General features: G+C 39.8%; 57 protein-coding genes and 1 riboswitch (1 of these 58 running past the window's edge). Of the genes, 13 read left to right on the top strand and 44 right to left on the bottom strand.

Going from position 1 to position 57671, the window contains the following annotated elements; genetic code table 11:
• The 9 genes from G8782_RS00285 to G8782_RS00245 all read right to left on the bottom strand — a co-directional run.
• A protein-coding gene (locus tag G8782_RS00285) for a 3-hydroxyacyl-CoA dehydrogenase NAD-binding domain-containing protein (RefSeq protein WP_172368924.1) crosses the window boundary here: on the bottom strand, positions 1-156 show its 5' portion. 810 nt of this gene lie to the left of the window's left edge; 156 of the gene's 966 nt are visible here — the first part of the coding sequence; its start codon is at positions 154-156; its stop codon lies beyond the left edge, outside the window.
• Positions 156-1049: a beta-keto acid cleavage family enzyme gene (locus G8782_RS00280; protein ID WP_172368923.1), complete on the bottom strand. Its 894-nt coding sequence runs from the start codon at positions 1047-1049 to the stop codon at positions 156-158. Before G8782_RS00280 ends, G8782_RS00285 begins: the two co-directional genes overlap by 1 nt.
• 187 nt (positions 1050-1236) lie before the next feature.
• Entirely contained in the window at positions 1237-1776 is a 540-nt protein-coding gene (locus G8782_RS00275) for a TetR/AcrR family transcriptional regulator (RefSeq protein WP_172368922.1), read from the bottom strand.
• Positions 1777-1933: 157 nt separating this feature from the next.
• Positions 1934-2380, bottom strand: a complete 447-nt coding sequence (locus tag G8782_RS00270; protein WP_172368921.1) for a small multi-drug export protein — start codon at positions 2378-2380, stop codon at positions 1934-1936.
• A gap of 3 nt (positions 2381-2383) precedes the next feature.
• A complete protein-coding gene (locus G8782_RS00265; RefSeq protein WP_172368920.1) occupies positions 2384-2878 on the bottom strand; it encodes a hypothetical protein in 495 nt (164 codons plus the stop codon).
• The gene (locus tag G8782_RS00260) at positions 2868-3083 is read right to left on the bottom strand and encodes a helix-turn-helix transcriptional regulator (RefSeq protein ID WP_172368919.1); all 216 of its coding nucleotides are present in this window, start codon (positions 3081-3083) and stop codon (positions 2868-2870) included. The genes G8782_RS00265 and G8782_RS00260 overlap by 11 nt, the downstream gene beginning before the upstream one ends.
• Before the next feature lie 133 nt (positions 3084-3216).
• On the bottom strand, positions 3217-4179 hold the full coding sequence (gene argF / locus G8782_RS00255; RefSeq protein ID WP_172368918.1) for an ornithine carbamoyltransferase: 963 nt from the start codon (positions 4177-4179) through the stop codon (positions 3217-3219).
• 326 nt (positions 4180-4505) lie between these two features.
• Complete coding sequence (locus G8782_RS00250; RefSeq protein ID WP_172368917.1) at positions 4506-5594, bottom strand: M42 family metallopeptidase; 1089 nt, start codon at positions 5592-5594, stop codon at positions 4506-4508.
• A gap of 92 nt (positions 5595-5686) precedes the next feature.
• Positions 5687-6673 carry a diaminopimelate dehydrogenase gene (locus tag G8782_RS00245; RefSeq protein ID WP_172368916.1) on the bottom strand — a complete coding sequence of 329 codons (987 nt, stop codon included), beginning with the start codon at positions 6671-6673 and terminating at the stop codon, positions 5687-5689.
• A 121-nt stretch (positions 6674-6794) separates the two neighbouring features.
• Here G8782_RS00245 and G8782_RS00240 point away from each other — a divergent pair, with 121 nt between their 5' ends.
• The 4 genes from G8782_RS00240 (at position 6795) to G8782_RS00225 (ending at position 9879) form a co-directional block, all read left to right on the top strand.
• Positions 6795-7958, top strand: coding sequence for an MFS transporter (locus tag G8782_RS00240; protein WP_343034892.1), 1164 nt, complete (start codon positions 6795-6797; stop codon positions 7956-7958).
• A 27-nt stretch (positions 7959-7985) separates the two neighbouring features.
• Positions 7986-8029, top strand: a riboswitch (PreQ1 riboswitch).
• An 80-nt stretch (positions 8030-8109) separates the two neighbouring features.
• Positions 8110-8607: a preQ(1) synthase gene (queF, locus tag G8782_RS00235; RefSeq protein WP_172368915.1), complete on the top strand. Its 498-nt coding sequence runs from the start codon at positions 8110-8112 to the stop codon at positions 8605-8607.
• Positions 8608-8623: 16 nt separating this feature from the next.
• Positions 8624-9265 (top strand): queuosine precursor transporter, encoded by a 642-nt coding sequence (locus G8782_RS00230; protein WP_172368914.1) that lies wholly within the window; start codon positions 8624-8626, stop codon positions 9263-9265.
• Positions 9266-9324: 59 nt separating this feature from the next.
• A complete protein-coding gene (locus tag G8782_RS00225; RefSeq protein ID WP_172368913.1) occupies positions 9325-9879 on the top strand; it encodes a DUF488 domain-containing protein in 555 nt (184 codons plus the stop codon).
• 438 nt (positions 9880-10317) lie between these two features.
• Here the strand turns inward: G8782_RS00225 and recQ are convergent, their stop codons facing one another.
• The 3 genes from recQ to G8782_RS00210 all read right to left on the bottom strand — a co-directional run bounded on the left by recQ (position 10318) and on the right by G8782_RS00210 (position 13513).
• The gene (gene recQ / locus G8782_RS00220) at positions 10318-12099 is read right to left on the bottom strand and encodes a DNA helicase RecQ (RefSeq protein ID WP_172368912.1); all 1782 of its coding nucleotides are present in this window, start codon (positions 12097-12099) and stop codon (positions 10318-10320) included.
• Between the two features lie 73 nt (positions 12100-12172).
• On the bottom strand, positions 12173-12589 hold the full coding sequence (locus G8782_RS00215) for a hemerythrin domain-containing protein (protein ID WP_172368911.1): 417 nt from the start codon (positions 12587-12589) through the stop codon (positions 12173-12175).
• Positions 12590-12685: 96 nt separating this feature from the next.
• Positions 12686-13513, bottom strand: coding sequence for a DUF368 domain-containing protein (locus tag G8782_RS00210; protein WP_172368910.1), 828 nt, complete (start codon positions 13511-13513; stop codon positions 12686-12688).
• Positions 13514-13722: 209 nt separating this feature from the next.
• On the opposite strand from G8782_RS00210, the gene G8782_RS00205 reads away from it, so the two are divergent.
• Together G8782_RS00205 and G8782_RS00200 are read left to right on the top strand one after the other, a co-directional pair.
• Entirely contained in the window at positions 13723-13929 is a 207-nt protein-coding gene (locus G8782_RS00205; RefSeq protein WP_172370158.1) for a helix-turn-helix domain-containing protein, read from the top strand.
• Positions 13926-14408 carry a hypothetical protein gene (locus tag G8782_RS00200; protein WP_172368909.1) on the top strand — a complete coding sequence of 161 codons (483 nt, stop codon included), beginning with the start codon at positions 13926-13928 and terminating at the stop codon, positions 14406-14408. Before G8782_RS00205 ends, G8782_RS00200 begins: the two co-directional genes overlap by 4 nt.
• A 45-nt stretch (positions 14409-14453) precedes the next feature.
• Here the strand turns inward: G8782_RS00200 and trhO are convergent, their stop codons facing one another.
• Positions 14454-15428 carry an oxygen-dependent tRNA uridine(34) hydroxylase TrhO gene (gene trhO, locus G8782_RS00195; RefSeq protein WP_172368908.1) on the bottom strand — a complete coding sequence of 325 codons (975 nt, stop codon included), beginning with the start codon at positions 15426-15428 and terminating at the stop codon, positions 14454-14456.
• Positions 15429-15723: 295 nt separating this feature from the next.
• Between trhO and G8782_RS18425 the strand changes: the two genes are divergently transcribed.
• From G8782_RS18425 to G8782_RS00180, 3 genes are all read left to right on the top strand, one after another.
• Positions 15724-17277 (top strand): polysaccharide deacetylase family protein, encoded by a 1554-nt coding sequence (locus G8782_RS18425; protein WP_246231508.1) that lies wholly within the window; start codon positions 15724-15726, stop codon positions 17275-17277.
• Between the two features lie 114 nt (positions 17278-17391).
• Positions 17392-17772, top strand: coding sequence for a GntR family transcriptional regulator (locus tag G8782_RS00185; RefSeq protein WP_172368907.1), 381 nt, complete (start codon positions 17392-17394; stop codon positions 17770-17772).
• Positions 17769-18884 carry a DUF1648 domain-containing protein gene (locus G8782_RS00180; RefSeq protein WP_172368906.1) on the top strand — a complete coding sequence of 372 codons (1116 nt, stop codon included), beginning with the start codon at positions 17769-17771 and terminating at the stop codon, positions 18882-18884. Before G8782_RS00185 ends, G8782_RS00180 begins: the two co-directional genes overlap by 4 nt.
• 42 nt (positions 18885-18926) lie before the next feature.
• On the opposite strand, the gene G8782_RS00175 is transcribed toward G8782_RS00180, so the two are convergent.
• The 3 genes from G8782_RS00175 to G8782_RS00165 all read right to left on the bottom strand — a co-directional run bounded on the left by G8782_RS00175 (position 18927) and on the right by G8782_RS00165 (position 23021).
• Positions 18927-19910 (bottom strand): NAD(P)/FAD-dependent oxidoreductase, encoded by a 984-nt coding sequence (locus G8782_RS00175; protein WP_172368905.1) that lies wholly within the window; start codon positions 19908-19910, stop codon positions 18927-18929.
• Between the two features lie 130 nt (positions 19911-20040).
• Entirely contained in the window at positions 20041-20331 is a 291-nt protein-coding gene (locus tag G8782_RS00170; RefSeq protein ID WP_172368904.1) for a DUF6509 family protein, read from the bottom strand.
• A gap of 62 nt (positions 20332-20393) precedes the next feature.
• Complete coding sequence (locus tag G8782_RS00165) at positions 20394-23021, bottom strand: HAD-IC family P-type ATPase (protein WP_172368903.1); 2628 nt, start codon at positions 23019-23021, stop codon at positions 20394-20396.
• 160 nt (positions 23022-23181) lie between these two features.
• Here G8782_RS00165 and G8782_RS00160 point away from each other — a divergent pair, with 160 nt between their 5' ends.
• Positions 23182-24879, top strand: coding sequence for a M3 family oligoendopeptidase (locus tag G8782_RS00160; RefSeq protein ID WP_172368902.1), 1698 nt, complete (start codon positions 23182-23184; stop codon positions 24877-24879).
• 670 nt (positions 24880-25549) lie between these two features.
• Here G8782_RS00160 and G8782_RS00155 read toward each other — a convergent pair.
• On the bottom strand, positions 25550-27229 hold the full coding sequence (locus G8782_RS00155; RefSeq protein ID WP_172368901.1) for a formate--tetrahydrofolate ligase: 1680 nt from the start codon (positions 27227-27229) through the stop codon (positions 25550-25552).
• Between the two features lie 168 nt (positions 27230-27397).
• Between G8782_RS00155 and G8782_RS00150 the strand changes: the two genes are divergently transcribed.
• Positions 27398-28822 (top strand): tyrosine phenol-lyase, encoded by a 1425-nt coding sequence (locus G8782_RS00150; RefSeq protein WP_172368900.1) that lies wholly within the window; start codon positions 27398-27400, stop codon positions 28820-28822.
• Between the two features lie 41 nt (positions 28823-28863).
• Here G8782_RS00150 and G8782_RS00145 read toward each other — a convergent pair whose 3' ends face one another.
• The 6 genes from G8782_RS00145 to G8782_RS00120 all read right to left on the bottom strand — a co-directional run bounded on the left by G8782_RS00145 (position 28864) and on the right by G8782_RS00120 (position 34491).
• Entirely contained in the window at positions 28864-29847 is a 984-nt protein-coding gene (locus G8782_RS00145) for a zinc-binding dehydrogenase (protein WP_172368899.1), read from the bottom strand.
• A 5-nt stretch (positions 29848-29852) separates the two neighbouring features.
• A complete protein-coding gene (locus G8782_RS00140) occupies positions 29853-30785 on the bottom strand; it encodes an ArsA family ATPase (RefSeq protein ID WP_172368898.1) in 933 nt (310 codons plus the stop codon).
• Between the two features lie 28 nt (positions 30786-30813).
• Positions 30814-31059 (bottom strand): cory-CC-star protein, encoded by a 246-nt coding sequence (locus G8782_RS00135; protein WP_425505472.1) that lies wholly within the window; start codon positions 31057-31059, stop codon positions 30814-30816.
• Positions 31060-31137: 78 nt separating this feature from the next.
• Complete coding sequence (locus tag G8782_RS00130) at positions 31138-32880, bottom strand: carbon starvation CstA family protein (RefSeq protein WP_172368896.1); 1743 nt, start codon at positions 32878-32880, stop codon at positions 31138-31140.
• Between the two features lie 263 nt (positions 32881-33143).
• Positions 33144-33980: a metallophosphoesterase gene (locus tag G8782_RS00125; protein ID WP_172368895.1), complete on the bottom strand. Its 837-nt coding sequence runs from the start codon at positions 33978-33980 to the stop codon at positions 33144-33146.
• A gap of 25 nt (positions 33981-34005) precedes the next feature.
• On the bottom strand, positions 34006-34491 hold the full coding sequence (locus tag G8782_RS00120) for a dUTP diphosphatase (RefSeq protein ID WP_172368894.1): 486 nt from the start codon (positions 34489-34491) through the stop codon (positions 34006-34008).
• 89 nt (positions 34492-34580) lie between these two features.
• On the opposite strand from G8782_RS00120, the gene G8782_RS00115 reads away from it, so the two are divergent.
• Positions 34581-34958 (top strand): sigma-w pathway protein ysdB, encoded by a 378-nt coding sequence (locus G8782_RS00115; RefSeq protein WP_172368893.1) that lies wholly within the window; start codon positions 34581-34583, stop codon positions 34956-34958.
• A 52-nt stretch (positions 34959-35010) separates the two neighbouring features.
• Here the strand turns inward: G8782_RS00115 and G8782_RS00110 are convergent, their stop codons facing one another.
• The 20 genes from G8782_RS00110 to citZ all read right to left on the bottom strand — a co-directional run bounded on the left by G8782_RS00110 (position 35011) and on the right by citZ (position 56236).
• The gene (locus G8782_RS00110) at positions 35011-35301 is read right to left on the bottom strand and encodes a DUF1294 domain-containing protein (RefSeq protein ID WP_172368892.1); all 291 of its coding nucleotides are present in this window, start codon (positions 35299-35301) and stop codon (positions 35011-35013) included.
• 128 nt (positions 35302-35429) lie between these two features.
• On the bottom strand, positions 35430-35789 hold the full coding sequence (rplT, locus tag G8782_RS00105; RefSeq protein ID WP_172368891.1) for a 50S ribosomal protein L20: 360 nt from the start codon (positions 35787-35789) through the stop codon (positions 35430-35432).
• Between the two features lie 42 nt (positions 35790-35831).
• Positions 35832-36032 carry a 50S ribosomal protein L35 gene (gene rpmI, locus G8782_RS00100; protein ID WP_172368890.1) on the bottom strand — a complete coding sequence of 67 codons (201 nt, stop codon included), beginning with the start codon at positions 36030-36032 and terminating at the stop codon, positions 35832-35834.
• A 31-nt stretch (positions 36033-36063) separates the two neighbouring features.
• The gene (gene infC / locus G8782_RS00095) at positions 36064-36567 is read right to left on the bottom strand and encodes a translation initiation factor IF-3 (protein WP_172368889.1); all 504 of its coding nucleotides are present in this window, start codon (positions 36565-36567) and stop codon (positions 36064-36066) included.
• A 316-nt stretch (positions 36568-36883) separates the two neighbouring features.
• On the bottom strand, positions 36884-38815 hold the full coding sequence (thrS, locus tag G8782_RS00090) for a threonine--tRNA ligase (protein ID WP_172368888.1): 1932 nt from the start codon (positions 38813-38815) through the stop codon (positions 36884-36886).
• Between the two features lie 562 nt (positions 38816-39377).
• The gene (gene dnaI, locus G8782_RS00085; RefSeq protein ID WP_172368887.1) at positions 39378-40328 is read right to left on the bottom strand and encodes a primosomal protein DnaI; all 951 of its coding nucleotides are present in this window, start codon (positions 40326-40328) and stop codon (positions 39378-39380) included.
• 1 nt (position 40329) lies between these two features.
• The gene (locus tag G8782_RS00080; protein WP_172368886.1) at positions 40330-41688 is read right to left on the bottom strand and encodes a replication initiation and membrane attachment family protein; all 1359 of its coding nucleotides are present in this window, start codon (positions 41686-41688) and stop codon (positions 40330-40332) included.
• A 25-nt stretch (positions 41689-41713) separates the two neighbouring features.
• Entirely contained in the window at positions 41714-42178 is a 465-nt protein-coding gene (gene nrdR / locus G8782_RS00075) for a transcriptional regulator NrdR (protein ID WP_172368885.1), read from the bottom strand.
• A gap of 468 nt (positions 42179-42646) precedes the next feature.
• The gene (locus G8782_RS00070; RefSeq protein ID WP_172368884.1) at positions 42647-43669 is read right to left on the bottom strand and encodes a glyceraldehyde-3-phosphate dehydrogenase; all 1023 of its coding nucleotides are present in this window, start codon (positions 43667-43669) and stop codon (positions 42647-42649) included.
• A gap of 124 nt (positions 43670-43793) precedes the next feature.
• A complete protein-coding gene (gene coaE / locus G8782_RS00065) occupies positions 43794-44390 on the bottom strand; it encodes a dephospho-CoA kinase (RefSeq protein WP_216667729.1) in 597 nt (198 codons plus the stop codon).
• A gap of 31 nt (positions 44391-44421) precedes the next feature.
• The gene (gene mutM / locus G8782_RS00060; protein ID WP_172368883.1) at positions 44422-45294 is read right to left on the bottom strand and encodes a bifunctional DNA-formamidopyrimidine glycosylase/DNA-(apurinic or apyrimidinic site) lyase; all 873 of its coding nucleotides are present in this window, start codon (positions 45292-45294) and stop codon (positions 44422-44424) included.
• 10 nt (positions 45295-45304) lie between these two features.
• A complete protein-coding gene (gene polA, locus G8782_RS00055) occupies positions 45305-47929 on the bottom strand; it encodes a DNA polymerase I (RefSeq protein ID WP_172368882.1) in 2625 nt (874 codons plus the stop codon).
• 135 nt (positions 47930-48064) lie between these two features.
• Positions 48065-49063: a protease modulator HflC gene (hflC, locus tag G8782_RS00050; RefSeq protein ID WP_172368881.1), complete on the bottom strand. Its 999-nt coding sequence runs from the start codon at positions 49061-49063 to the stop codon at positions 48065-48067.
• Positions 49063-50028, bottom strand: a complete 966-nt coding sequence (gene hflK, locus G8782_RS00045) for an FtsH protease activity modulator HflK (protein ID WP_172368880.1) — start codon at positions 50026-50028, stop codon at positions 49063-49065. Before hflK ends, hflC begins: the two co-directional genes overlap by 1 nt.
• Before the next feature lie 53 nt (positions 50029-50081).
• Positions 50082-51500 (bottom strand): two-component system histidine kinase PnpS, encoded by a 1419-nt coding sequence (pnpS, locus tag G8782_RS00040; RefSeq protein ID WP_172368879.1) that lies wholly within the window; start codon positions 51498-51500, stop codon positions 50082-50084.
• Positions 51500-52198, bottom strand: coding sequence for a response regulator transcription factor (locus G8782_RS00035; protein WP_172368878.1), 699 nt, complete (start codon positions 52196-52198; stop codon positions 51500-51502). The genes pnpS and G8782_RS00035 overlap by 1 nt, the downstream gene beginning before the upstream one ends.
• A 20-nt stretch (positions 52199-52218) precedes the next feature.
• On the bottom strand, positions 52219-52695 hold the full coding sequence (locus G8782_RS00030) for a MaoC/PaaZ C-terminal domain-containing protein (protein WP_172368877.1): 477 nt from the start codon (positions 52693-52695) through the stop codon (positions 52219-52221).
• Positions 52696-52782: 87 nt separating this feature from the next.
• Positions 52783-53721, bottom strand: a complete 939-nt coding sequence (mdh, locus tag G8782_RS00025) for a malate dehydrogenase (protein WP_172368876.1) — start codon at positions 53719-53721, stop codon at positions 52783-52785.
• A gap of 56 nt (positions 53722-53777) precedes the next feature.
• The gene (gene icd, locus G8782_RS00020) at positions 53778-55046 is read right to left on the bottom strand and encodes an NADP-dependent isocitrate dehydrogenase (RefSeq protein WP_172368875.1); all 1269 of its coding nucleotides are present in this window, start codon (positions 55044-55046) and stop codon (positions 53778-53780) included.
• Between the two features lie 74 nt (positions 55047-55120).
• On the bottom strand, positions 55121-56236 hold the full coding sequence (gene citZ, locus G8782_RS00015; RefSeq protein ID WP_172368874.1) for a citrate synthase: 1116 nt from the start codon (positions 56234-56236) through the stop codon (positions 55121-55123).
• A 180-nt stretch (positions 56237-56416) separates the two neighbouring features.
• Between citZ and G8782_RS00010 the strand changes: the two genes are divergently transcribed.
• Positions 56417-57391 (top strand): AI-2E family transporter, encoded by a 975-nt coding sequence (locus G8782_RS00010; protein ID WP_172368873.1) that lies wholly within the window; start codon positions 56417-56419, stop codon positions 57389-57391.
• Here G8782_RS00010 and G8782_RS00005 read toward each other — a convergent pair.
• The gene (locus tag G8782_RS00005) at positions 57381-57578 is read right to left on the bottom strand and encodes an FxsA family protein (protein WP_172368872.1); all 198 of its coding nucleotides are present in this window, start codon (positions 57576-57578) and stop codon (positions 57381-57383) included. The genes G8782_RS00010 and G8782_RS00005 overlap by 11 nt on opposite strands.
• Positions 57579-57671 lie beyond the last annotated feature (93 nt).

Raw genomic sequence — 57671 nt, 5'->3', positions numbered from 1 at the left:
TTCAATAGCTAAGCGCGTTCTTTCTTCCGCGCCTTCGCTCGGATCAAAAGCGCCAACTTTGTATCCTTGAGCTAAAAACCGCGCAATCCAACCGTTTCCAATTACACCTGTGCCAATCACAGCAAGTATTTTGATAGGTTTTAAGTTTACAGTCATTATTTAACACCTCCGTGAGGGTTTCTTAATTCGTAGTAAACTCGGGCTTCTTGAGGTGTCATTACTTCGATGCCATTGCTATGCAACATTTCAACCGCCTTCTCAACGAGTTGTTCGTTACGTGCAGGCACCCCTCTGGTTAAGTATAGGTTGTCTTCCAGACCGACGCGGATATTCCCGCCTAGCATTGCGGTTTGCATAGCAATTGGCAATTGCATCCGACCGATTCCAAATGCGGACCAATGCGCGTTTTCGGGTAAACGATTTTTAAAGTACATGATTGTTTCAACATCCGCTTCCGCGCCCCAAGGAATTCCTAGACAAAATTGAAACATTGGATCTCCATCGATTAAACCTTCATCAATTAATTGTTTTGCAAAACGTAGATGCCCTGTATCAAAACATTCTAATTCAGGCTTCACGCCGCTTTTTTGAATCAGCATTGCATGTTCTCTCAACCAATCAGTAGGGCTCATATAAATCATATCGCCGAAGTTAACACTTCCACAGTCCAGTGTGCACATTTCAGGCAGTAGTTGTCCTACTGGCTTATGACGTTCTTCAGGGGTTTGAATGAATGTTCCATTTCCACCCGCGGCCGGCGTATCTAAACTAGGTATGAAATCGCCTCCGCCGCCTGCCGTGATATTTATAACAACATCGACTTCTGAATCTCGGATGCGATCAACTATCTCACGGTAATGTTCAATGTCATGGCTTACTCCACCTGTTTTCGGGTCACGTGCATGAATATGGGCGACTGTTGCGCCCGCTTTCGCCGATTCAATAGCTGAGTTCGCAATCTCTTTCGGCGTTACTGGCACCAAATCGCTAATTCCAGTCGTGTCTCCTGCCCCTGTGACTGCTGCTGTTAATAATACTTTGTTCTTCATATTATCTCCTCCGATACCTTTTTCAAAGCACTGTACCGTCCAGACGGTTTTAGCTTTCACCCAACACTATACAGATGGATGTTTTCGCTTTCAACCCCATAATATAAATAAAAAGCAATTCTATACAGGGCAGGTATTTCGCACCGTTTGTTTTAAATGAGGAGAAAATATCGCTTTCAAGAGATAATCATCTTTCAAACGTCCATTTTCTTAACGTATTATAGATCAATTCTTTTTGTTCGCTGTCAATAGGATTTATATCGAAAAGGTCAGCTAACCATATCCCGTCTGTTGCTAATCGAATAATTGTTGTCATAATCGGATCGAGCCCGTCATTTTCAATATCATGTTGCCACTCTGTATAAACTTCATGAATTGGATTTAATAAGGTCGGGTTTATTGCTTTCGCTGCGAGTAATCCGGCATGCATATCTTTATTTTTGTATGTATTTTTAAAAGTTACATCAAGATAAGCGCGGGTCCGCTTCCCTTTTTCTTCGGAATCTTCAGCGGCATGACTATCAATTTTACTTTTATAATTGCTGGCTAAGTGCTCGACCATTTTTTCAACTAACACTTCTTTCGAACGATAGTGATAAAGTAGACCGCCTTTACTAATTCCAGCTTCCTCGGCTACCGCATCGAGTGTTAAATAAAAGATTCCCTTCTCAGCAACAATTTTAGATGCGGCATCAAGAATGGCTATTTTCCTAGATGTACCCTCCATTCTGCTTCCCTCCTTTATTGCATATCTATACATTATACCTACCAGACGGTCCATATTCAATTTTTTGGTTATTTGATGATTTTCTTGAAACCCAAAAATGTAGTTCATAAAAAGCCCTAAGTACTCCCGTTTTAGCGGGATGCACTTAGAGCTTTTCTTAAAAGCTTCGATTGAAAAAATCAAATCCGAGCGCGGTTGCAATTCCGAATACCAATGACCAAAGCGCTATGCTGATAGTCATCCAAACAGTGGCATTTGTTTTATTCGCCCCGAAAAGCAGTCCGATGAATGCCGCGATATGTGTTCCAATTACAATTGGTCCTAGTAGAGCAACACCTGGCATGCCGTACTTATTCCAAATACGTTTACCTCTCTCCGTTCGCTTAGATTCTGCTTTTCCTTTCTTCCGATTTCTAGATTCCATCCACTCTTTCACTCTTTGGAATCCAATAATAACGACCAGAACCGTCAGCATATTACCAATGAATGCAGTTAGAATCACCCAAACTGGAGATAAACCATTTATTATGCCCAGTGGTATTGCTAGCGCAATTTCCACCATTGGAATTGCTGCACCTATGAACACTAAAAAATACTCAAACATATATTAGTCCTCCGCGACATACTTTCTAATCGTTGTGTAATAAATTAAATATTGGAACAGGGACAGCAATAGTATGCTTATAATCATCCATACTTTTGAGATGGGAAGCATTATGAAAAAAACCGCGACTACCGGGAGAGCGAAAGAGAAAAATGAATACACTTTTTGAGTAGCCCTTCTCGTTACTTCCTGATATAACTCATCGTCATCCATATATTCCTGGGGTTTGAGTGATAATAGGGATATTTTTTGTAATGGAAAGCGTTTGTTATGTTTACCGACTTTTGCAATGAATGCGATGAGTGTTACTAGATACAACATCAAAAAAACATAGACAGTCATCCCTTTCACAAACCCCAAACTAAACGTTAACATGAATCCTCCTTCATCATAGACTTCGAAATTTGCTGAACTACCGACTATGAACACTAAAACCATTAGGATCGCTATGGAGCCCATCTGCCACAACGGATACGTAACACGCATATCATTTTTCATCTTCTTCCTCCCCTTCCAACCAAAATAATTCATTAATACTACAGTCAAGTTCACGGGCAAGTTTCAATGACAATGTGACGGACGGTGAAAATTCTCCTTTTTCGATAAAGCCGATGGTCTGTCGCGTAACCCCAACGCGTTTTGCAAGTTCAATTTGCGTAAAATCATGCCGGGCTCGTAATTCCCTCACCCTATTCCTCAGCATTACGACATCACCTCATATGAATAATGTACACTAAACTTAACGCACTGTAAAGTATTTCTAACATTAAGTTATGTTGACCGAACAAAAAGAGCCTAGGCTAAGCACCTAGACTCCGAGTGGTTTTATTATTTTATTAGAGTAATGTCGCTAATACCGCTTTTTGCGCATGCAATCGATTGCCTGCTTGTTGGAATACATAAGAATTCGGCCCATCAATCACTGATGTAGCGACCTCTTCTTCACGATGCGCTGGCAAGCAATGTAAAAACATATAATCTTCTTTCGCATAGGCTACTAACTCATCGTTAACTTGAAAATCTTTGAATGCTTCAAGACGAAGATTCGCTTCTTCCTCTTGCCCCATGCTGGTCCAAACATCTGTATAAATGACGTCCGCCCCATTAACAGCCTCAATCGGGTCCGTTGTTTCTAGCACACTTCCTCCATTAAACATCGCTAATTTCTTCGCTTTCAGAATCACTTCATGGTTACATGCATATCCTTCGGGTGTGCCAATTGTTATGTGCATACCTGCATGGGCGGCAGCAATGACTAAAGAGTGAGCAACATTGTTACCATCGCCGATATACGCCAATTTATGACCTTTTAAAGATCCTTTTACCTCAGCAATTGTGAGAAGATCCGCTAGCGCCTGGCATGGGTGAAAAATATCTGTTAATCCATTGATGACTGGAACAGATGTATGCTCCGCTAACTCTTTTACCATTTCGTGAGAATTTGCACGGATCATTACGCCGTCCAAATACTCCGAAAGGACTTTCCCTGTATCCGAAATTGACTCGCCGCGCCCGATTTGTAAATCGCGCGCATTCATAAACATTGCATGACCGCCTAAATGGATCATCCCGACTTCAAAAGAAATTCTCGTTCTAGTTGAATGCTTCTCGAAAATCATCCCCAACGTTTTCCCTGCCAAAACAGGTTCAAGTTTGCCTTCAGATGTATCTTTTTTAAGCTTGATTGCCTTATCTATCAAATACAAAACTTCTTCACTTGTAAGATCAAGCAGGCTAAGAAGATCTCGCCCTTTTAATCCTGCCTCTAATTCCTTACTATTCTCAGTTACCTTAATCATAAATCACTCAGCACCTTCCATTTGTTTTTCAATGTATGTTTTAGTATATGTATGCATAATTATTAAGTCAAGTGTATTTTTATAATTAATTAGAAAGTTAGGTGTTTAGTATTAAGAGCAGTTTTGACTTTTAAAGGTGGAGAGCCTGTGCTACGGGAATATACGAGGGAGCAACGGGAATAAAACATGGGGCGCAGCGATACGAGAATGAACAGGAGAGCAACGAGCATAACCGGACCCGCACCGAGAGCAAACAGACTCGAAACGAGAACAAACAAAAAAACCTTGTTACCCATTACGGAATAACAAGGCTATCGATTTTATTATCATTCAAACGTGATTTTATTAACTGTTTCACGGTCTAACTTTTTAATAACTGCAATGATCAGTTTTACTGTGTTTTCGTAATCATCACGGTGCAAGATTCCGGCATGTGAATGGATATAGCGTGTCGGAATACAAATTGCCAGTGATGGGACACCAGTTCCTGTAATGTGAATGGAGCCTGCGTCTGTACCGCCGCCGGGAATAGTTTCGAACTGGTACGGGATATTATTTTCTTCTGCCGTATCGACAACTAGATCACGCAAACCTTTATGCGATACCATCGATGCATCGAAGAGTAAAATTTGCGGACCATCGCCCATCTTTCCGGTTGCTTCTTTCGATGTAATTCCAGGCGTATCTCCTGCAATCCCTACATCTACTGCAATTCCGATGTCTGGTTGGATTTTTGTAGCAGCTGTTCGCGCACCGCGGAGACCGACTTCTTCTTGAGCTGCCCCGACGCCGAATACTACGTTCGAATGTTTTACATCTTTCAATCCTTTTAGAACATCAATTGCAATCGCGACCCCGATACGGTTATCCCATGCTTTCGCAAGCAACAACTTTTCATTGTTCATCACGGTGAATTCAAAATAGGGTACAACCATATCTCCCGGTAAAATTCCCCACTTCTTTGCTTCTTCCTTGGAAGTTGCACCAACGTCAATAAACATGTCTTTAATATCAACTGGTTTCTTTCTCGCTTCTGGAGAAAGAATATGCGGAGGTTTGGATCCGATGACACCTGTTACAGTATCCCCGCTGCGTGTTACGATTGTGACGCGTTGTGCGAGCATGACTTGCGACCACCAACCGCCAACGGTTTGGAATGACAAGAATCCTTTGTCATCAATCTTCGATACCATGAAGCCAACTTCATCAAGGTGGCCTGCGACCATTATTTTCGGGCCGTTTTCATCGCCAGTTTTCGAAGCAATTAGAGAACCTAGTCCATCTTGCTCAATTTTATCGCTGAACGGCTCGATATACTTTTTCATAACTTCCCGCGGTTCACGTTCATTCCCCGGAATTCCTTTCGCGTCCGTCAATTCTTTGAGCATTGTTAATGTATCGTCAAGTTTTGTCAAATTACTTCGACCTCCCAAATAAATCATACATAAGTAGTATATTCTAATTGGCGGTATTATTCAAAACATTTCAGATTCGAATGCGATTTTTCTTAGAGCAATTCTTTTCGTAAATCTGCCGCAGTTTTCTTAGACAACAGTCCAGGTGCAACATCAAAAACAGTTTTCGCACCATAATCTCCGCTTTGATTCAACCGATAAGCCGCTCGTGCATAGGCAACGAGAACACTTGATGTAAACTCAGGATTGCTATCAAGTTTCAAGGAGTACTCCATCACTTGATTGGTATCTGCACCTGTTTTACCGCTGCGAATGACAAATCCTCCGTGCGGCATCGCTGCATGGTCTCGCTTTAGTTCTTCCTCTGTAATAAAAGTCACTGTTGTATCATAATCTGAAAAATAATTCGGCATTGTTACAATTGCTTGTTTCACTTCAGTCGCATCTGCCCCATCTTCTAGGACTACATAACATTCTCGTGTGTGCTTGTCACGAGTTGATAGTTCCGGTAATGACCCGCTGCGAACTCGATTCACAGCATCTTCGTTCGGTATTGTATATTGCACTGCACCTTTAACACCAGGGATTCTTCTTACTGCATCGGAATGGCCTTGGCTAAGACCCTTACCCCAAAATGTATAGGTAGTTCCTTCAGATAAAACCGCTTCACCATATAATCGATTTATCGAAAATAGGCCTGGATCCCAACCAACAGATATGATTGAAGTATTGCCGTTTGGTTTCGCCGACCGATCTACCGCTTCGAAATAATTCGGGATTTCTGCGTGTGTATCAAAGCTATCGATAGTAGAGAAATATTTTGCCAAAGCGGGTCCTTGTTCTGGCAAATCATTTTTGGATCCGCCGCATAAGATCAATACATCAATTTTCTCTTTGAATTCCAGAATTGAGTCATGTGCATACACCGGAACTTTATCGTCAAGCAATGTAAGTTCATCCGGGTTTCTTCTCGTGAAAACGCCGATTAATTCCATATCATCGTTTTGCGCAATTGCCGACTCGACTCCTCTACCCAAATTTCCATATCCGGCTATACCGATTCTAATTTTCTTAGTCATTTCATCTCGCCTTTCTCATTATGTATTTGTCATGAATTGTTCACAGTCAAAGCTGTCCCTCTCCAGTATAAACAATGGTAAAGTAAAAGTATCGTTCGAAACTATGAAAAGAGGCTTTCAATTGCGAAACTTTGTTTATCTCATTGTGTTTATTTCTTTTTTCGATTTATTTTCCCAACTTCCGATAATGAGTCCTTTCGCTGATTCTTTGGGAGCAACCCCTTTTGTTATTGGACTTGCAGTTGGAATTTATTCGTTTTCTAATATGATTGGGAATGTCATTTCTGGGTTTATGACTGACAAACGCGGTCCATTTAAAATTTTAGTTTTCGGCTTATTTGCGTCAGCAGTATCGCTGCTCTTATATTTCGCAGTCAATGATCCACTTAGTCTGCTTGGTGTTCGTTTCATTCACGGTTTTATGGAGGGCCTTATCGTACCAGCGGCATTTACTTTTTTAGCGAATCGTACAGAAGAAACTAAACGCGGAAAAAGTGTTGCAATTTCTGGCGCTTTTGTCGGATTAGCTGCCATTATAGGACCTGCATACGGCGGGATCATCGCAGCAAAATCAAGCCCGGCTTTCGTCATGGCAATGAATGGAATGATGATGTTCCTTATAGCGATTGCCGCGTTTTTCGTTCTCCGTTCATTTAAATATGTTCCTAAAAAACAGACTTCAAAAAACCGAACTCGTGTTAGACAATTGTTTCGTTCGCCCGGGATGGTTCGGTCGTTTGCTGGAGCATTCTTCCTCATGTTCTCGCAAGGGGTTTTAGCACTCGTCTTGCCATTGAAAGTTGTCTCGCTCGGTTTTGATGCCAAAACAAGCGGCATGTTACTAAGTGCATTCGGCGTAACGGCGGTTTTGGTCTTTTTACTCCCGATCAACCGAATTTTCGATCGTGTTCGGCCGATTATAACGCTCGCATTCGGGTTGTCAATGATGGGCATCAGCATGCTGTTCTTAAGTCAACTAGAAGAATTAAGTTTCTTATATATAGCAATGATTATTTACGGTGTCGGATTTGCATTTCTATTCCCGTCCATCAATTCATTGCTGATTGACTCTTCCTCTCCCAAGTTTCGCGGGAAAGCGTATGGATACTTTTATGCATTCTTTTCAATTGGTGCCGTCGCTGGATCGAGTGTCATCGGATTATTAAACTTGGAATTCGCAGGTTCTTTTATGTTGACTGGGGTTATTTTAATTGCCTTCGCTGGTTATTCGCTAATCGGGATTACGAAAAAAAATTCGTTTGACAAAGCACCGCCCATCAGCTAATGTTTTATAAGGAAATGCATAAACAGTTCGAGAGAGGTTCATAGCGACCCTCTATAAAAAACTATGGATGGTGAAAAATGAATTTCAATCGATTTCATTATTTCTACATTTATGGACCTCCCTCGACATATATAACGGGAGGTTTTTTTAATTGGCTGGAAGAGATGAATCTACATTGACAGGGTTGACATTGTTAGGAAATCAACATACGGAGTACAAAGACACTTATAATCCGGGGATTTTAGAAGCGATTGACAATTTACATACAAAACGCGATTATTTCGTGAAATTCAATTGTCCGGAATTTACATCATTGTGCCCGCAAACAGGTCAACCAGATTTTGCAACGATGTACATCAGTTTTATACCTGATCAAAAACTTGTGGAAAGTAAAGCGCTGAAATTATATTTGTTCAGCTTTCGAAATCACGGAGATTTTCACGAAGACTGCGTCAATATCATTATGAATGATCTAATAGAATTGATCGAACCTAGATACATCGAAGTATGGGGCAAGTTTACGCCGCGTGGCGGCCTATCCATAGATCCTTACTGCAACTACGGGAAACCTGGAACGAAATACGAACAGATGGCCGAGCACCGGATGATGAATCATGATATGAATCCGGAAAAAATCGATAACCGCTAATGGAGGACGAGAAGACATGTTATATTATTTAAACGGTCTATTTGTCGGGCTATTGATTTTATCGAATGTATTGGCTGTAAAGTTGTTCAGTATCGGCGATTGGATTGTGTTGCCTGCCGCCGTCATCATCTACGTTTTCACTTATCCAATTCTAGATGTCATAACAGAAGCATATGGAAAAGAAGCCGCTCGTCGAACTGTGCTGACAGGTTTTCTCGCACAGATTTTGGCAATCGTGTTCATATGGATTGCTATCAAATTGCCCGCTGCGTCTTTCTATGAAAATCAACAATCATTTGAAGTTATTTTCACTGCCGGCTTTCGAGTGACAATTGCAAGTCTGGCAGCATATTTGGTCAGTCAGAACTTAGATGTAACGATTTTTGACAAGTTGAAAAAGCGACATGGCAAAAAGAAATTGTGGATTAGAAATAATCTTTCGACGATGGCAAGTCAACTCGTCGACACAGCTATCTTCATCACGATCGCTTTTTATGGCACGATGCCGTTGGGGGTACTCATCGGAATGATTTTCAGTCAGTATATTTTCAAGTTCATCGTTGCCGTATTAGATACGCCGGTTGTCTATGCGCTTGTCGCAATAAGCAGAAGGACTGAGAAAAAAGAAAAATTGGATACAGCGACTGCTCGTATTTAAAGAAAATAATGTTTGCCCCTCCCTCTTTCAAGGAATTAATGAAAGTGGGAGGGTTTTTTATGGATATTTTTACAGTAGGTCACTCAACACATACAGAGGAAGAATTTTTACAATTACTGCATGATGGAGATATTGATTTCCTAGTCGATGTGCGCGCGTTTCCGGGGAGTCGAAAGTTTCCACATTTTCATAAAGACCGCATGAGTATTTGGTTACCTGAATCGGGAATCGACTATTATCATATTAAAGAACTTGGTGGTCGTCGCAATAAATCCAAAACCATTGCTAATGAAGTAAATGACGCATGGGAAAATCGATCATTTCACAATTATGCGGATTATACGCTTGAAGAGAATTTTCAAACGGGGCTTGAAAAATTAAAAGAAATAGCCCAAAACAACACAGTAGCTTATTGTTGTTCCGAACGTCATCCCGCTAGATGTCATCGACTATTGATTAGCAATTGGCTTTCACTTAACGGTTGGACCGTTCGTCATATTCTCGATGGCCCAAAAGGAAGCACGGAAATTGAAGAACACGTCCCCGGCCAATGGGGTGCTCCTCCAGTTTTGAACAAAGATGGCACTGTCGTTTATCCGAAATTAAATATGTAACTAGTGATAATGAAGAACGTTGAAACAGCATGTTTATCGCTAGTTACTTTTCATACCGGATTTCCGTTCCGGGTGCGCTTTCCTGCGGGCGAGCGCCGAGCCAATCGAACAACGAAGAGTTCGATTTGTATAATTTTGCGGTCTTTGCAAAATTATACAGCCTGTAAAATCTGTTCTCCCAAACGCTTCGCTTTTCGGTCGCAAAAGCCGTTCTTCGTCACGGCTTTCGCTACGCTCAGTCCAGGATCTCGGCTAAGGAAAGAGTGAACTTCTCTTTCGCACTTCGCTTTTCCCGCGGGAGTCGCCCCTCCACTCCAATCAACTATATATTCCAATTTATTTATGAAGTTATTTTGGGACTTCTCCTAAAAGGGACTTGCCAAATATTAAAAAAGTATAAGAGGAGGTTTACTAACCCTCTCTTATACTTATGTAATCTTAAGGTGTTTCAACTTGTTCTTCTTGAAACGCACGGATCTCTTCTAAAAATGCTTCCCCGTATCGCTCCAGCTTTGCCAGTCCGACACCGTTTACTTCGAGAAATTCCTCTTCCGTAACTGGCATTTTACTTATCATATCTTGTAAAGTTTTATCCGAGAACACAACAAAAGGCGGGACTCCGGCTTCTTGTGCTAGTTGCATGCGCAGTGATCGCAGTTGTTCAAATAATGGATTGTCTTTTGTAATTTGTTTTGTGACAACTGATACTTTCCGGAACACTTGCACTTTTCCGGTTAACACTTCTTTTCCAAGTTCACTGACATAAATGATTGGAAATTGACCGTTTTCAACACCTAAGTAATTTTCCGAAATGATAAATTCGATGAAATCCGAAACTTCCTTTGCGCTTTTGTCCCTCATGATTCCGTAGGTCGTTAATTTATCAAAACCAAAATCAAACATTTTTTTGCTGCGAGATCCTGTTAACACTTGTGCAATCATCGTTTTTCCAAAACGTTGACCCATTCGAATGACACAAGACAATACCATTTGAACTTCTATAGTGACATCTGAACTTTCACGTGTATCCGTGCAGTTCGCGCAACGTCCGCAATCCTTTGTTTCAGATTCGCCAAAATACGTAATGATAAACTTTTGAAGACAAGTCTCTGTATGGCAATAGTCAATCATCGACTGCAATTTTTCAAGCTCCATCGGGATGCGGGTTTCGTCCTGTGATAGGTCTATTAAAAATCGTTGCGTTTGAACATCTTGGGATGAAAATAATAAAGTACAATCACTATCCAGCCCATCACGACCTGCACGACCCGCTTCTTGGTAATAACTTTCCATCGTCCGCGGCATTTGATAGTGAATGACATAGCGTATATTCGATTTATCGATTCCCATCCCGAATGCATTTGTGGCAACCATTACTGATATTTCATCATTTAAAAATTTCTCTTGGCCCGAGCTGCGTTCATCATCTGATAATCCCGCATGATATTTAGCGACAGGAACCCCTTTTTTCTTAAGCGTTTCGTACAATTGATCAACCGCTTTTCGCGTAGCTGCATAAATGATCCCAGCTTCGCCCTCATTCTTTTCAACATAATCGACTACGAACTTCTCCCGGTTCTGTCCTTTCACAACTGAAAAAGTTAGGTTCTCCCTTTCAAAACCAGTCATCACCGTATTCTCTTCAGTAATCCCGAGTTGTTCGCAAATATCCTCTCGCACTGCCGGAGTTGCCGTAGCAGTTAACGCGAGTACGACTGGCCTATCATGAAATAGCGAAATCATATGCCGGATATTTCGGTAACTCGGTCTGAAATCATGACCCCACTGCGAGATACAATGCGCTTCGTCGATTGCAACCATCGGAACGTTCATCAGTTGTAATCGATTTGTAAATGACGGTGAATCGAGACGCTCCGGGGCAATGTATAATAGATTATATTCGCCGCGAATCGTCGCATCCATTGTCATCTGGTATTCTTCATTTGTCATCGTACTATTAATATATGCAGCTGAAATTCCCGCTTCGTGGAGCGCATCCACTTGGTCCTTCATCAAAGAAATGAGCGGCGAAATTACAATGACAGTTCCTTCCATGACGAGTGCAGGAACTTGATAGCAAACGGACTTTCCCCCGCCTGTCGGCATTACACATAGTGAATCTTTACCTTGTAGAACGTTTTCAATTACATTTTCTTGTCCTTTACGAAATGAATCATAACCAAAATAATCTCGAAGTACAGAAGTTGCTCCAGTCAGCAAAATTATTCCCCCTTATCAAATAAAAAACGCCTATTCTTAGGCGTTTTCATTTTTAGTCTTGTCCATCAGACCATTATTCAGTAAACAACAAACGCTCTTCGTCGCGGCTGTGAATTTCATTAACAACTTTTAAAGCATGAAATTTATGTAAAACGCTTGGGCTTAACCCTTCTTCCACACGGAGCTCTTCGATATCTTTCACAATAATTCGAAGTAAATCATGATCACGAGTCAGCTTAATTATCGCTTCTTGGAGTTGGGGGTTCTCCTGGGCGATTTCCTTATAAAAACCGCTTTCTTCAGCATCTGCATGGCTGATTACGCGCGTCTTCCAGTAATCTATTAAATCATCTGCTGCTAGGTTGGCAGTTTCAAGTTCACCTTGTCGCAAATAATCCATCATATCTCTAGTTTTCGTAACTGCTCCTGATAATCCGCCTTCGTGAATTGCTCTATGTGCATGAAGTTGTCGCAATGCCGGTCCTGACATAATAAATCATCCTTTCCAGTTGTTCCTTCTAGCTATTAGAATACCAGATTCGCTCAACTATTGGAATGAAATACAGTTTACAAGCTCGTTAGTTTATTAGTCATGTACAATTGTCGCTTTATCAGGTGAACTAAATAGGCTTGCAACGAGTAACCCTATAAAGAATGTAAGAATACTCATCACCAGAAAGCTTCCATCTTTCGGGAATCCAGGATACATCACAAACACCGAGCCAATAATCAAACCAATAATCACCGCAAAAGTGACATACGTAAAATGAGTAAGTAAATAATTGATTATTTTACTGCTCACAACAAAACCAACGATAACGCCTGCCCCAATCACTGCAATAATCGGCAAGTTCAGATTGGATAATGCACTGATAGCAGTTGAATAAACGCCTAGCAATAATAATACAAACGATCCGCTAATCCCCGGTAACAGCATCGCCATGCTCCCAGCCCATCCTGCAAGGAAAAGTCCAACTGCGTTAGAGGCAGTCAATGTCTTTATCGGTGTAGTATCTGGCGGATTAATGAATGCTAATGAAGTAAGCGCTGCACCGACAATCAAAATCACTAGAAAATGTCCTAGCTTAAAATTCTTTTTCACATTTGCCTGTCTTGCGATAAACGGCAGCACGCCAATTATGAGCCCTAAAAAGAAAAATTGAGTCTGCGCGTGGTAATTTTTCAATAAATACTCAATAACTCTACTAAATAATAGTAACGTCGCCCCCATGCCAATCGCGAGCGGCAACAAAAAACCTATATGTTTTTTCCAATCACGACTGAAGAATCCGCTGATTGACGCTAGTAACTCATCGTAAATACCAAGGATGAACGCGATGGTTCCCCCGCTCACTCCCGGTATAAGATCGCTAATTCCGATAAAGAAACCGCGATATAAATTTCTCCATTGCATAAGCTTTGTTCCTCCATTTAAATTCAATGTCTTAAGTATACCATCATACACTATTTGTTACGCATAGAAAGTGTCTGATTTTCAAAGGTAGATTATTTACTATTAATTTCAATTATAATAGTAAAGGGGACCAAACAAAATGTATACCCGACTTTACAAAAAGAATGGTTTGCTATACAATAAATTTAAGAAATAAGTTAGGAGGACCTATTTTGCTCACAAATCGAGTACGAGAACTTCGGGCGCGTTTTGATTTAACCCAAGGCGAATTGGCCGACCGAGTCGGAGTAACAAGGCAGACGATAGTGTCCTTGGAAAAAGGGAGCTACACACCTTCCTTGCTTCTGGCGATGAATATTGCGGAGGAATTTGAAATGCCGATCGAAGAGATTTTTTCTAAGGAGGAGAAAAAATGAAAATCTACATCATGATTTTTCTGAGAATAATGCTTTTCATCTCACTTGCTATTATGGTTTTTGATTATTTGAGGGTTGAACAATTGTTTATTCAAATGGAACGAGGATATATTGACGAGTTTTCCGTAGGGATTATTAAGTGGCCAGGTTATGTTTTTATCAGTGTTGTCGGTCTTTTAATTGCTGCTGAAATCATTCGATTCTTTCAAGTGAGGAAAAATAAAAACTCAATCTTGAGTGCTTATTTAACCGCTGAATATGATGTTTCAGATGAACGTGCCGTTGCAAACACACATAAAGCTGTAAGTCTAGCATTTGTTGTGATACTAACCTATTCATTCTTCATGATCGGCTCCTACTTATTCATTCCAAATTATTTCATCGACCATATTTGGTACCCAATGTTCACGACGGCGTCTATTCCAATCGTCGGGCTGCTTACGTATTTAATTACTTATAAAGCTTTGGCGAATAATTGATAAAAAAGTCCGAACAGATTCCCCCTGTTCGGACTTCTAAATTTCTTAACCTACATGTGTTTCATTTCGATGCTTTTCAATTGCAGCCATTCGTTCATCGGATTCTTCTACGGTCATATTATGTTCAATGAAGTAGCGGTTTCGCGGGTGTACGCGGCATTCGTCTGTGCAACTGCGCATATAGAAATGCTCGTTTTCTTCTGAACATAAGATTTGAGCATTGCAAACCGGATTTGCGCAGTTAACGTAGCGCTCGCACGGTTCCCCGTCAAAATGATCGCGTCCTACAATGACATGTTCTACCTGGTTGATAGGAACAGCTATTCGTTCATCAAATACATAACATTGTCCGTCCCACAACTGGCCTTTAGCAACTGGGTCTTTTCCGTAAGAAACAATCCCGCCGTGCAACTGACCGACATCTTCGAATCCTTCACGAACTAGCCAACCGGAAAACTTCTCGCAACGAATCCCGCCTGTGCAGTATGTTAAAATTTTCTTGCCTTCGAACTGTTCCTTATTTTCACGGATCCACTGCGGAAGATCGCGGAAAGTTCTTATGTCTGGACGAATGGCACCGCGGAAATGTCCTAGATCATATTCGTAATCATTTCTTGCATCGATTACTACAGTGTTTTCTTCTTGCATTTGTTGTAAAAATTCTTCAGGGCTTAAGTAGTTCCCCGTCAACTCATTCGGATCTATATCATCATCTAAACTTAAGTTTACGATTTGATCCCGAACACGAACGTGCATCTTCTTGAATACATGGCTCGCTGCATCATCGACTTTATATACTATATCTTTAAATCGCTCGTCTTTTTGCATCATTGCAATATAAGCATCGGTTTGTTCAATTGTTCCTGAACATGTTCCATTAATCCCTTCAGCACCGATAAATATGCGGCCCTTTAATCCGATTTCCTTACAAGCCTTCAAATGCTCGGCAACTAAGGTCTCAGGATCCTCGACATGAACATATTTATAAAACAAAAGAACTCGATATCGTCCCTTTTCCATTAGTACTTCAACCACCTTGTTTAATTTGTTCCATAATTTTTCCACAGCAAAGATGTTGTCAGTATATCATAAAAAACGAGTTGAAAAAAGAGTTATTGCTTACGTTTTTGTGTCAAAAACCAAACCACGCCAAAATTTTCAGGAGGTCTTTTTTACCCACTGGCACAACTAGTGCCATTCATCTATAATGAAACTAGATTAATAAAGTGGAATTTTGTAGATGTATAAATTATTTTGTAACTATTTAGAGATTACTCGTGTCTACTAGATAGAGAAACTTAAAGGGGCACGCGTAATGAGAAAAACACATAATAAACGTCGTTCTGTCTGGATTGACCTGGTATTTTCCACAGTTATCTTGTCTATTATTATTTTAACAGGTATTATTATACTATTTACCTCAACCAAAAATGAAGCGACTTCCCCACTTGAAAATACCAGTAATGCAGTGGGCACTAAATTTCCAATTTTAACTGATATGATTGATTCAAAATATCCGGGCATAAAAATCATAACAATGATTTCTAACGATCCTGATGCACCTTTCGCACTTCAATTCCCAGAAAGCATCCATGATTCTTTTAATACGAAAGTTCAAGACTATATTAAAAATATAAAAGATCGTTATTTAGCGGAAATAGCAGATTACAAAGCGCTTGGTGGCAACCAAACAGGTGAATTGAACGTTTCATTTGAAACATTTCCGCATCATTCGGGATTTTATTCTTTTGTATTAGTGAATTCAACTTATATTGGCGATGCCAATGGTTTTACAGAAATTAATTCTTTTCGTTTGAACCCTGACACCGGCCAAGAAATTACGATAGAAGATGTATTTGAAGGCGATCAAAAGCGGTTAAATATGGTTTCTGAAGTTGTTAGAGAAATTTTATTTAATGATGAATCATATAAAGATAAATTATATATGGAAGAAGCAACTTTACACACCGAGCCAGACTGGGATAATTTCCAAAACTTTGCACTGACAAATGAATCGCTAGTTTTTTATTTCAATAAATATAAAATCGCCTCGGGGACGGCCGGAATTCCCATCGTCTCCGTCCCGCTAGAACGATTAAATAAATTTGTTGCAAAAGAATTTAAATTAAGCATTGAAAATGACGATAATAACATCGCAATTGATGAGAAGTTAGATTTGCAAGAAGAAGATAAAATTATCGATGAATATCCTGACATTACAGATGACTCTGCAGTTTCAGAATCAAATGATAACGAAATTATTGAAGAAGATCTAGCCGAAGATAATGAGGAAGAAGAAATAGTAGAACTCCCTTTAGTTAAGAAGGTAGCGTTAACCTTTGACGATGGACCAGATCCAAATGTGACAACAAAGATTTTGGCGTCATTAGAAAAATACGATGCAAAAGCAACATTCTTCATGCTTGGAAGCCGGGTGGAATATTATCCCGAAATCGCGAAAGATGTTGCAAATGCAGGTCATGAACTTGGAAATCACACATGGACACATCCCGATTTGACTAATTCTAGCATTAAAAAGATAAACTCTGAGATTACTCGAACATCTTCTATTATTGAGAACGTCACAGGTGAAAAAGTAGTTTTGTTCCGCCCGCCCTATGGTGCAATAAATAAAAAGGTTCGGCAACAAACCAAATTACCCGTCATTTTATGGGACATAGATACGCTCGATTGGAAGCATCGAAATGCAAAACAACTGCTTTCTTACGTGAAAAAGAATACTAGAGACGGCAGTATTATTCTAATGCATGATATTCACCAATCAACAGCTGACGGACTCGATGCAGTCCTCGCCTATTTAGAAAGCGAAGGCTATACTTTCGTTACAGTATCTGAATTGGAGGACTGAACGCATTGAAACCCCATCAACAATATTATTTTTATTGTTGATGGGGTTTTGTTATAGACATAGTATAACAACACTGTTATACTAACTATAGAACAATAAGGAGTGATGGTTCGAATGTTCATCAAAATTGAAATTGATTCCGATGTACCTATCTATACACAATTAGCAAATGAGTTAATCGAAGGAATCGCTAACGAATCCCTCCAACCCGGTGATTCTCTTCCATCTGTTCGTTCACTTGCCGGTGATCTTGGCATTAATATGCATACTGTCAATAAAGCATACCGCGAATTAGATAACAAAGGCATCATTCAAATCATTCCGAAGTCGGGCGCCGTCGTTAGTACGCCAACTTCGGGAGAAGCTTCCCTATTGCGGGTTGAAACTGCGATGCGCCCCGTAATTGCAGAAGCAATGGCAATCGGCTTATCAGAAAATGAAATTGTTAGCATGATGAAGGAATTATTTTTCAAAATTAAGGAGGTACGCCCATGACGAGTTTAATAATGATTGGTATCACTGTTTTTATCATTGCTATTCAAGCCGCTATACCCTATTTATTAAAGCCTACGATTGTTTTCGGGGTGACAATTCCCGATACTTATTCGAAGAACTCAACTATATTATCTTATAAGAGATTCTATACCTTCATTATCGCTGGAATTGGTGCACTCGCATTGATAGCATTCTTTATTTGGATAACTACATCAAATGTAATTGAAGAAAACATAGTACATTTTGGTGTCGCAACACAGTTCGTACTTCTATTTTGCAGTATGATTCTTTACTTTTTGTTTCATGCAAAAACATCGCGTTTAAAACGTGAACATCAATGGGGCGCAAATTTAAAACAAGTCCGCATAACGGATCTAGCAATTCGAACAGCTGATGAAATGCTGCCTTGGTACATTTATATAGTTCCAATCGCAATAACAATCGGTTTAATGGCATATACAGCAATCCAGTATGAAAGTTTACCGAACTTAATCCCAACGCATTGGGGAATCGACGGCCAACCCGATGCTTTTACTGAAAAAACGATTTTATCGGTTATAGCACTCCCTTTAATCTTACTGATTATGCAAGGTATGATGCTCGGGATTAACGAAATGACAAAGAAATCCGGCATTAAAATAAATGCGACAACCAGAAAAAAATCACGTGCTCAACAATTATCATTCAGAAAATATTCTAGTTGGTTTTTATTTGCCACAATGATTTTTATCACAATCTTATTGGCGTTTCTACAGTTGGTCACGATCCATAATGATATAGGCAAACCTTCAATACTTGTTGCTCTCCCAATTGGCTTTCTAATTATTATCCTTATCATGACTGGAATTTACGCTTTCAAAGTCGGTCAAAGTGGATCTAGACTTGAAGTAAACGAAGTCGATGAGGAGGATGTGGAAGGCATTACAAATTACGATGATGACCAACACTGGATAGTAGGTATTTTCTACTTCAATAAAAACGATCCATCCATCTTTGTAGAAAAACGATTTGGTGTGGGTTGGACAATAAACTACGGCAATCCGACAGGCTATTTTATCATGTTCGTTCCAATCCTATTATTATTGATCATTTCATTTCTTTTATTAAAATAAAAAAAGGCAACTAACAATTTTTCTGTTAGTTGCCTTTTTAAATTAATTAAAAACACTCGTACTATGAAGTGGTTGTAGTCTTGCTTTAGGGTCTATATATGCTTTTGCATGGTTCACTGCAATTGGTGCTTCACCTAGTCCTACGGCAATGAGTTTGACTTTTCCGTCGTATGTTGTCACGTCGCCAGCGGCATAGATTCCTTCGATATTTGTTTCCATGCGGCTATTGACGATAATCGAGTTGCGATCCATGTCAACGCCCCACTCTTTCAATGGTCCCAATGAGGAAATGTTTCCGTAATTTACAATTAGATGATCCAAGGCGACTCGTTCTTCGCTGCCATCTTTCGATGCAAGAACTATTTCTTTGACGATCCCGTCCTCTCCTTCAATAGCTTTCACATTAAGAGAAGTTTTCACGTCTACTGTCGATTCCATCAATTGGTTTACACTTGTCTCATGAGCAGTGAAACGTTTTCTGCGATGAACCAGCGTTACTGTTGAGGCGATATCTTCAAGCATAAGTGCCCAGTCAACAGCTGAATCTCCCCCGCCGCAAACAACTACGTTTTTCCCTTTGAAAAGCGAAAGATCTTTTATGCCGTAATGAAGTGTTTTCTCTTCAAATTCAACTTCTTCTTTCAAGCCTATTTTTCTCGGGCGAAATGCGCCAATACCAGCAGTTAAAATAATTGTACGCGTCAAATGAACGCCTTTATCCGTTTTCAGGATAAAATGATCTCCATTGCGTTCTACTGAGAGCGCAGTTTCACTAAGCAGTATTTCCGGTTTTGAATAATGTGCTTGTGTCACTAAATTCGCCACGAAGTCTTTTGCGAGGATTTTAGGAAATCCTCCGACGTCATATATATATTTATCAGGATACAGTTCGATTAACTGCCCACCAAGCTGAGGCAGGCTATCGATAATTTTTACCGACATCTCGCGCATCCCAGCGTAAAACGAAGCGAAAAGACCTGTTGGCCCGCCTCCGATAATTGTAATATCAACAATTTCATTATTCATGAATTAAACACTCCAATTAAAATAGTAAGTGACGAAATACGTATAATTTACCCCACAAATACATTATCTACTAACAGGACGAAAAAAACACATAATTTGTTTCCTATTGCTAGCAGAATATAATTATCTTTTACTCATCACTGTTGTAATGTTTTTTGCAAAACTGCTCGACTTCCAAAAGTTCATCCTCATCTAATTCAAAATCAATGAAAGCATCCGTTTCCCGTTCGAAAAAGTGAGCAACAACCACACGTTCACCTTGGTCATCCACGGCAAAAATTGCACGGACGCCAATGCCGGATTCCGTATATAATTCGTCATCTTCGTCAAGCGATATATATAATCGAAATTCATATCGTTCCCCTTGGATTAAACCCGTTGGATCGACAAGTTGTTCTACAATATATTCATTTATTTCCAATTAAAATCATCCTCACATTCAATTAACTATTCTAACACGAATCCCATGCTGAACAAGTAATTTTACCGTTTAACTAATTTTACAATTTCATTTATGCCGATTGGCAAAGTGCTTAATCCTAGAATTATTAGCCAATTAGTCATTGATAATGACTGCACACTAAAAATAGAAGCAATCGGCCCAACCGATACAATCGTTATTTGTAATGTAATTCCGAGTAATATCGAATAGATTAAAAATCTATTCTTTAATATTCCTGCTTTAAATATGGATTCATTCCTCGATCTAAAATTTAACGAATGAGCTAGTTGTGCAAAACTAAGAGCAATGAAAGCCATCGTCTGTCCATGAATCAGTGCTGATTCTGAAATAGTTCCTCTAAACATTGAAAGGAAACTCCCCGTATACTGACCTGATGAATAGATTCCGATCATAAATGCAGCAAGTGTAATTGCGCCAATAAGAATGCCATTGAAAAAAAGAAATGGCAGTGCATCTTTAAAAATGGTTTCTTTTTGGTTCCTAGGCTTTTCCTTCATGACTCCAGATTCTTCCGGATCAACTCCTAATGAAAGTGCTGGAAACATATCCGTAACAAGATTTACCCACAAAATATGGATAGGTCGCAGGATTAGTGGCCAGCCAAGTAAAATAGCCGTAAATAATGCGAGTATCTCACCTAAATTGCAGGATAATAAAAATAAAATCGACTTCTTGATATTACGATATATGGTGCGTCCTTCCTCTATAGCTTTAACAATAGATGAAAAATTGTCGTCTGTTAAAACCATGTCCGAAGCGCCTTTTGCGACGTCAGTGCCAGTGATTCCCATCGCTACGCCTATATCTGCAGACTTTAACGAAGGTGCATCATTTACCCCGTCACCTGTCATTGAAACAGTGTTCCCTTTTGCTTTCAAAGCTTGTACAATTCTTACTTTGTGTTTTGGCGAAACACGTGCGTATACATTAAGATGTTCGCTTTTTTCAAGTAATTCTACTTCAGATAATTTATCGAGCATTTTCCCTTCAATTACTTCCATTCTATCTGTAGCGATTCCCAAATCGCTAGCAATGGCAAATGCCGTATCTTTATGATCTCCTGTTATCATCACAGTTCGAATGCCTGCATTTTTCGTCAATTGTATGGCGTCTTTAACTTCTTCACGAGGTGGATCAATCATTCCCACTAAACCAATAAACGTCATTTCCTCTTCGAATGATTGTAAATCAACGCCGTCCAAGGCATCTACTTTTTTATAAGCCGATCCCAATACTCGAAGAGCAATACTCGCCATTGACTCAGCAGCTTCTTCTATTGTTTTGCGCATCGTATCGTTAAGCAAGACCGCACCATCACTGGTTTCAACATATTTACACCTAGGTAGTATTCCATCTATCGCGCCTTTCGTTTGCGACAAAACTTTAGAGTCGCTGTCATGAACGGTCGTCATCAGTTTTCGTGTTGAATCGAATGGTAACTCAGCAACTCTAGGAATACGTCGATCAAGTTCCTTTTTGTTTAAGCCGAACTTTTCGCTCGCAACGAGTAATGCGATTTCAGTCGGATCGCCTGTCTCATTAGTTGGCGTATAAGTTGAATCATTACATAATAAAATATTTTTGAAAAGCATTTGTTGGATATGATCTTTAGAATCGGTTTCCGATAGACTATATAGTTCATTTCCGACAAAAAACTTTGTGACTGTCATTCGATTTTGTGTCAATGTACCTGTTTTATCGGAACAGATGACATTGACGGATCCTAACGCCTCAACAGCGGGCAGTTTTCGAATGATAACATTTTGCTTGATCATTCGTTGCACCCCAATTGCAAGTACGATAGACACGATGGCTAGCATTCCTTCAGGTATTGCAGCCACAGCTAAGCTGACAGCTAGCATAAACATTTCTAAATACCCGCGGCCTTGGAATACACCGATAATAAAAATAATTACACATATTGATAATGCTGTAATTCCAAGATACTTACCTAACTGAGCAAGATTTTTCTGCAAAGGGGTTTCTTCGTCTTTTGCAGAATGGAGCATAGTTGCAATCTTACCTATCTCTGTGTCCATTCCGGTAGTCATAGCGATGCCCGTTGCCCGACCATTCGTTACTAATGTAGACATAAATGCCAAATCTTTTCTGTCTCCTATTGGCATTAATTCGTCTCCAACAAAATTAGCGTTTTTATCCACCGGAACAGATTCTCCGGTCAGTACTGCCTCTTCAACTTTCAGATTGACGGATTCAACTAACTTAATGTCACAAGGTATGTATCTGCCGGCATCGAGTATAATGACATCGCCCACTACAACCTCTTCTGATGAAATTTCTTGTTGTTTTCCACCCCTTCTGACTAATGCTTTTGGCGTAGACATATTCTTTAATGCTTCAAGTGCTTCTTCAGCTTTGGACTCTTGTATTACACCAATGATTGCATTAATAACCACGACAATTCCAATAATTATAGAATCCGTTATTTCACCCAAAAAACCAGAAATGATTGAGGCGATAATTAAAATGTAAATTAACGCGTTATTAATTTGGGCAAATAGACGTTGTAATAGTGAAACCGGTTTAGAACCTTTTAATTTGTTCGGACCGAACTCCTTTAATTTTCGAGCCGCTTCTTCTTCACTTAAGCCAACCGTTGGATCGGTCTCGGGTTGTCTATTATGCACTTTAAATTACCTCCTTTTTCTATACCATTACCCTATCTAGAGATAAATACTTACATTATAGAGCGAGTAAACAAATTTAAATAAATATTGCTTTTTTTATAAAAATAATGAAGAATAGTAGTAGTGTAGTATTTTATCCAACACTTAGGAGGTCATACATGTGCTGAAATTTGAAGATTTTCAATATGCTAGGCCCGACATGAATGAAATTAAAAACGATTTTAAAGTTCTTCTTGCAGAATTCCGAAATGCAAGCTCTTTTGAACAGCAAAATGATGTAATTGAAAAAATCAATGCCATTGGTAATGAGTTTTCAACACAAGCCAATATCGTCTATATTCGGGCGTCCATCAATACGAATGATGAATTTTATCAAAAAGAACGTGATTATTTCGATGAAATCGAACCTGAGTATCAGGAACTCGCTACTGCATATTACAAGGAACTTGTATCCACGCCATTTAGAATACAACTCGAAGAAAAATGGGGTGCACAATTATTTGCACTTGCGGAAAACTCAATCAAATCTTTTTCGCCCGAAGTTTTGTCTCTTTTACAACAGGAAAACAAATTAACTTCTGATTACTCAAAACTCGTCGCTTCAGCTCAAATCGATTTTGACGGTAAAACATTGACGCTAGCCCAATTAGCACCTTACGCCGAGTCAATAGAACGCTCCGTCCGAAAAGCCGCTATGGAAGCATCTTATAAGTTCTATGAAGACAATGGCGACAAATTTGATGAGATATACGACAAGCTCGTTAAACTGCGTCATGAAATCGCAACGACTCTAGGATTTAAAAACTTTGTGGAACTTGGCTATTTACGCATGAATCGAATTGGTTATGATTCCGAAATGGTAGAAAATTTCCGCAAGCAAGTTCGAGATCACATAGTTCCTCTGGCCAATCGTTTATATGAACGCCAAGCTGAACGTATTGAAGTCGATAAATTAAAGTTTTATGATCAATCGCTTAATTTCTTAACCGGTAATGCGAAACCGCAAGGCAGTCCTGAGTGGATCATCGAGAACGGTAAAAAAATGTATGCTGAGTTATCGCCTGAAACAGACGAGTTTTTCCAATACATGACGGACAAGAATTTGATGGACCTTGAAGCGAAAACTGGAAAAGAAGCAGGCGGTTATTGTACCTTTATCGATAATTATGACTCTCCTTTTATCTTTTCAAATTTCAACGGAACTTCTGGGGATATTGATGTACTAACACATGAAGCCGGGCATGCATTCCAAGTATATTGCAGTCGCAATATCGGAATTCCTGAATACATGTGGCCGACGCATGAAGGTGCTGAAATCCACTCGATGAGCATGGAATTTTTCACTTGGCCTTGGATGGAATTATTTTTCAAAGAACAGACCGATAAATATAAATTCGCTCATTTAAGTAGTGCGCTTCTATTTTTACCGTATGGTGTAGCAGTTGACGAGTTTCAACATGTTGTATATGAAAATCCTGAAATGACACCGGCGGATCGAAAGGCTGCATGGAAAAAAATTGAGGCGACTTATTTGCCTTCACGCGATTATGATGGAAATCATTATTTGGAATCGGGCGGCGTTTGGCAACGTCAAGGACATATTTATCAATCACCGTTTTATTATATCGATTACACGCTTGCACAAATTTGCGCGTTCCAATTTTGGAAACGGTCGCAAGAAGATCGAGATAGCGCATGGAAAGATTACTTGCATCTTTGTAAACTTGGCGGTTCAAAACCATTCACGGAACTTGTCGCAGAAGCCAATCTGATTTCACCTTTCGAAGATGGCTGTGTTGAATCAGTCATTGGGACGATCGAGTCTTGGTTAGACGCTGTTGATGATAAAACATTGTAACAATAATATAGACCATGAAAACGGAAAAATAATATTGATCACAAAGAATAAGTAAAAAGGGTGGCCTTCGCTACCCTTTTTTATGTTTTGGAAGCATATTTACATTTCTTTCTTGAATTGTTCGTGTTATACCCCAAAATAAAAAACGATAAAAAATTGCAAAACCAGCAAATAAATATACGTATTCAAAAACAGTAAATGGTACGTAATCAATTAATATAGCATTAATATAAATTAATACTAAACATAATAATTCTATTAAAGAATCTTTAAACCCATTCTTCATATACAAATTCTTAGAACTTGTTAGATTTAAAAAGTTCCTAAACTCGTTACTGAAAAAACCTTTAAGAAAGCCAAAAAGCATTAAAATAATTCCAAAAGCAGGTCCATATGAAATATTCAGAAGGTGTGTTATAAAGCAATAAACTATTGTGAATAAAATTAATTGCATTTTAAATAAAACACCTCCTTTTTATTTACTAACTATAAAATCAGAGTGGGGTGCGACGACGACCGAGGAAATACCGGAAAAAGGTGGACACAACTCTCAGGGAGCATCCGCTCGAAACGATTCATTAGTCTTAATATCTTCGAATAAAAAAGTATGGTGTGAATTATTTAAATTCTCCCCATACTCTTTACTGTTTTTTAACCTTATTTATTCGTGTTACATCAAACCAACCGCATTTCCATTTTCATCGACATCCATATTCAGTGCTGCAGGTGATTTTGGTAAACCGGGCATTGTCATAATATCGCCTGTTAGGCAGACTAAGAAACCAGCGCCGAGTTTAGGGATGATTTCGCGCACTGTGATTGAAAAGTCTTTTGGTCGTCCTAAAAGTTTTGGCTCGTCTGAAAATGAATATTGCGTTTTTGCCATGCAGATTGGCAGTACATCCCAACCATTTCGTTCGATGTCTATCATATTACGCTGCGCTTGGTCAGAAAAAATGACATCTTTCCCGCCGTAAACTTGTTGAACAATTTTTTGAACTTTATTGTAGATGGATTCTTCGACATCATATAAAGCGGCGAAGTTTTTTGTTTCATTAACAACTTGTAGCACTTCTTTTGCAAGCTCGATTCCGCCTTCCCCACCGTCTTCCCAGACATTCGCGACTGCTACGCGAACACCATTCACCTTACACCAATTAATAATGGCATTTATTTCAGACACGGAGTCCTTGATGAAACGGTTGATTGCGACGACAGGCTCCACCCCGAAAGTGCGAATTGTTTCGATATGCTTTGCTAAATTAGGAATCCCTCGAATTACTGCTTCTTTATTTTCGATGGCTAGGTCACTTTTCGATACGCCGCCGTGCATTTTGAGAGCCCGGACAGTTGCTACAACGACGACTGCATCAGGTGAAAATCCGCCTTGCCTTGCTTTGATATTCATAAACTTTTCAGCGCCTAGATCTGAACCGAATCCAGCTTCTGTGATGACATAGTCAGCAAGCTGTCTGGCGGTATTCGTGGCGATTAAAGAGTTGCAGCCGTGCGCAATATTCGCAAACGGTCCTCCGTGGATCAGAGCCGGTGTGCCTTCGATTGTTTGAACTAAATTCGGTTTAAATGCTTCTTTCAATAATAGTGTTAGCGCACCTTCTACACCAAGATCAGCGACTGTAACCGCTTCCATTTTATACGTGTAACCGATGACAATACGTGAAATTCGTTCCTTTAAATCGATTAGATCCTTCGCTAAACAAAAGACTGCCATGATTTCCGATGCGGCCGTAATATCAAATCCATCTTCTCGCGGAATGCCTTGTGCGGGTCCGCCGAGGCCTATCGTCACATGACGCAACGCACGATCATTTATATCGAGAACGCGTTTCCACGTTATTCTACGCGGGTCTAATTGCAACTCGTTGCCCCTATGTAGATGATTATCAATGAGTGCACTTAATGCATTATTCGCTGTTGTAATTGCATGTATGTCTCCGTTAAAATGTAGATTTATTTCTTCCATTGGAAGCACTTGTGCATATCCGCCGCCGGTGGCCCCGCCTTTCATGCCCATGACTGGACCAAGTGAAGGCTCGCGTAATGCAATCATCACTTTCTCGTTAAGTTTTGTAAAAGCATCTGCAAGTCCTACTGTTACAGTTGATTTCCCTTCACCTGCAGGCGTCGGACTAATAGCGGTGACGAGGATAACTTTTCCTTGTGTTGTTGTTTTCTTTAGTTTTGTTACATCTATTTTTGCTTTATATCTGCCAAATGGTTCAATTGCTTCCTCCGGAATACCAGCCGTGTAAGCAATATCCCATATCGATTTCATTTGTGCGCGTGTTGCAATTTCCAAATCAGTGAGCGGTTCAACTTTTCTCGTCATTTCCATCCCCACTTTACCTTTTCTTCTATTATATCGCTCATTTCGCTGGATAGACAATCATATTGTGAAAATAAAGCAACAAAAATAAGAACGCTCTGATAATTGAAATAACTAAGCATAAAATATATAGTTAAAGAGATTAATAATTTGAAAAAGGGGCTGGTGAACTTGGGAAGAAGAACTGCTGAACCTTACAAAATCAAAAGCGTAGAAACTCTTTCGATGCTATCTTATGAAGAGCGAAAAGAATCCTTGAAACGTGCGGGCTATAATACGTTTCTAATCGATTCCGAAGATGTTTACATCGATCTTTTGACAGATAGCGGGACGACGGCAATGAGTGATGAACAATGGGGAGCACTGATGACCGGGGACGAAGCTTACGCGGGGAGTAAGAGTTGGAAAAAGCTTGAGAATGCAGTTAGGGAAGTTTATGGTTATCAATTCGTTTTGCCAACCCATCAAGGACGCGGGGCTGAAAATATCTTGTCTCAGTTAAAAATTAAAGATGGTGACTACGTTCCAGGGAATATGTATTTTACGACAACTCGCGCACATCAAGAAATGAACGGCGCAAAATTTATAGATATTATTATAGACGAAGCGCATGATCCCACAATCGACCATCCTTTCAAAGGCAATGTTGACTTGACGAAACTCCAAAAATTAATTGACGAAGTCGGGGCTGAAAAAATCCCATATGTTTGTTTAGCCGTTACTGTCAACCTAGCAGGCGGACAGCCTGTGAGCATGCAAAATATGAAAGAAGTATATAATCTTTGCCAGACTTTTCATATCGATGTTTTCTTCGATGCGACGCGCTGCGTTGAAAACGCTTTCTTTATTAAGGAACGTGAAGATGGTTACGCCGAAAAATCGATCGCTCAAATTTTAAAGGAAATGTTATCTTATTCCGACGGTTGCACGATGAGCGGTAAAAAAGATTGTTTAGTCAATATCGGCGGTTTTCTTGCCATGAATGACGAGGAGCTCTATATTCGTTCACGCGAGCTGGTCGTCGTCTATGAAGGTATGCCTTCTTATGGCGGAATGGCGGGTCGTGATATGGAAGCAATGGCTATAGGGATTCGCGAAGCAGTCGACGATCATTATATTGAACACCGCATCGGGCAAGTTCGCCATCTCGGCAATCAATTGATCGAAGCGGGTGTACCGATCGTATTGCCGATTGGAGGACACGCGGTATTTTTAGATGCAAAATCATTTCTTCCGCATTTAAAACAAGATGAATTTCCGGCACAAGCTTTAGCCGCCGCGCTTTATCTCGACTCAGGTGTTCGGAGTATGGAAAGAGGCATTGTTTCTGCAGGACGCAATATTGAAACGGGTGAAAATAATAGACCTGAGCTTGAACTCGTGCGCTTAACGATTCCAAGAAGAGTTTACACGAATAATCATATGGACGTTGTCGTAGATTCAATCGTTGCCTTGTATAAAAAACGAGATGAGATCGGCGGGCTTAAAATGGATTACGAGCCGCCAACATTAAGATTTTTTAATGCACGGTTTTCACCCTTGGCTACGAGTAACGAACTGATTAGCGAGCAAAACAAAAAAGTCTCGATCGAATAAAGAGAATCCTCCCGTGAAATAATTTACGGGAGGGTTTTGTCTTATTCACTAATTTTAAATGCGACTTTCCCAAAGTTTTTACTCTCTTCAAGATACTCGAATGCTTCAACTGCATCGTCGAGTGCAAATGTTTTATCAACAACCGGTCTGGTTTCATACTTTTCAATATGAGCGATCATATCCCGGAGCTCTTCCCTGCTTCCCATAGTCGAACCGAGTAATTGAAATTGACTGTAGAAAAAGTTTCGTAAATCCAACTCTACTTTGTCCTCAGTCGTTGCGCCGAACACAACGATTCTTCCACCCTTCTTCAAGACTTCTAAAGAACGATTAAATGTTGCTCGTCCCACACTTTCAATTACTAAATCGATAACTTCTCCATCCAATTCTTGTTTCCAATCGCCATTCGTATCGAGGGCAATATCTGCACCTAATTCGAGCGCCTGTTGACGCTTTTTTTCACTTCGAGAAGTCACGATCACACGAGCGCCGATATTTTTAGCGAATGAAATTAAATAAGTTGCAACTCCGCTGCCGGCCCCGGGAATAAAAACGGTTTCCCCTTCTTTCAAATTTCCTTTTGTAAATAATGCACGGTAACCCGTTAACGCAGATAAGGCCAGTACGCCAGCTTCTCCCCAAGCAAGGTGCTTCGGTTTTAATTCTATTTGCTCTGAGGAGATGACGATCTTTTCGGCAAATGTTCCGTTATCTGGCATGCCTAAAATATCGAATCCTTCCGGGGGCGCATCGCTATTAATCTCCCATCGCAAAGCCGGGTTTATTATAACTTCATCGCCGATTGAAAAATTTGTTACCCCTTCCCCGATCGAATCGACTACGCCAGCGCCATCAGAACCTAATACTAGGGACTCGGCTTCATCTCCTCGACGATCAGGTATGTATAAATCACGTCGATTTAATCCCGCTGTGCGGAGTTTAACGACGACTTCCCCTTTTTTTGCTACTGGCTCGCTCACCTCTCCAATTTTCAGTTCGCCGAATTCATGTACAAATGCTTTCATTTTAATCATCCTTTTCTAAAATATTCACTGAACAATGCAAGATGCTTTTCACTAATAATATCTTGCGAGAATAAAGGTACAAAAATTAGTTGTTGCTTCGTAAACGTTTCTTTGATCATTTCAATATATTGTTTTTCATGTTTTTTCCGTTCCATAATAAAATCTCCGTCAGCGTCTTCAGGCAGCACTTTATTGATAATTAGCGTTGACACGGCCAAATCATATTTATTTAAAAGTTCAATCGCTTTCTTTGTTTCCAATATCGGTAAACGTTCAGGGTTCAGAACAAAGATAAAACCTGTTTGCTTCTTATCTAGCAGGACTTCTCTGGCTTTCGAAAAACGCGATTGTCTAATACGTAAAACATCGTATATCGGATCCTCTACTGGTTCGCCATCATTGATTAGTCTTGAATAATTTTCATTGGTCGTTCTTCGTTTATCCAGTAATCCCTTAATCCAGACGCCCATTAATTCTGGCAAAGTAAGTAAACGAATTGTGTGTCCCGTGGGTGCGGTATCGAAGACGAGCTTATCGAAATTTGCTCGTTCTTCTAAAATAATACTGATCAACTTATCAAATAAGGCCGCTTCATCTGCGCCCGGTGATGCTTTGGCGGTGTCCAGTTGGCGATGCACTTCTTCCATCATGCCTGAATGGACGACCCCGCGAATATTTTCTTTGACGCTTTTAATATAATTATCCGTTTCAATATCGGGATCTATTTCTAGTGCATATAAATTATCAGCAATTTCTTTTGTTTTTCCGCCTATATTCGTACTGAAAATATCCCCGACATTGTGTGCCGGATCTGTTGAAATTAGTAATGTTTTAAATCCTTGCTCGGCAGATTGCAAAGCGATTGCTGCAGCCGACGTAGACTTCCCTACGCCCCCCTTGCCTCCGACAAAAATTATGTTTTTGGTTAAGACATCCATGTTGACACCCCACTCCCCTCAATCTATCTTAACAACATCGAAATCCCGTTAGTGGCGATTTTTCCATGCCCATTCGTAGATGCCAATCATGAAATTTCTCCATCATGTAAGGATATAACTCGAGTGTGTAATAGTACGCGGGATTCGGAATACCGATCATTTCTGAATAAAGAAGCAGCAGAAATAAATCATCCTCATCTCTTAATTCGCTCGCAACCTCCCGGCGATGCGGCATGCTTAATACTTCCTCGTACCAATTCACAAGCGCTTTCATTTTATCGAGCAAAAGACTCACCTCATCTAGATTGATATAAAGAAGAGATCACTAGGGGCGATCTCTTCCATTTATGAATCACTCTTCCTCTGTTATTATCTTATCATCATACTTGCCTGAAAGTGCGGAAAATGCGGTCAACATGATCCATATCGCGAACACGAAGATGACTGCACCGAAGATAAACAAAAGCGTATTCGAGTTATTCCCGAACCAAGACCATTGGAAAATAACTTGCTGGAACATCGCCCATAATGTCATAAACATGACGAACACCATCGGAATTATGGTGACGAGATAGTTTCTGCCTAGCCTCTTCAGCCATATCGAAATGAGCAGCAAACTTATCCCCGCCAATAACTGGTTTGCCGTTCCGAATAGCGGCCATAACAGATACCCGCCTGAACCAAATCCTTGTGGACCTTTAGGAAGCAACACTAATGCTGCACTTGAAAATACTGCAAGTGAAGTTGCAACATGCTTTTTCTCCAAAACTGGCATTCTATATTCGACACCAAGTTCAGCAATAATATAACGCATTAAACGAAGTGACGAATCGAGCGTAGTAGCCGCAAAACTTACAACGATAATGGAAACGATCGTAGTTGAAATACTTGCAGGGATACCGAGTCCGGCTGCTAGATTACTAGCTCCTTTAATAAAGACACCCAGTCCCCCAGAACTTGCTGCACCGAAACTTGAATATGTCGCAAGGAATTCTTCTTTACTCGGGAAGAAAGTGATAGCCGCGATAATCGCGATCAAAGCTAATATCCCTTCACCTACCGCACCCAAATAACCGACAAAACGAGCATCCGTTTCTTTATTAAGTTGTTTAGATGAGGTTCCTGAAGAAACGAGACCATGAAAACCTGAAATCGCTCCACATGCAATCGTAATAAATAGAAGCGGGAACCATGAAACATCGCTTACTGCTGTATTCGTTATAGGCGCTGTAATCTTTGGATTCACAAATACTAAACCTAAATACAATATCCCCAAGCCGACGACTAACTGATGGGAGTTAATAAAATCTCGCGGTTGCAAAAGCTTCCAAACTGGCAAGACAGAAGCGATATAAACATAGACCATCAATACGACAATCCAGATGAAGAAAGCTGTAGATACCGCACCGAGACCAAATAAGCCTGAAGCGCCATCACCGCCCATATACCTCACCAAGTCGATTTGAAGAAAACTGTATTGGCTTGAAAATATTGCAGCAATATACATGACTGCTAATGCAATTAGCGAAGGCACAAGCATCTTTTGCTTCTTTTTATAAACGATATGGCCGATCCAAACGGCAAGCGGAATCTGAATAAACACCGGGAATACACTTGCTGGGAATTGAATGAATAAGTTGGAAATAACCCATGCAAAAACAGCGTTGACCATCAACACCAATATTAAAATAATAAAAAGGAATAATATTTTTGCACGCTGTCCTATTAATCTATGAGCTAAGGTACCGACAGATTGTCCTTTATTTCGAACAGATAATACAAGTGTCCCAAAATCATGAATCCCTGCTGCAAATACTGTTCCCAAGATAACCCATAAAAATGCTGGCAGCCAACCCCAATAAACAGCGATTGCTGGACCAACGATAGGTGCTGCACCCGCGACAGATGTAAAGTGGTGTCCCCATAACACAAATTTATTCGTTGGAACAAAATCCACATCGTCTTTATAACGATGTGCAGGCGTAATGTAGTTCGGATCGAGACGGAAGATTTTTTCTGCAACAAACTTTGAATAGTAACGATAACCTAACCCTAAAATAATCATTCCAATAAGTGCTAGTACAATTGCATTCATTTCCTTTTTCCCCTCCCCCAATAATTTGTGTTCCTCTACAACTTTTCTTCGCATCACCTCAATCTAATTTTGGTTTTCTTTCTATCATATGAACAACATCTGTCAAGAAGAATGAGATTACAGAGAGTAATTCCACCTCCATGAATCTGATTATACATGGAATTCTGAATTAAATGTACTATAGCGTCTAATTTCATCGAATTCATTATTAATTCGATAAGAAAAAAGCATTAACTTGTCTAAAGAAACAAGTTAATGCTTTTTCAATAATCTTTTCTCAATGTCACGACAACTATTTCTGGCTGATTAAATATTCGAACCGGAAAAAGGCTGTTTCCAATTCCGCGACTGACAACCAATTGACTTTCTTCTAATTCATGAATTCCCGATGTCAACTTTGGAAATATTCCTTGTCCTGGCGAAATCAATCCGCCAAGACCTGGAATTCGAGCTTGCCCGCCGTGCGCATGACCACTAAAGGTTACATCAATTCCATTTCGTGCATAAACCCCAAATTGTTCAGGACGATGCGATAGCAATATTTTAAACAAATCTTGTGGAACACCATCAAACGCTTTCTCCACAGCTCTTTCAACTGTAACTTGTTCATCTCCCAAGCTGCTTAACGGATCTTCAACTCCCCCGATTACCATCCTTTCGCCTTCAGGAGAAGAAAGGATTTCCCTCTCATCTGTTAGAACATGAACACCTAATTCAAGTAAGGAATTCTTGATTCGATCGACATCGTTTATTGATATTTCATGATTACCAGTTACATAATAGATCGGCGCCACATCTTTGATTCTCTCAACAAGAATCAAACTTTGTTCTAAGTCATAACGGTTTCTATCAATAAAGTCGCCTGTTATAAAGATGGCATCAGGCGCAATCCTCACTACCTCATTCACGATATCGTCATGATTTTCACCAAACATCGCATCATGTAAGTCGGACAACTGAACTATTTTATAGCCATCAAAACTTGCTGGCAGTCGCTCTGAACTTAACGTATAATCTGTCGTTCCTACAGTTGTATTTCCTTTATAGATAATGAAGCCGATAATGCCTATGAAAATGATGGCTAAAAACAATTTGCGCATAACTTTTCCTTTCTACAGACTACTATTAATAGCCCGCTTTTTGACGAGTGTAATTTTCTTCATTTTTCAAGATATAGGCTTCGATAATTGCATCTTGCGTAAAGCCGAGTTTATCAGCAATCGAACCGTAATGAATCCACACATTGATATAAGACTCTATCATTAAATCTTTTAAAAAGTATGTAATCGATTCTGTTGTCTTCAAGAATAATTCGGTTAATTCACCTTCAACTTTACCTTGTGGCCAATTAGTAATCGTTTCGAATCCAAGTTCAATGCCGAGGGATAATAAAAAATGAATCGAATCGACATATTCCTCAAGTATCACTTCGATTTCTGAAGGTCCTTTTGAACTCCAAAATTTAAAACTTCTCGTTTCGTTCGCTAATTCTGCGAGTTCTACAAGAAGTGCTAGTCCTTTTGCTTGAAAGACATCCTCATTTGTACCCCTTTGTTTTCGTATAAATGAGTCTAATTCTGCTTGCATTGTAAATAACTTTGTTAGTTCCATGAAAAAACCTCCGATTTATTTTGTTAATATGAAACCTTCTGCAATGTTATTCGTATAAGAATAAGTATATTAATTAAGGGGGATCTATTATGGGACTCTTGATCCGCTTTGTGATCATCGCTTTTATAATTTATTTATTTTACCGGGGGATTCGTTATTTATTCGACCCGAAGCGTAAACTGGATGATGCTTATGAAGAGGAACGTTACTATTTCTATGATGACATAAAAAATGTGCGTAAAAACTTCTTCATTACGTATAAAGGTGCAATGTTTGAAGGTGAAAAATACTTAGGTACGACTGAAAACTCATTTGATGTCGTTTCTATTTTTGTTTGGGTGAAAAACGAAGCGAAACTTCAAGGTTTTACCAAAGACGATTTTCACTTTCTTCAATCTGAAATTCTATCAAATTATCCGACTGCAAAAATCAGTTGGAAAAATCCGATCGAACAACTAATGAAATAATTGTATTAAACACTGTCTGGGAATGGTATCTACATTCTTTGACAGTGTTTTTTCATGCAAATGAATTAGTAGGCAACGTCACGCCAAATAAATAAAGGATCAGCACGCCATTTAGAATCGCTAACATTAGAAAACCAATTCGAAATGATGTATGCCTAGTTTTATGGCGGAATATTTGCATGCCGAAATAAGCGCCGATTCCTCCGCCTAGAAGCGCTAGCAACCATAAGTTTTTTTCTGGGACTCTCTGCCCTTTTTTCTTCGATTGGCGTTTATCATAGCCCATTGCGGCGAACGCCCAAACCGACATGAATGCTATCCATATGAGTGCTGTTGTTTGCATTCGCACTTCCCCCTTTTCTATAGTTTACACTTTTATTATCTTCTTGGGGAAAATAAAAAATATAGTTTAATGAAAAAACCGCCTTCACTTGAATTTCTCAAGCGATAAGGCGGTTTAGTTTTCACTGCTTATTTTGCAACTGCTTTTTTCGCTGCATCTGCAAGTTGTGTGAACGCTTGTGCGTCAGACACTGCAAGGTCAGCAAGCATTTTACGGTTGATGTCGATTCCAGCTACTTTCAAGCCGTGCATCATATTGCTGTATGAAAGACCATTCATGCGAGCTGCCGCATTGATACGCGTAATCCATAGTTTACGGAAATCACGTTTTCTTTGACGACGGTCTCTGTATGCATAGTTAAATGATCTCATTACTTGTTCGTTTGCTGTTCTATAAAGTCTATGTTTTGAACCATAGTAACCTTTTGCTAATTTCAATACGCGTTTATGGCGTTTACGTCTTTCTACTCCACCTTTTACTCGTGGCATAGTAATAACCTCCTGCTTTTCTGTTCGAATTTAGTATTTTTATTATTTTAGGTATGTGATCATTTCACGAATGCGTTTGTAGTCTCCTGAAGAAACAAGTGAAGCTTTACGCAGGTGGCGTTTTGCTTTAGTCGTTTTGTTTGCGAAAAGGTGACTTGTGTAAGCACGGCCACGTTTTACTTTTCCAGTGCCTGTCTTTTTAAAACGTTTCGCTGATCCCTTATGTGTTTTCATCTTAGCCATAAATGGTTCCTCCTAAATCTTTCGTTGTACCTTATTTCTCGACAGTCGGGGCAAGCACCAAGAACATGCTTCGGCCTTCCATCTTCGGTCTTTGTTCAATAGTTGCTAATTCTTTACACTCTTCAGCAAACCGGTCAAGTACTCGTTGTCCGATTTCCTTATGCGTAATTGCACGTCCTCTAAAACGAATCGATGCTTTTACTTTGTCGCCATTTTTCAGGAAACGAATTGCGTTACGAAGTTTTGTTTGAAAATCATGTTCATCGATAGTCGGGCTTAATCGCACTTCTTTTAGAAGAATGACTTTCTGGTTTCTTCGAACTTCTCGTTCTCTTTTTTGTTGTTCAAACTTGAATTTTCCGTAATCCATGATTCGAGCAACTGGCGGTTTTGCTTTCGGTGCTACAAGGACTAAGTCCAAGTTAACACGTGTTGCGATTTCCAGAGCTTCGTTACGAGTTTTGATTCCAAGCTGTTCGCCGTTATGATCAATCAGACGAACCTCGCGGGCACGTATGCCCTGATTTACGTTCATGTCTTTGCTAATAGTAATCCACCTCCGGGTAAACTTATCTCAAGAATAAATAGTTTGGGTATATCGACTAGTTAAGTCGAACCCACGGTGCAAAAAAATAAAAAAGCGAGTAGACAAATTGGATTGTCTACCCGCATATGTGTACGCACATCGACATGTACGATACTTCATAAATGTGCTGACCTGCTAACAACGATTTCGCGTCAATCAGGTGAGAAGCGGGTAGCCTCTTCTTATACCACAAACTATATTCAATAATTAACCTACCTCAGTTATCTTACCATCCGCGGTAACAGTTGTCAACCATTTCCGTTGATTACTTAATTACTTCTTCTGAAACTTTTTTAATGAAGTCTTCAAAGTTCATGCTTTCAGATTGCTTCTCGCCGTATTTACGAACATTCACTTCACCAGATTCAATTTCTTTGTCTCCGAGAACCAGCATATACGGAACCTTTTGCATTTGCGCTTCTCGAATTTTATAACCGATTTTCTCATCGCGCTCATCAAGTGAAACTCGGAATCCAGCTTCCACAAGCTTCTCGCGAACATCATTCGCATAGTCAAAATGTGCATTGGGAGAAACCGGAATGACTTGAACTTGAACTGGTGCAAGCCACGTCGGGAATGCGCCTTTGTATTCTTCTATCAAGTATGCAACGAAACGCTCCATCGTTCCGACAACACCGCGGTGAATGACAACTGGACGATGTTGTTTTCCATCTTCCCCGATATACGTTAAATCGAACCGTTCCGGTAATAAAAAGTCGAGCTGTACTGTAGAAAGTGTTTCTTCCATTCCAATCGCCGTTTTTACTTGAACATCCAACTTCGGACCGTAAAATGCAGCTTCGCCCTCAACTTCGATATACTCGACATTTAGTTCATCCATTGCTTCTTTTAACATCGCTTGTGCGCGTTCCCACATTGCATCGTCGTCAAAATATTTCTCAGTGTCTTCCGGATCACGATAAGAAACACGGAACGAGTAGTCTGTAATATTAAAGTCTTTATAAACATCGATGATTAATTGAACAACCTTTTTGAACTCGTCTTGGATTTGATCAGGACGGACAAAGAGATGCGCATCATTCAATGTCATCCCGCGCACACGTTGTAATCCCGATAGCGCTCCTGACATTTCGTAACGATGCATTGTACCGAGTTCCGCGATTCGAAGCGGCAAGTTTCGGTAGGAATGAATTCCGTTTTTATAAATCATCATATGATGCGGGCAGTTCATCGGACGAAGGACAAGATCTTCATTGTCCATACTCATGACCGGGAACATATCATCTTGGTAATGCTCCCAGTGTCCGCTTGTTTTATACAGTTCGGAACTTCCTAGAACCGGCGTATAGACGTGGTGATAACCAAGTCTTTCTTCTTTGTCGACAATATAACGTTCAATTATACGACGGACTGTCGCTCCTTTGGGCAACCACATTGGTAGTCCTTGACCGACTTTTTGGGAGTTCATAAATAGGTCAAGTTCTCTTCCTATTTTACGGTGATCTCGTTCTCTCGCTTCCTCGAGCATTTTCAAATGGGCTTTAAGATCTTCTTTTTTGAAAAATGCAGTTCCGTAAATGCGTTGCAACATTTTATTATCCGAATCTCCACGCCAATAAGCCCCCGCAATGCTGAGCAACTTGAATTCTTTTAGTTTTGCAGTTGATGGAACATGCACACCGCGACATAGATCAACGAAGTCGCCTTGTTCATAAATCGACACTTGTTCATCTTCAGATATCGCTTCGATCAGCTCTAATTTGTATTCATCGCCAATTTCTTTAAATAGTTCAATTGCTTCTGCACGCGAAACATCTCGGCGAACAATTTCAATATTTTCGTTGACGATTTTCTTCATTTCTTTTTCGATTTCCGGCAAGTCATCTGAAGTGATTGGCACGGACGAGTCGATATCATAATAAAATCCGTTTTCAATTACTGGACCAACACCGAATTTTGCATCTTTAAATAGACGTTTTACTGCTTGAGCAAGAACATGAGCCGAGCTATGGCGTAAAATCTCAAGTGCTTCAGGCGAATCTGGTGTAATTATCGCAATTTCTCCGTCAGTTGAAATTGGTGTTTTAAAATCAATCAATTTACCGTCTAACTTTCCTGCAAGCGCATTTCTGCGAAGCCCCGGACTAATTGATGCCGCAACTTCTTCAGTAGTTGTGCCCTTAGGAAACTCCTTTACTGCTCCATCTGGAAATTGTAATTTAATTTCATTCGACATTTTCAAACACTCCTTTTATATTAAAAAACAAAAAAAGCCCCATCCCTGGAAAGGGACGAAGCTTTAGCTCGTGGTTCCACCCTTCTTCTCTTAACGAACAGAGTAGACTCTGCCATTAATGAAGCTCTGCTTCGGCTAACGGGCCGGATCCGTCATTGGTTACTGAATGTTCACCAATGCTGCTCAAAGGTGGTAAATTGCACGTCTTTCCTACAGGGCTTCCAGCCAAGTGCGGAAAGATACAATTCAATCTTTCCCTCAATGTCCCCGTTCTCTGGCGGTTAACGAAACAATTATTGTCCTTATCAATGCATTTAAATACTTATTAGAGATGAGTATACGATGATTCATAGTGAATTGCAAGTATATTTCTTGAATTTTAATTAACATCAAGTACAAGCACTGTTGTAACGTTGTTCACATGGTAAGCTTTTACCGTATAAATGCCTGGTCTTACAGGAGTAAACATAGTATATGCATTGAAGGTATCCCCTGATTGCAAATTGATTTCACGATTTACATTTCAACATGGGCCCATCACTCTTTTAAAAGATGCGCAAACTTATTTGTTCCGTCTGTTTTCCCCGCTCAACTTTATATCAGTTGAAACCATTTTAATTCTTTCCATGATACGGCTTGCTTTCACAACATCTTTATCGCCACGTTGCGTATACGTTAAGTGATTCTCTAATTCGTCGTAACTTAAATTCGATGTGAAAAAGGTCGGAAGTTGTTCGGCCATGCGATATTGCAATATCGTGCCAAGCACTTCATCACGTGTCCAGGCCGACATTGCTTCAGCCCCGAAATCGTCTAAGATTAGTACTTGCGCTTTTTTTACAAAGTCTATTTTTTCATTTAATGTCTGATCTTGTATCGATTGTTTGATTTCACGTAAAAACTCAGGAACATACACGACAATTGTTTTAACGCCGCGGTTTGCTAGTTCATTTGCTAGTGCACCAAGAATGAATGACTTTCCAATTCCAAAAGGTCCGTAAATATACAATCCACGTTTTGGCAATTCTCCAGTTTGATCATAGCTTTCTAAAAACTCATTTGTAGCATCTACAACGGATATTCTGCTTTCATCTGCAGTGGCAGTCAAATCGATATCATGTAATCGTGCCTGCATCACATCTTTTGGCATATGCATGCTTTCAATCATTCTAGCTGTTTTCCGACGATTTTCATCAGTCAGTTTAGATGGACATTTTACATATTCAATTTCAATAAGGTCGCGTTTAATGACTAGTTTTGGTTCAAATCCATTCATGATATTTTTGCAGTTCGATAGCTCAGTGCACTTATCGCAGCCATGCGAAGCAATCGAATATTCGTAAAGCTTTCCTAAACTCCGATCAACCATCTGTTCATTGACTTCAGTTGAATGTTCAGACAAAAACTTTTGAATACCTGGATTCCCCATAATTTCGATCCGCAAATCGTCATAGCGCGCTGCAAAGTTTGGTGCATTGACCACACGTTTTAATGCATCTCCAAGCGGTTCCATTTTACTTCACCTCAGTTCTTCTAGCGTTCAATTTTTCAAGCAATCTAAGTCGACGTTCTTCCACGTCTGGATCCATCTTTTTAGGATGTTCTTTCTTTTCATCTTTTTTGAAAAACCATTCGGGAACCATTGCTTCACGGCCGGATCCCCGTCTATTATTGGCAGCTGGTTTTTGGCCTTCATTTTTCCACTGCATATATTTATCATGTTCTTTCCTCGAAAACTCCAAAGCTTCTTTCGCTGTACTGACTTTTTTATTCATCCAATGTGAAGCGATTCTTTCAACATAGTTGTTTGTTATTTTACCATCATTACGAATGTGCACATATTGCAAGAGTACATTTACAACGCCTATTGGCAAATCATGCGTATTAATAAGTCTTTCTGCTAACTGAACATCTACAGAAAGCGGCTCTTTATCGTTTAGATCACGCAACATGTCAACAGGGGCTGTGTTTTCCAGATAATATAATAACGCTTCCTCACGAGAAAGGTTTTCCGGATTATTTGTTTCTGGTTGTTCCTTTATATATACCTTTTGCAACACAGGTGCTTCTTTTGAAATACTCATCTTATAATAATCTGCTGCTGCGCGTCGAAGTCTTGCATCTGGTATTTCTAAATCTTCATCTAACGCCATCATAATCACTTTTTGCATATCAAGAGGCGATAATGAATAAAGAAATGCAAGTTTCGAAATTGTTTCTCTCGAGACGGATGCAAGTGCGGCCTGGGGCACCATCTGTTCGGATAGTCCAGACTTCAAGAGATTGAAATCAAAATCATAATTAACAAAAGGAACACCTTCAGATTGATTCCGTTCGACAATTTCGCTACCTTCATCTATATTCATACCGTTTGTAACTGGTTTGTAGACATCCAGAAACGTCCGTGAGACTTCTTTGAAATTTTCATCGTCCGACGATGAGAGCGCAAAACGCGCCCTTAAATTTCTGTACGCCTGTTCACCAATTTTACTAAATAAAAATGTAGATAATAAGGGGTCATTAAAAAACTCTTTTGCGCCAAGCGGAGAGTATAACTTATAGATAAAAGATCGGGTATCACCATCGTTTTTCATATATGTACGCAAAAGGCCGATTGCTTCTAGTGAAATCCGCGCCTCAAAAATCGGGTCTAAGGACATAGATAATAGATTCATTAAATGATAATGAGTATATTCTCTCTCATTTTCTTGTTCCGCGTCAGCCCAAAGAGTCATAAACAAACTCATTGCGCTTGACCCGATTAATGGTTGGTAAAATAATGTAAGAAGTTGCCGGTCATAGTCGGAAATTGGGTGCGACAATTGTACTTTGTATGAATCGACTGGTTGTAATTCTTTATAGAGCGCCACCATTTTAACCTACACCTTCCATTAATTCTCAATTCTCATTTGATTTTGTTTGAAGATTTTTTAGTTCATCAATAAATACGGTAATGTCTTGGTAATCACGGTAAACAGATGCAAATCGTACATAGGCAACTTCGTCAACGTCTGCTAGTCGCTCTAAAACCATTTCTCCCAAATCACCTGAATTTATTTCCGCGACACCTGAACTTCTCAAGTCTTTCTCGATTTCATAAACAATATTTTTTAAATCATCTAAAACGACTGGACGTTTCACACAAGCACGAATAAGTCCGCGAAGAATTTTATCGCCATCGAATTCATCACGCGAACCATCTTTTTTCACGACAACCAAGGGTGCTTCATCAATTTTTTCGAACGTTGTAAAACGAAAAGCGCATGATTCGCATTCCCTTCGTCTCCGAATTGATCTGCTACTATCAGCAGGACGAGAATCAACAACTTTTGATCCATTAAATTGGCATGCCGGGCATTTCATAAGATTATCCTCCACTTTTCCCGTTAATAGTATATTGATTATAACAGAAAAAGTAGGCAAACAGAACAAAAGCATAAGAAAGCGTTGGGTATACACAATTTATGTTTTGAATTTTGATTAATATTGTTGTCTGTAATTTGCTTGCACTCATTGGGGTTTGCTTGCACTTGAATGTAGTTTGCTTGCACTCTAATGGCATTTGCTTGCAAGTTGGGACCTTCTCCCCCCACAAAAAATTTCTCAAATCCACTTAGCTGATAAGATAACTCCAAATAACTCTCTTATATAATGAAATTAGTTGATTGTAGTGGAGGGTGGCGACTCCCGCGGGAAAGCGTCCGCCCGCAACGGAAATCAGCGGTCAGTGTTAATACAAGTATTAGAATAATGGATTGTTCAAGTAAACAAAAAAAGTATGAAGAGGAAATTACTCTATTCCCCTCCATACTTTCAAACTTTTATTAACTCCTAAGCACTTAACTTCAAACTTAAAGCGTAGCCAACTCTCTTCGCCAAATCTACAACTCGTGCAGAATAGGCCCATTCATTATCATACCAAGCAAGCACTTTTACCTTTCTGCTTCCCATTACAATTGTGGAAAGTCCATCAACAATTGCGGATTCCGTAGTTGTATTTAAATCTATAGAAACTACAGGATCAGTTGTGTAAGCAAGAATCCCTGACATGTTTGATTTTGCCGCTTTTTTGAACGCGTCATTCACCATTTCTACTGTTACATCTTGTTCAAGATCTACAACTAGGTCGACTAACGAAACATTTGGTGTCGGAATGCGGAGTGCCATTCCGTGAATTTTGCCTTCTAATTCCGGAAGTACCAATGATAGCGCTTTCGCGGCACCTGTCGAAGTCGGAATAATAGATTGCGCGCATGCCCGTGCCCGACGTAAATCTTTATGTGGATTATCTAAATTATTTTGATCTGTCGTAAATGAATGAACAGTTGTCATCAAGCCGTTCTCAATACCAAAAGCATCATTCAGCACTTTGGCAACTGGCGCAAGACAATTTGTCGTACAACTAGCATTCGAAATAACCTCATGTTTATCAATATCAAGTTTTTCATCATTTACGCCAAGGACAATTGTGATATCTTCATTTTTACCCGGCGCGGTTAAAATCACCTTTTTAGCACCAGCTTGCAAATGAAGGGCCGCCTTGTCACGCGAGTTAAATTTACCTGTCGCTTCTATAACGATATCGACACCTAGCTCTTTCCAAGGAAGTTTTACTGGATCTCTTTCCGATACAAGCTTCACTCGTTTACCGTTTACAACAAGCGCATCTTTTTCGGCAATGATTTCACCATTAAACGTTCCGTGATTTGTGTCATACTTAATTAAATGAGCGAGTGTTTCCGATGGATATGACGCATTTACTGCAACAATCCTTACATCATCTTCCAAAATCATCTGACGGAAAACCATTCGTCCAATTCTTCCGAACCCGTTAATCGCAATAGAAGTAGTCATAGATAAATCCTCCTGTAAGTATGTTATACTTTATCCATTCAATTCGTCTATTAGTATAACACATAATATATGAGGAAAACACATTAAAATGACAAATTTCGCTGTTCTAATTTTCAGAAAAGGGTTACGGTTTCAAATCCCATTTATCCAGTAGCGATTCTACCTGCATTTTTGTTTCTTCTATCGTACCGTTGTTATCGATAACCGCGTCCGCACCGGCTTCTTTTTCAACCATTGGAAGTTGAGAGTTAATACGATCGGCGGCTTCTTGTTCGTTCAGTTTGTTTCTCGCGATAAGTCGTTCTTTTTGAATTTCAGGTGTCACTGAAACGACTATGATTTTCTCAACAAAGGATTGTAGTTTACTTTCAAATAAAAGCGGGATATCCATAATGACTGTGTTAGCTCCATTTGAAATCCATTGTTCTTTTTGCCGAATCATTTCATTTCGTATAGCAGGATGAATTATAGAATTCAATTTTTTACGCTCTTCTTCATTCTTAAATATCCGTTCGCCAAGTTTTTCACGATTCAAGGATCCATCTTCATTCAATACCTCATCGCCAAAGTGTTCGCCTATTTCCTTAATCACCGAAGTGCCCGGTTCGACGACTTGACGCGCAATTTTATCCGCATCAACGATCGGGAACCCTTTTTCTTTGAGCATTTTGGATACAGTACTTTTCCCGCTAGCAATACTGCCTGTAAGACCAATAATCATACGTATCTCCACCTCCTTCCTTTACTCTTAATCATCTTTGACATTTAGGGCAGTATACCGACGTTCTCCCTGCAATTCTTACACTTTTTGTATTCGTGTCGCAGCCGAGACATACTTTTCTGCCGTATATTTTCAAGCGATGTTGCATGCCCCCTGCTTCTCCGTTAATATTTCGGTAGTCGGAGATTGTACTCCCGCCGGCATCAATGCTTTCTTGTAATATGTCGACGATGGCATGAAATAACTCTTTCTTTCGCTTCAAACTTATTCGCCTAGCTTTTCGCGTCGGATGTATGTTCATCCTAAAGAGTGCTTCTGTTGCATAGATATTGCCGCAGCCAGAAATCACTTGTCCATCCATGATGACTTCTTTTATCGGTTTTTCAGCATATCTGGGGAGCTGGGTTAAATCTAGAAAATGGTTGCATGCCGATTCATCAAACGGCTCTGGCGCCATTTTGAGTAATGGAGGATGGTCCGCTTCAACATTAAGTAAACGAAGTTCGCCGAAGCGCCGAATGTCAGAATAGACAAGCAGCCCCCCGTCTTCCATCGTAAAAATTACATGAATATGTCTACGAAATTTTTCTTCCACGACTTCTTCGATTGTGTTGACAACGAACCACGCCCCCGTCATGCCGAGATGGCTGACAAGGAGGTAGTCGTTATTCCCTTTTTGCAAGTCGATATAAATATATTTGCTGCGTCTTGTCACATTGACAATCGACATTTGCTTCATTTGTCGGATAAAATCTTTTGTGGACATTCCTTTAATAATTGCTTCTCTTCCCTGCTCTTTCGATTTAATCACAACATCCGAAACAGCTACATCTTTTATCGTTCGTCCGATCGCCTCAGGTGCAAATGCACGAACTACGCCTTCAACTTCAGGTAATTCAGGCATCTATTTCCCCTCACTTCATATCGTACCAAGACTTACCGTATGCAGACTCGACTTTTAACGGCACGTCGAGCTTAATTGCGGATTCCATGACTTCAGGTACAATTTTCTTTAATAATTCAATTTCATCGACAGGAGCCTCGAAAATTAGCTCATCATGCACTTGAAGTAACATGCGCGCTTCTAAACCTTCCGCTTCTAAACGCTCTGCCATGTCAATCATCGCTTGTTTTATGATATCCGCCGCGCTGCCTTGGATTGGCGTATTCATTGCTGTACGTTCAGCAAAACTGCGCAAATTGAAATTAGAGCTTTTAATTTCGGGTAAATAACGTCTTCTGTTCATTAAAGTTGTTACATAACCATTAACCTTTGCTTCTGCTACTGAATCGTTCATATATTTTTTTACACCAGGGAAACTAGCCAGATACGTTTCAATAAATTTAGCTGCTTCTTTTCGTGTAATATTCAAGTTCTGCGAAAGACCATAGTCGCTAATCCCGTAAATAATTCCGAAGTTGACTGCTTTTGCTGCATCCCGCATTGAAGGTTTCACTTCGTCAATCTGTACGCCAAAAACATCCGCTGCTGTCTTCGTATGAATATCTTCCCCGTGGTGAAAAGCTTCCATTAATTTTTCATCTTGAGACATATGTGCAAGCACTCTCAATTCGATTTGGGAGTAGTCTGCCGCAAATAATAACCAATCAGGTTCCGATGGTACAAATGCTGCACGTATTTTACGTCCTTCTTCAAGACGAACAGGTATGTTTTGCAGATTCGGATTGATCGAGCTTAATCTTCCAGTTGTCGTCAATGCTTGTTGGAAACGCGTGTGAATTTTCCCATCCTCGTGAATTTCTTTTAATAATCCTTCAATATAGGTCGAATTTAGCTTGGCTAGTTGACGATATTGTAGAATCTCGCCGATGATTTCATGTTCACTTTCCAATTTCTCTAGTACATCGGCCGCTGTTGAATAGCCCGTCTTGGTCTTTTTAATTGGTGTTAAGCCGATTTTCTCAAACAATATCACACCAAGTTGTTTCGGGGAGTTAATATTGAATTTTTCTCCTGCCATTTCATAAATGGACGTTTCAAGTTCTTTTATTTTCACGGATAATTGCGTTCCAATTTCCGCCAATGCTTGTTTGTCCGTTTTTACACCTGTCGATTCCATTTTCCCGAGAATCGCAGCGAGTGGCAGTTCTAATTCATGGTACAAATCAAATTGCTCATTTTCTTTTAATTGCTCTTCGATCGTAGTGCGCAGCTTCCAAGTTGCAAGTGCACTACGGCTAGCATGTTCCGCGACAACTTCATCGGATGGAGCCGCCTTTTTCGCACCTTTTCCGTAAATCAAATCATTTTGCTTAACATCTGTATAACCGAACTGTTTTACTATGGATGCAATATCCGTATAGGAAGTAGAAGGACTCACTATGTATGCGCCGAGCAGTAAGTCAAACTCAATCCCTTTCAATTCAATTCCGTATCTAGCCAAAGAGGCAAGCGCTGCTTTCGAATCGGAACAATACTTCTTTTTAGAATCGTCTTCGAGCCATGTTTTAAATAAATCCGAAGTCTCCAGAACTGAAAGAGGAAGATAGATTGTCCGATTTTCATCAGCTAATGCAACCCCGAGAATGTCAGCATTTAAATAGTTAACGTCCATCATTTCAATATGAAGCGCCATAGTATCCGATAAATGTTCTTCTTGTAAACCCGATACGATGGTGACTTCAATATCTTCTTGCTTCACTTCGCTCGCGCCTGGAGATATCTTTTCAAGAAGCGTATTAAAATTTAGTTGTTGAAAAATACTTGTGAGTTCTTCATTATCGGGACCGTTATACGACAAGTCGTCGATTTTCACTGAAATTGGCGCATCGACAGCAATCGTTGCTAAATCACGGCTCATAAAAGCGACTTCTTCATTCGCTGTTAAATTTTCATTGAGTTTTTTCGCGGTTATTTTATCAAGTGATTTATACACATTTTCAATGGAACCGAACTCTTTTAATAATTTAAGCGCCGTCTTTTCTCCGACACCTGGAACGCCAGGGATATTATCTGATGGATCTCCCATAAGCCCCATCATATCGATCATCTGGGAAGCTGTAATTCCGTATTTCTCTATGATATGTTCAGGCGTATATTTCTCTGTATCCGTTATTCCTTTACGTGTAATTAGCACTGTCGTATGCTCAGTCGCGAGTTGGGTTAAATCTTTATCTCCTGAAAACACAATAACTTCGGAACCTTCCTCATTACCTTCTCGACTTAATGTACCGATAATATCATCCGCTTCGTATTGATCGAGTTCATATTGTTTTATGTTATACGCATCAAGCAGTTTTCGGATATAAGGAAATTGCTCAGACAATTCGGAAGGGGTTTTCTGACGCCCTCCTTTATACTCTCCAAATGTTTTATGTCTAAAGGTCGTTTTCCCTGCATCCCATGCCACTAGCATATGGGTCGGTTTTTCTTCGTGTAATATGTTTTGAAGCATCATTGTAAAACCATACACTGCGTTTGTATGAATGCCGTGATCGTTCGTTAATAAAGGCAAAGCAAAAAATGCTCTGTACGCAAGGCTATTTCCATCAATAAGGATTATTTTCTTTTTCGTCAAGTCATCCACTCCTGTTCAAATATCAATTAACTTTAATTTTGATTATGTTTATTTCCAACAAGGAAACCCGCCATCTTCATCTATCTTACCATGCGGGCTAGGATAAATGAAAATGACGGGTATTTGTTTACTGCCTTATTCGATATAACCGGTTAAGATTTTCGCGTATGGAGAATCTGCCGGGATAATAATCATCGTATCTTCACCAACAGTTTTCGTGTACGTTTGCAGTGTTCGGTATAAACTATAAAATTCCGGGTCTTTTGAAAAAGTATCGTTGTAAATTTTAGCAGCTTCTGACTCGCCTTCAGCATGAATGATGGCAGCTTCTTTATTTGCCTCCGCTAACATTTCAGTCACTTCTCGGTCCGTTTCGGCTTCTATTCTGCTTTTGTCCGCATCACCTTCAGATAAATAGGTTTGTGCAGTTGATTGTCGTTCGGAAATCATTCTTGTGTAGATTGATTGTTCGTTTTCCTCTGGTAAGTCTATTCGTTTCATACGAACATCGACAATTTCAATTCCGAAGTTCCCTTGTTCCAAAAATTCATTAACACGTTGGGTAACCCTGTCGTTTAATGAACCGCGCTCAGAGTTTTCATCATTCACGACATCCACATAGTCGAGTTGACCAAGTTCGGTACGGACAACCGAATAGATGAATTCTGACATTCGACCTTCCGCATTCACAATATTACGCGCATTGGAAATCATTTTTCTCGGATTTGTTATTTTCCATACAGCATAATTATCAATCATAATGCGCTTTTTATCTTTTGTGTTAATTTCGGCCTCTGAAACATTGTAAGTCATTTGGCTTTTCGGTAGTGTCATGACGCTTTGTATGAAAGGCACTTTAATATTGATGCCTGGCTCTTGAATAATCCGCTTGATTTCTCCAAACTGCGTGACAACCCGATACTCATTCTCTTTAACTATGAAAATATTAGCTATTAAGATAACGATTACCGCAAATATGGATGTTAAAATAAGCGTTGATTTAATATACTTTTTAAACTCAATTGGCGCCGCAGTATTTCCCGGCTTCTTTGGTCCGCTTTTAGAGTTTTGCTTTTGTTGTTTTTCAAAAAGTCGCTCTTCAAAACTTTTAAATGGATTTTTATCGTTTGACATTACTCTTCATCCCCCTCATCATCTTTAGTTGTGACTTGAGGTGAAGTGTTCTCCAATTGTGTCAGTGGCAAATATTTCACGGATTCACCATTATCGTTCATAATGTAAATTTTAGCTTTCGGCAATACTTGTTCTAGCGTTTCTAGTATTAAACGTTCTCGCGTTATTTCTTTATTATTCTTATATTCTGCATGCAGTTTATTGAAAACCGATACGTCACCATGCGCTTGTTCAATACGCGCTGTTTTTTGACCGGTTGCGCGGGAGATGATCGCATCGCGTTCACCTATAGCTTCCCTGCTTTTTTGGTTTTCGTATTTTCTGGCTTCGTTAATCTTCGTATTTTTTGTTTCACGAGCATCCGTAACCGCTGTAAATGCAGCCCGCACCTCAGAGTTCGGAAGTTCTACATCTTGAAGTTTCACACCTTGGATAACGATGCCGATATCATACTTATCTACTAACGTAGCCAGAAGTTCTCTTGTCTCTGCCTCTATTTCCGCTTTTCCATCAGTTAATGCAGCGTCAATCGTAGAACTCCCAATGATTGACCGGATTGAAGCAGAAGTTGCATCATGTAAAATCTCTTCGGGATTCTCGGAATGGAATAAATACTTGGTTGGCTCTGTAATTTTCCACTGCACAACCAAATCAGTTATAACGATATATTCATCCCCTGTAATCATTTTCGTTTCAGGATCAAAGTCGACAACTTCTCCGTCTTCTTGCTTATAACCAAATTTCAAGCTGAACGTCTCTTTCGATAAAACTTCAACATGTTGAATTGGCCAAGGCAACTTAAAGTGCAAACCCGAGTTTGTTACTTCTGTGTTTGCTTTCCCGAATGTAATCACTACTGCCTGTTCTGATTCATTCACTGTGTACCATGTTGTGAAACCGACTATGAGGAGCATGATTCCTAAAATCCCCATACCAATCATTGTTAATATTCGCTTAACACTCATTGATAATCCCCCTTGAGATATTCATTGTCTCTCTATACGGATTGGACGGGTTATTAGTTTCGTTTTCGTCTAGGAATCCTTAAGCTGAAACTAGTGCCGACATTTGGTTTACTCTCAACATTTATCGTTCCGGCGTGAGCCTCGATGAGATGTTTCACAATCGCCAGGCCGAGCCCTGTACCGCCTGAATCGCGACTTCTAGCTCGATCGACTCGGTAAAATCTTTCGAAAAGCCGTTCTAATTCCGATTCTTTAATTCCAATCCCTTCATCCTTAACGATTATGATTACGTCCTTTTCAACTTCCTTAACTTGAATCGTTATTGTTGTGTCTTCCATTGAGTAAGTGATTGCATTTGACAGAAGATTGACCATCACTTGGATTAAACGGCCTTCATCACCGTCAATCACAATTTCCTTCGGCATATTGAAATCAACCATCATATTTTTCTGTTCGATACGACCACTGACAACTTGGATCGCCTCATTAATCATTTTATTTAAACCGACTTCGCTGTATTGAAGCGTGAAACCTTCCCTTTCAACATCTGACAATACTAATAATTCATCGATCAATAACTTAAGTCGATCGCTTTCCTTTTGAATAATTTCAAGAAAGTCTATCATTACTGTTTGATCATTCATGGCTCCGTCGAGTAAAGTTTCTGCAAACCCTTTAATGGATGTGACTGGAGTTCGCAGCTCGTGGGATACATTCGCCACAAAATCTTTTCGAACTTTTTCCAGCCTTACTAATTCGGTAATGTCATGAATGACAACGACAATTCCCAACCAATTGCCGTAATTGCCAATTACAGGAGCCCCATATACCTTTACGGAAGAAGCTACGCCATTAACAAGTAAATTCAACTGGGTTTCGCAGGATTGTTCAGTCATGTAGACGTCTTCAATAAGAGTTTCAAGTTCTCTAGGCAGTTCAAGCGAATTTACTGTTTTACCTTTTAACTCTGCATCCTCTTCAAAACCGAATGTCTTTCTAAAAACCCCGTTAACAAGATTGAGCGTACCGCCTCTTCCAAACATTAAAAGGCCGCTTCCCATACTTTCTATAAGTGTGTTTAACCGTTCTTTCTCCATTTCTCGTTCCGTTGAAATTTCTTGCATCGTATGCGCAATCGAATGAATTGCCGAGGAAAGATCATTTTTCCTCTCATTTTCAATTATTGATGTATGTACAGAATAATCTCCTTGTGCTAGCTTAATTGCATTTGATGTTACCTTGTCAATCGGTTTAATGTATTGCAGCAATAAACGTGTAATTATAAAGAGCGAAACGAATAATGCCGTTAGTAAAACAATCAAAAGAAATACTAAATAATCACGTTGTATGATTGGGTCTGCGCTATGATTGAACAAGGGAAAAAACTGGCCCAGTACTATACCAAGGCCAGTTAAAAGAAACGATAAAAATAATATATTTGCTAGGACGAGACGACCGTATAGACCTTTCATTACAAATCCAGCTCCTCGAATTTATACCCGATGCCTCTTACGGTTTTTATAAATTGCGGATTTCTTGTATCTTTTTCTACTTTTTCTCTCAAATGACTTACATGGACATCGACAATTCGCGTATCTCCCGCAAAATCATAATTCCAAACAGCACTTAGCAATAAATCGCGGGAAAGCACACGATTCTTATTTTGAATTAAATATGCAAGCAGTTCAAATTCCTTAGGCGTGAAATCCAGCTTTTCACCGTGAAGATACACTTCATAACGTTCCAAATAAACTTTGAACGGACCGGACAACAATGTTTCTTCAACCTCAGGATGTTCTACTTTAGTCTTGCTTCGTCTAAGAACGGCTTTTATGCGCGCAACAACTTCTCTTGGACTAAAAGGCTTTGTCATGTAATCATCCGCGCCGATTTCCAAACCATGAACTTTATCAAATTCATCGCCTTTTGCAGTGAGCATGATGATAGGAATATTACTCCCCCCCGAACGAAGCATTTTACATACTTCGATTCCATCCAATTTAGGCAACATTATATCTAGGACTATTAAATCAGGTTGTTCACTTAAGGCCAATTCAATTGCAGCTTCTCCATCGGCTGCACTAATCGTTTCGTATCCGGATAATTTCAAGTTATATTCGAGTAATTTCCGAATCGGTTGTTCATCTTCAACGATAAGTATTCTTTGCATTAATGCACTCACCCATCTAGTTAGAAATTTTCCATCGCTTGAGCAATAAGGCGATTTTCAACAATAGGAGGAATCACTTTGACTTCTCCGGCAACTACAACATCATTATCCCCATCTATCGCTTCAATTTCAACAATTATTTTGTTATTCAACTTATCAACGACGATAACCTCCAAGAGGAAATCGATTGTCGCATAATGATATACAGGCTTAGGAAATTCAAGATGTTGTTCAACAATATGTGAACCTGGTCCCGGTAAATATTTCGAAATAGCCGATGATATAATGCCCGTCAACATAATTGTAGGCACAATCGGATTTTCGTATGGCGTTTGCGATGCATAGTCATGTTGAATATAAAGTGGATTCCCGTCATTTGTGAGCCCAAGATATAAAAGCAAATCTTTGTCTTCAATTTTTTCGGTAAGCTTTAATTTTTCTCCAACTGTTATCTCTTCGATTTTTCTGCCAAGCCGTCTTTTTTTACCTAAAATCAACTGAATTCCTCCCCGAAATATCATTAAACGTTAGTAAACAAACAAAACAGTTAAAAAAACGAGCAGCTTTCGCTACCCGTGTGTTATTTATGCCAATACTTTCATTACCGCTCTAACTGAATCTGCAGATTTGGAAAGTGCAACTTTTTCATCTTCCGTTAAATCGAGTTCTATAATCTTTTCAATCCCTTTAGCACCCAAAACAGTCGGTACCCCGAGGTAAATTCCATCAAGATCATATTCGCCCTCTAAATAAGCAATTGCAGGCAGAACGCGTTTTTGGTCTTTTAAAATTGCTTCGGCCATCTCGACTAATGAAGCAGCTGGTGCATAATACGCAGAACCATTGCCTAGAAGGTTCACAATTTCCGCTCCACCGTTACGCGTGCGGTCAACGATTTCTTCAAGTCGTTCTGGTGAGATTAATGTTTCTAATGGAATTCCACCCGCATGAGAATAACGTACAAGAGGAACCATGTCATCTCCGTGGCCTCCAAGAACAAATCCTGTTACATCTTTAACAGAAAGGTTAAGCTCTTGCGCTACAAACGTACGGAATCGCGCAGTATCCAATACGCCCGATTGTCCGATGACACGTTCTTTCGGAAAACCAGATGCCTGATAAACAGTATATGTCATTGCATCAACTGGATTCGTTAAAACGATTATTGTTGAATTTGGAGAATACTTCACAATTTCACTTGTTACGGCTTTCATGATCTTTTGGTTAGTCTGTACTAAATCATCACGGCTCATTCCCGGTTTACGTGCAATGCCGGCTGTAATGATTACAATATCAGAATCCTTGGTATCCGAGTAATCTGAAGTTCCAATAATGTTAGCATCAAATCCTTGAACCGGACCTGCTTCAAGCATATCAAGTGCTTTCCCTTTTGTTGGATTCTCCATTTGAGGAATATCAACAAGAACAATGTCAGCTAATTCTTTTTGCGCTAAAAGGAATGCAGTCGTTGCGCCAGTGAAGCCGGAACCGATAACCGATACTTTCTTGCGTGTCATTGTCATGAGGTAACTCTCCTTTTATTCGTATGTATAGGGGGAACGAGTCCCCCTTTATTATATTATAAGTTTTTGATTAATTCATCCGCAAACTCGGAAGTTTTAACTTTAGTTGAACCTTCCATCAGGCGTGCGAAGTCATATGTTACTACTTTAGAAGCAATTGTCTTTTCAATCGATTCTTCGATCATTTTCGCTGCTTCATTCCATCCAAGGTGTTGAAGCATTAGTACACCTGATAATAGGACTGATGAAGGGTTAACAACGTCTAGTCCAGCATATTTCGGTGCAGTACCGTGAGTTGCTTCGAAAATCGCGTGACCAGTTACATAGTTGATGTTCGCTCCTGGCGCGATTCCGATTCCGCCTACTTGTGCAGCAAGAGCATCAGAAATATAGTCGCCGTTCAGGTTCATCGTCGCGACAACATCATACTCTTTTGGACGAGTAAGGATTAGTTGCAAGAAGATATCCGCAATTGCTTCTTTGATGATGATTTTTCCAGATGCTTCAGCATCTTCTTGTGCTTTGTTTGCAGCGTCAGTACCTTCTGCTTCTTTGATCTTGTCGTACTGTCTCCATGTAAATACTTTGTCAGCGAATTCTTCCTCAGCAACTTCATAGCCCCAAGTCGCGAATGCGCCCTCAGTGAATTTCATGATGTTTCCTTTATGAACAAGCGTTACTGATTTACGTCCTTCATCAAGTGCAAAGTTGATCGCAGCGCGAACAAGACGTTTTGTTCCATCTTCTGAAACCGGCTTAATGCCAATACCTGATGTTTCTGGGAAACGGATATTTTTAACGCCCATTTCATCTTGCAGGAAGTTCACTAGCTTTTTAACTTCATCTGTTCCCTTTTCATACTCGATACCCGCGTAAATGTCTTCTGTGTTTTCACGGAAGATCACCATATTGCAGTCTTCAGGGCGTTTAACTGGTGAAGGAACACCTTCGAAGTAACGAACTGGACGAACGCATGTGTATAGATCTAGTTCTTGACGAAGCGCTACGTTCAATGAACGGAAACCTCCGCCGATAGGCGTTGTAAGTGGTCCTTTAATAGCAATCAGGTATTCTTCGATCGTATCAAGCGTTTCTTGCGGGAGCCATTCGCCTGTTTCATTGAATGCTTTTTCTCCTGCAAGTACTTCTTTCCATACGATTTCCTTTTCGCCGTTATATGCTTTTTCAACTGCTGCTTCTAGTACTCGTGAAGCTGCATTCCAAATATCAGGACCTGTACCGTCACCGATAATGAATGGAATTACTGGATTGTTTGGAACGTTTAAAACACCATTTGTAACTGTTACTTTTTCACCGTTTGTCATTAAAAAATTCCTCCTAAATTCAAAATCATAGGGCCCCTCCCAAAGAGCTGCCCTTTTTCCTTAATTAAGTTATTTTAGCGTTCGTTAATCGGTACGTATTTTTGCATGCCTGGTCCAGTATAGTCTGCACGTGGACGAATTAGGCGGTTATTCGCATATTGCTCGCGAATATGCGCGATCCAACCTGATACGCGCGAAACTGCAAAAATCGGCGTGAACAAATCATGATCGATGCCGAGTGAATGATAGACTGATGCAGAATAGAAGTCTACGTTTGGCGGCAGATTCTTTTCAGCCGTAAAGACTTCTTCAATCTTCACAGACATTTCATACCACTTTTCTTCACCGCGTAATGCCGTCAGTTTTTTGGACATTTCACGAAGGTGTTTTGCACGAGGATCACCTTTACGATAAACACGGTGACCGAATCCCATAATCTTTTCTTTGTTTGCAAGTTTATCTTTAATATAAGCTTCTGCATTATCTACTGAACCGACTTCCGCGAGCATTTTCATGACTTGCTCGTTCGCTCCGCCGTGTAAAGGCCCTTTGAGCGCACCGATTGCCGCAGTGACTCCTGAGTACATATCCGAAAGAGTCGCCACGCAAACACGTGCTGTGAATGTGGATGCATTCAATTCGTGATCTGCATGAAGCACGAGTGCTTTGTCAAACGCTTCAACTTCAATTGCATCTGGCTCTGTTCCAGATAACATATATAAGAAGTTGGCTGCATAGCCTAATTCTGCTTTTGGAGCGACTGGTTCTAACCCTTTACGGATTCGGCCAAATGCTGTTACTAATGTAACAATTTTCGCCTGAATTTTAATCGCTTTTTCATAGTTTGCTTCATCGGACATATCTTCTGATTTTTCATCGTATAATCCAAGAAGGGAAACTGCAGTACGCAATGCAGACATAGGGTGCACTTTGTCTATCGGGTACATTTTAAAGTGATCATAGACTTCTTGAGGAACTGGCATATGTGCAATAAGCTGTTGCTTAAGTTCAGCAAGCTCGTCCTCTTTTGGTAATCGCTGATGCCATAGTAGATAGATAACTTCTTCAAAACTGGCATTATTAGCGAGGTCGTCAATGTCATATCCGACATATGTAAGAGTATCATCAATAATTGAACTGATGGCAGACTGTGTCGCGACGACTCCTTCTAATCCCTTGGTTGATGTCATGTAAATCGCTCCTTTTGGTTATAGGGCCATACTTCGCACAATCGTAAAAAGCGGTGTAGCGGCCTTTCAACTTTTTATGTTATTATTCTATTTTTGCTTACATGATTCATTATAATCAACTTTGTCATAATTGTGAATGAAAACGCTTGTTTTTAGAATAAATAGACAAAGGAGTCTAAGATGTCTGTTCATAATAAAAATCAAAAAATCGCTAGATTATTGTTTATAAAGTGGCTGCCTATCATTCTAACAATCGTTGTAATTTTCATGTTTCCTCCCGTGGCGATTGCGGTTATCGCGGCTTACTTTACCGCACCGCTTCTTACAGCCGTCCATTCATTAACAAAGCTGCCATTAACAATCGCAACTATCTTCGTAATATGTATTCTTTTCTTTCTAACCGGCTCATTCGTCTATATTGGCATCCATGGAATAATGGATCTGGTCCCTGCAGTCGAGCGCCACTTAACTCCGCTCACTGCAAATACAGATACTGTTAGTAAAGTGCTTGCGTTTCTTGAAGGCAAAATCATTCAATATGGACAGGCCATTCTCGAATATACACTTATGCTGATTCAAACATTGCTTCAACGACTTATTAGTTTCTTTATTTTTCTATTAGCTTATTTTTTTGCTTTACGCGAGTCAGGGAAGAATCGATTTTGGTTTCTCGTTTACTTTCCCGTAGAAATGCGTAAACAAGCGAAAAAATCACTATCAGAAGCAAGTAAAGTAATCGGCACCTTTGTTTCCGTTGAAGCACGATTAGTTTTTTTAACATTTATCATTTTATCAATTGGATTTTCACTATTACAATTCAAATCACCGTTCGGGATTGCATTCCTGATTTCACTAGTCGATGGTCTCCCGTTTTTAGGAATAGGCATCTTCCTAATCCCGATGATTGTCTTTTTCATACACTCTGGAAATTTATTCGTGGGAATTTCACTTGCATTACTCTACTTATTCACGATTACGACGCGACAATTTACCGAGTCCTACATGTGGGCATCCACCTTCCAACTAAAACCGGTTCATGCATTTTTAATCATGGCTTGTTCTGTTTACTTATTTGGTTTTGCGGGAATTTTATTATCGCCTTTTCTTTTATTTGCTGCCTATAAAGTCAAACAACATCCGCTGTTTAACGAATGACAATGCGCCCGCTTTTCATTTTTTTAGCCAACCAAGTAATAATATAAGGTCTTATTAGATTTCTCGGGCCCTTAAATAGCAAGAAAAAACCTGCAATATCGGTGATAAATCCCGGAATTAGCAACAATATCCCGCCGAAAAATATGCAAACGCCATCTATCTGAACTGAACCCCGAAAAGCGGACACTTTAAAAAAGTACCCCTTTCGGGGTTTTTTCTATGGAAAAAACCCGCTATACTATACCTAACTTGAAGGAGCGGGATAATTTTATGAGTAAAA

The sequence above is a fragment of the Sporosarcina jiandibaonis genome, assembly GCF_013184495.1.
Lineage (GTDB): Bacteria > Bacillota > Bacilli > Bacillales_A > Planococcaceae > Sporosarcina > Sporosarcina jiandibaonis.
This window is presented reverse-complemented; position numbering and strand designations above follow the sequence as displayed.

Excerpts from the sequence above, each read along its gene's own strand:
- G8782_RS00280 (WP_172368923.1), bottom strand. The coding sequence starts at position 1,049 with ATGAAGAACAAAGTATTATTAACAGCAGCAGTCACAGGGGCAGGAGAC.
- G8782_RS00275 (WP_172368922.1), bottom strand. The coding sequence starts at position 1,776 with ATGGAGGGTACATCTAGGAAAATAGCCATTCTTGATGCCGCATCTAAA.
- G8782_RS00270 (WP_172368921.1), bottom strand. The coding sequence starts at position 2,380 with ATGTTTGAGTATTTTTTAGTGTTCATAGGTGCAGCAATTCCAATGGTG.
- G8782_RS00265 (WP_172368920.1), bottom strand. The coding sequence starts at position 2,878 with ATGAAAAATGATATGCGTGTTACGTATCCGTTGTGGCAGATGGGCTCC.
- G8782_RS00260 (WP_172368919.1), bottom strand. The coding sequence starts at position 3,083 with ATGCTGAGGAATAGGGTGAGGGAATTACGAGCCCGGCATGATTTTACG.
- argF (WP_172368918.1), bottom strand. The coding sequence starts at position 4,179 with ATGATTAAGGTAACTGAGAATAGTAAGGAATTAGAGGCAGGATTAAAA.
- G8782_RS00245 (WP_172368916.1), bottom strand. The coding sequence starts at position 6,673 with ATGACTAAGAAAATTAGAATCGGTATAGCCGGATATGGAAATTTGGGT.
- G8782_RS00230 (WP_172368914.1), top strand. The coding sequence starts at position 8,624 with ATGTTATATTATTTAAACGGTCTATTTGTCGGGCTATTGATTTTATCG.
- G8782_RS00225 (WP_172368913.1), top strand. The coding sequence starts at position 9,325 with ATGGATATTTTTACAGTAGGTCACTCAACACATACAGAGGAAGAATTT.
- G8782_RS00215 (WP_172368911.1), bottom strand. The coding sequence starts at position 12,589 with ATGTCAGGACCGGCATTGCGACAACTTCATGCACATAGAGCAATTCAC.
- G8782_RS00210 (WP_172368910.1), bottom strand. The coding sequence starts at position 13,513 with ATGCAATGGAGAAATTTATATCGCGGTTTCTTTATCGGAATTAGCGAT.
- G8782_RS00200 (WP_172368909.1), top strand. The coding sequence starts at position 13,926 with ATGAAAATCTACATCATGATTTTTCTGAGAATAATGCTTTTCATCTCA.
- trhO (WP_172368908.1), bottom strand. The coding sequence starts at position 15,428 with ATGGAAAAGGGACGATATCGAGTTCTTTTGTTTTATAAATATGTTCAT.
- G8782_RS18425 (WP_246231508.1), top strand. The coding sequence starts at position 15,724 with ATGAGAAAAACACATAATAAACGTCGTTCTGTCTGGATTGACCTGGTA.
- G8782_RS00185 (WP_172368907.1), top strand. The coding sequence starts at position 17,392 with ATGTTCATCAAAATTGAAATTGATTCCGATGTACCTATCTATACACAA.
- G8782_RS00180 (WP_172368906.1), top strand. The coding sequence starts at position 17,769 with ATGACGAGTTTAATAATGATTGGTATCACTGTTTTTATCATTGCTATT.
- G8782_RS00175 (WP_172368905.1), bottom strand. The coding sequence starts at position 19,910 with ATGAATAATGAAATTGTTGATATTACAATTATCGGAGGCGGGCCAACA.
- G8782_RS00155 (WP_172368901.1), bottom strand. The coding sequence starts at position 27,229 with ATGACGAGAAAAGTTGAACCGCTCACTGATTTGGAAATTGCAACACGC.
- G8782_RS00145 (WP_172368899.1), bottom strand. The coding sequence starts at position 29,847 with ATGAAAGCATTTGTACATGAATTCGGCGAACTGAAAATTGGAGAGGTG.
- G8782_RS00140 (WP_172368898.1), bottom strand. The coding sequence starts at position 30,785 with ATGGATGTCTTAACCAAAAACATAATTTTTGTCGGAGGCAAGGGGGGC.
- G8782_RS00135 (WP_425505472.1), bottom strand. The coding sequence starts at position 31,059 with ATGAAAGCGCTTGTGAATTGGTACGAGGAAGTATTAAGCATGCCGCAT.
- G8782_RS00130 (WP_172368896.1), bottom strand. The coding sequence starts at position 32,880 with ATGAATGCAATTGTACTAGCACTTATTGGAATGATTATTTTAGGGTTA.
- G8782_RS00125 (WP_172368895.1), bottom strand. The coding sequence starts at position 33,980 with ATGCGCAAATTGTTTTTAGCCATCATTTTCATAGGCATTATCGGCTTC.
- G8782_RS00120 (WP_172368894.1), bottom strand. The coding sequence starts at position 34,491 with ATGGAACTAACAAAGTTATTTACAATGCAAGCAGAATTAGACTCATTT.
- G8782_RS00115 (WP_172368893.1), top strand. The coding sequence starts at position 34,581 with ATGGGACTCTTGATCCGCTTTGTGATCATCGCTTTTATAATTTATTTA.
- G8782_RS00110 (WP_172368892.1), bottom strand. The coding sequence starts at position 35,301 with ATGCAAACAACAGCACTCATATGGATAGCATTCATGTCGGTTTGGGCG.
- rplT (WP_172368891.1), bottom strand. The coding sequence starts at position 35,789 with ATGCCACGAGTAAAAGGTGGAGTAGAAAGACGTAAACGCCATAAACGC.
- rpmI (WP_172368890.1), bottom strand. The coding sequence starts at position 36,032 with ATGGCTAAGATGAAAACACATAAGGGATCAGCGAAACGTTTTAAAAAG.
- infC (WP_172368889.1), bottom strand. The coding sequence starts at position 36,567 with ATGAACGTAAATCAGGGCATACGTGCCCGCGAGGTTCGTCTGATTGAT.
- thrS (WP_172368888.1), bottom strand. The coding sequence starts at position 38,815 with ATGTCGAATGAAATTAAATTACAATTTCCAGATGGAGCAGTAAAGGAG.
- dnaI (WP_172368887.1), bottom strand. The coding sequence starts at position 40,328 with ATGGAACCGCTTGGAGATGCATTAAAACGTGTGGTCAATGCACCAAAC.
- G8782_RS00080 (WP_172368886.1), bottom strand. The coding sequence starts at position 41,688 with ATGGTGGCGCTCTATAAAGAATTACAACCAGTCGATTCATACAAAGTA.
- nrdR (WP_172368885.1), bottom strand. The coding sequence starts at position 42,178 with ATGAAATGCCCGGCATGCCAATTTAATGGATCAAAAGTTGTTGATTCT.
- G8782_RS00070 (WP_172368884.1), bottom strand. The coding sequence starts at position 43,669 with ATGACTACTTCTATTGCGATTAACGGGTTCGGAAGAATTGGACGAATG.
- coaE (WP_216667729.1), bottom strand. The coding sequence starts at position 44,390 with ATGATTATTGGTCTTACAGGCAGTATTGCTAGCGGGAAAAGTACTGTA.
- mutM (WP_172368883.1), bottom strand. The coding sequence starts at position 45,294 with ATGCCTGAATTACCTGAAGTTGAAGGCGTAGTTCGTGCATTTGCACCT.
- hflC (WP_172368881.1), bottom strand. The coding sequence starts at position 49,063 with ATGTCAAACGATAAAAATCCATTTAAAAGTTTTGAAGAGCGACTTTTT.
- hflK (WP_172368880.1), bottom strand. The coding sequence starts at position 50,028 with ATGAGTGTTAAGCGAATATTAACAATGATTGGTATGGGGATTTTAGGA.
- pnpS (WP_172368879.1), bottom strand. The coding sequence starts at position 51,500 with ATGAAAGGTCTATACGGTCGTCTCGTCCTAGCAAATATATTATTTTTA.
- G8782_RS00035 (WP_172368878.1), bottom strand. The coding sequence starts at position 52,198 with ATGCAAAGAATACTTATCGTTGAAGATGAACAACCGATTCGGAAATTA.
- mdh (WP_172368876.1), bottom strand. The coding sequence starts at position 53,721 with ATGACAATGACACGCAAGAAAGTATCGGTTATCGGTTCCGGCTTCACT.
- icd (WP_172368875.1), bottom strand. The coding sequence starts at position 55,046 with ATGACAAACGGTGAAAAAGTAACAGTTACAAATGGTGTTTTAAACGTT.
- citZ (WP_172368874.1), bottom strand. The coding sequence starts at position 56,236 with ATGACATCAACCAAGGGATTAGAAGGAGTCGTCGCGACACAGTCTGCC.
- G8782_RS00010 (WP_172368873.1), top strand. The coding sequence starts at position 56,417 with ATGTCTGTTCATAATAAAAATCAAAAAATCGCTAGATTATTGTTTATA.